General features: G+C 67.8%; 55 protein-coding genes and 1 pseudogene (2 of these 56 only partly in view). 21 read left to right on the top strand and 35 right to left on the bottom strand.

Annotation, left to right across the window (positions count from 1 at the left end):
• From HWW87_RS27375 to HWW87_RS27350, 6 genes are all read left to right on the top strand, one after another.
• A protein-coding gene (locus HWW87_RS27375) for a porin (RefSeq protein ID WP_069233262.1) crosses the window boundary here: on the top strand, positions 1–1,023 show its 3' portion. The gene continues 99 nt to the left of window position 1, outside the view; the window shows 1,023 of its 1,122 coding nt (coding positions 100–1,122); its start codon lies beyond the left edge, outside the window; its stop codon occupies positions 1,021–1,023.
• 373 nt (positions 1,024–1,396) lie between these two features.
• Complete coding sequence (locus tag HWW87_RS27370; RefSeq protein WP_175822936.1) at positions 1,397–1,621, top strand: hypothetical protein; 225 nt, start codon at positions 1,397–1,399, stop codon at positions 1,619–1,621.
• 241 nt (positions 1,622–1,862) lie between these two features.
• Positions 1,863–3,218, top strand: coding sequence for a glutathione-disulfide reductase (gene gor, locus HWW87_RS27365; RefSeq protein WP_175822935.1), 1,356 nt, complete (start codon positions 1,863–1,865; stop codon positions 3,216–3,218).
• Between the two features lie 525 nt (positions 3,219–3,743).
• The gene (locus tag HWW87_RS27360) at positions 3,744–4,415 is read left to right on the top strand and encodes a CsgG/HfaB family protein (RefSeq protein ID WP_208449968.1); all 672 of its coding nucleotides are present in this window, start codon (positions 3,744–3,746) and stop codon (positions 4,413–4,415) included.
• A gap of 57 nt (positions 4,416–4,472) precedes the next feature.
• Complete coding sequence (locus HWW87_RS27355; RefSeq protein WP_174390299.1) at positions 4,473–4,904, top strand: DUF4810 domain-containing protein; 432 nt, start codon at positions 4,473–4,475, stop codon at positions 4,902–4,904.
• 10 nt (positions 4,905–4,914) lie between these two features.
• On the top strand, positions 4,915–5,589 hold the full coding sequence (locus HWW87_RS27350) for a DUF799 domain-containing protein (protein ID WP_175822934.1): 675 nt from the start codon (positions 4,915–4,917) through the stop codon (positions 5,587–5,589).
• Between the two features lie 95 nt (positions 5,590–5,684).
• Here HWW87_RS27350 and HWW87_RS27345 read toward each other — a convergent pair whose 3' ends face one another.
• The 11 genes from HWW87_RS27345 to HWW87_RS37270 form a co-directional block, all read right to left on the bottom strand.
• Positions 5,685–6,986 (bottom strand): FAD-binding oxidoreductase, encoded by a 1,302-nt coding sequence (locus HWW87_RS27345; protein WP_175822933.1) that lies wholly within the window; start codon positions 6,984–6,986, stop codon positions 5,685–5,687.
• A 24-nt stretch (positions 6,987–7,010) separates the two neighbouring features.
• Complete coding sequence (locus HWW87_RS27340) at positions 7,011–8,315, bottom strand: FAD-binding oxidoreductase (RefSeq protein WP_175822932.1); 1,305 nt, start codon at positions 8,313–8,315, stop codon at positions 7,011–7,013.
• A gap of 98 nt (positions 8,316–8,413) precedes the next feature.
• Positions 8,414–10,018, bottom strand: a complete 1,605-nt coding sequence (locus HWW87_RS27335; protein WP_175822931.1) for a DUF3138 family protein — start codon at positions 10,016–10,018, stop codon at positions 8,414–8,416.
• Positions 10,019–10,134: 116 nt separating this feature from the next.
• Positions 10,135–10,974, bottom strand: coding sequence for an ABC transporter permease subunit (locus HWW87_RS27330; protein ID WP_027813303.1), 840 nt, complete (start codon positions 10,972–10,974; stop codon positions 10,135–10,137).
• A complete protein-coding gene (locus HWW87_RS27325) occupies positions 10,971–11,957 on the bottom strand; it encodes an ABC transporter permease subunit (protein ID WP_175822930.1) in 987 nt (328 codons plus the stop codon). Before HWW87_RS27325 ends, HWW87_RS27330 begins: the two co-directional genes overlap by 4 nt.
• A 10-nt stretch (positions 11,958–11,967) precedes the next feature.
• Entirely contained in the window at positions 11,968–13,122 is a 1,155-nt protein-coding gene (potA, locus tag HWW87_RS27320; RefSeq protein ID WP_175822929.1) for a polyamine ABC transporter ATP-binding protein, read from the bottom strand.
• A gap of 186 nt (positions 13,123–13,308) precedes the next feature.
• Positions 13,309–14,424, bottom strand: coding sequence for a polyamine ABC transporter substrate-binding protein (locus tag HWW87_RS27315; RefSeq protein WP_175822928.1), 1,116 nt, complete (start codon positions 14,422–14,424; stop codon positions 13,309–13,311).
• A 62-nt stretch (positions 14,425–14,486) separates the two neighbouring features.
• The gene (locus HWW87_RS27310) at positions 14,487–15,920 is read right to left on the bottom strand and encodes an aspartate aminotransferase family protein (RefSeq protein ID WP_175822927.1); all 1,434 of its coding nucleotides are present in this window, start codon (positions 15,918–15,920) and stop codon (positions 14,487–14,489) included.
• A 35-nt stretch (positions 15,921–15,955) separates the two neighbouring features.
• Complete coding sequence (locus HWW87_RS27305) at positions 15,956–17,284, bottom strand: glutamine synthetase family protein (protein WP_175822926.1); 1,329 nt, start codon at positions 17,282–17,284, stop codon at positions 15,956–15,958.
• 37 nt (positions 17,285–17,321) lie between these two features.
• Positions 17,322–18,107, bottom strand: coding sequence for a gamma-glutamyl-gamma-aminobutyrate hydrolase family protein (locus HWW87_RS27300; protein ID WP_175822925.1), 786 nt, complete (start codon positions 18,105–18,107; stop codon positions 17,322–17,324).
• Between the two features lie 283 nt (positions 18,108–18,390).
• Positions 18,391–18,573 carry a hypothetical protein gene (locus tag HWW87_RS37270; protein WP_006488040.1) on the bottom strand — a complete coding sequence of 61 codons (183 nt, stop codon included), beginning with the start codon at positions 18,571–18,573 and terminating at the stop codon, positions 18,391–18,393.
• A gap of 457 nt (positions 18,574–19,030) precedes the next feature.
• Between HWW87_RS37270 and HWW87_RS27295 the strand changes: the two genes are divergently transcribed.
• Positions 19,031–19,582: a cupin domain-containing protein gene (locus HWW87_RS27295; RefSeq protein ID WP_174433323.1), complete on the top strand. Its 552-nt coding sequence runs from the start codon at positions 19,031–19,033 to the stop codon at positions 19,580–19,582.
• A gap of 88 nt (positions 19,583–19,670) precedes the next feature.
• A complete protein-coding gene (locus HWW87_RS27290) occupies positions 19,671–21,161 on the top strand; it encodes an aldehyde dehydrogenase (RefSeq protein ID WP_175822924.1) in 1,491 nt (496 codons plus the stop codon).
• 60 nt (positions 21,162–21,221) lie between these two features.
• On the opposite strand, the gene HWW87_RS27285 is transcribed toward HWW87_RS27290, so the two are convergent.
• A complete protein-coding gene (locus HWW87_RS27285) occupies positions 21,222–21,422 on the bottom strand; it encodes a heavy-metal-associated domain-containing protein (RefSeq protein WP_175822923.1) in 201 nt (66 codons plus the stop codon).
• A 330-nt stretch (positions 21,423–21,752) separates the two neighbouring features.
• Between HWW87_RS27285 and HWW87_RS27280 the strand changes: the two genes are divergently transcribed.
• Positions 21,753–22,085, top strand: a complete 333-nt coding sequence (locus HWW87_RS27280) for a cupredoxin domain-containing protein (RefSeq protein WP_014895831.1) — start codon at positions 21,753–21,755, stop codon at positions 22,083–22,085.
• 12 nt (positions 22,086–22,097) lie between these two features.
• Positions 22,098–22,934 carry an FTR1 family protein gene (locus HWW87_RS27275; protein WP_175822922.1) on the top strand — a complete coding sequence of 279 codons (837 nt, stop codon included), beginning with the start codon at positions 22,098–22,100 and terminating at the stop codon, positions 22,932–22,934.
• Positions 22,935–23,047: 113 nt separating this feature from the next.
• Here the strand turns inward: HWW87_RS27275 and HWW87_RS27270 are convergent, their stop codons facing one another.
• From HWW87_RS27270 to HWW87_RS27230, 9 genes are all read right to left on the bottom strand, one after another.
• Complete coding sequence (locus HWW87_RS27270) at positions 23,048–23,266, bottom strand: hypothetical protein (RefSeq protein WP_174390772.1); 219 nt, start codon at positions 23,264–23,266, stop codon at positions 23,048–23,050.
• Positions 23,266–23,718: a hypothetical protein gene (locus HWW87_RS27265; protein ID WP_175822921.1), complete on the bottom strand. Its 453-nt coding sequence runs from the start codon at positions 23,716–23,718 to the stop codon at positions 23,266–23,268. The genes HWW87_RS27270 and HWW87_RS27265 overlap by 1 nt, the downstream gene beginning before the upstream one ends.
• Before the next feature lie 70 nt (positions 23,719–23,788).
• Complete coding sequence (locus HWW87_RS27260) at positions 23,789–24,109, bottom strand: DNA-binding transcriptional regulator (RefSeq protein WP_174390770.1); 321 nt, start codon at positions 24,107–24,109, stop codon at positions 23,789–23,791.
• On the bottom strand, positions 24,102–24,467 hold the full coding sequence (locus HWW87_RS27255) for a type II toxin-antitoxin system RelE/ParE family toxin (protein ID WP_124639880.1): 366 nt from the start codon (positions 24,465–24,467) through the stop codon (positions 24,102–24,104). The genes HWW87_RS27260 and HWW87_RS27255 overlap by 8 nt, the downstream gene beginning before the upstream one ends.
• A 151-nt stretch (positions 24,468–24,618) precedes the next feature.
• Positions 24,619–26,436 (bottom strand): glutamine--fructose-6-phosphate transaminase (isomerizing), encoded by a 1,818-nt coding sequence (gene glmS, locus HWW87_RS27250; RefSeq protein WP_175822920.1) that lies wholly within the window; start codon positions 26,434–26,436, stop codon positions 24,619–24,621.
• Between the two features lie 54 nt (positions 26,437–26,490).
• Positions 26,491–27,852, bottom strand: a complete 1,362-nt coding sequence (glmU, locus tag HWW87_RS27245; protein WP_174433330.1) for a bifunctional UDP-N-acetylglucosamine diphosphorylase/glucosamine-1-phosphate N-acetyltransferase GlmU — start codon at positions 27,850–27,852, stop codon at positions 26,491–26,493.
• Between the two features lie 135 nt (positions 27,853–27,987).
• Complete coding sequence (gene ttcA / locus HWW87_RS27240) at positions 27,988–28,983, bottom strand: tRNA 2-thiocytidine(32) synthetase TtcA (protein ID WP_175822919.1); 996 nt, start codon at positions 28,981–28,983, stop codon at positions 27,988–27,990.
• Positions 28,980–29,384, bottom strand: coding sequence for a dihydroneopterin aldolase (locus HWW87_RS27235; RefSeq protein ID WP_175822918.1), 405 nt, complete (start codon positions 29,382–29,384; stop codon positions 28,980–28,982). Before HWW87_RS27235 ends, ttcA begins: the two co-directional genes overlap by 4 nt.
• Positions 29,385–29,456: 72 nt before the next feature.
• A complete protein-coding gene (locus HWW87_RS27230) occupies positions 29,457–30,200 on the bottom strand; it encodes an SDR family oxidoreductase (RefSeq protein WP_175822917.1) in 744 nt (247 codons plus the stop codon).
• Between the two features lie 13 nt (positions 30,201–30,213).
• On the opposite strand from HWW87_RS27230, the gene HWW87_RS27225 reads away from it, so the two are divergent.
• Entirely contained in the window at positions 30,214–31,404 is a 1,191-nt protein-coding gene (locus HWW87_RS27225; RefSeq protein WP_175822916.1) for an SAM-dependent methyltransferase, read from the top strand.
• A 13-nt stretch (positions 31,405–31,417) separates the two neighbouring features.
• The gene (locus HWW87_RS27220; protein WP_011546377.1) at positions 31,418–31,612 is read left to right on the top strand and encodes a DUF2905 domain-containing protein; all 195 of its coding nucleotides are present in this window, start codon (positions 31,418–31,420) and stop codon (positions 31,610–31,612) included.
• A gap of 22 nt (positions 31,613–31,634) precedes the next feature.
• On the opposite strand, the gene HWW87_RS27215 is transcribed toward HWW87_RS27220, so the two are convergent.
• From HWW87_RS27215 to HWW87_RS27190, 6 genes are all read right to left on the bottom strand, one after another.
• Entirely contained in the window at positions 31,635–31,856 is a 222-nt protein-coding gene (locus HWW87_RS27215) for a hypothetical protein (protein ID WP_175822915.1), read from the bottom strand.
• A gap of 108 nt (positions 31,857–31,964) precedes the next feature.
• Positions 31,965–32,873: a carbohydrate kinase gene (locus HWW87_RS27210; RefSeq protein ID WP_175822914.1), complete on the bottom strand. Its 909-nt coding sequence runs from the start codon at positions 32,871–32,873 to the stop codon at positions 31,965–31,967.
• Entirely contained in the window at positions 32,870–34,150 is a 1,281-nt protein-coding gene (locus HWW87_RS27205) for an AGE family epimerase/isomerase (RefSeq protein WP_175822913.1), read from the bottom strand. Before HWW87_RS27205 ends, HWW87_RS27210 begins: the two co-directional genes overlap by 4 nt.
• A complete protein-coding gene (locus tag HWW87_RS27200; RefSeq protein ID WP_175822912.1) occupies positions 34,147–35,166 on the bottom strand; it encodes a LacI family DNA-binding transcriptional regulator in 1,020 nt (339 codons plus the stop codon). The genes HWW87_RS27205 and HWW87_RS27200 overlap by 4 nt, the downstream gene beginning before the upstream one ends.
• Positions 35,167–35,556: 390 nt before the next feature.
• On the bottom strand, positions 35,557–37,401 hold the full coding sequence (locus tag HWW87_RS27195) for an EAL domain-containing protein (RefSeq protein WP_175822911.1): 1,845 nt from the start codon (positions 37,399–37,401) through the stop codon (positions 35,557–35,559).
• A 322-nt stretch (positions 37,402–37,723) separates the two neighbouring features.
• Positions 37,724–38,752 (bottom strand): bile acid:sodium symporter family protein, encoded by a 1,029-nt coding sequence (locus HWW87_RS27190; protein ID WP_175822910.1) that lies wholly within the window; start codon positions 38,750–38,752, stop codon positions 37,724–37,726.
• A gap of 346 nt (positions 38,753–39,098) precedes the next feature.
• Between HWW87_RS27190 and HWW87_RS27185 the strand changes: the two genes are divergently transcribed.
• The 3 genes from HWW87_RS27185 (at position 39,099) to HWW87_RS27175 (ending at position 42,157) form a co-directional block, all read left to right on the top strand.
• On the top strand, positions 39,099–39,590 hold the full coding sequence (locus tag HWW87_RS27185; protein WP_175822909.1) for a peptide-binding protein: 492 nt from the start codon (positions 39,099–39,101) through the stop codon (positions 39,588–39,590).
• A 344-nt stretch (positions 39,591–39,934) separates the two neighbouring features.
• Positions 39,935–41,011, top strand: a complete 1,077-nt coding sequence (locus HWW87_RS27180) for a porin (RefSeq protein ID WP_175822908.1) — start codon at positions 39,935–39,937, stop codon at positions 41,009–41,011.
• A 183-nt stretch (positions 41,012–41,194) separates the two neighbouring features.
• Complete coding sequence (locus tag HWW87_RS27175; RefSeq protein ID WP_175822907.1) at positions 41,195–42,157, top strand: LysR family transcriptional regulator; 963 nt, start codon at positions 41,195–41,197, stop codon at positions 42,155–42,157.
• A 114-nt stretch (positions 42,158–42,271) separates the two neighbouring features.
• On the opposite strand, the gene HWW87_RS27170 is transcribed toward HWW87_RS27175, so the two are convergent.
• Positions 42,272–43,231 carry a nitronate monooxygenase family protein gene (locus tag HWW87_RS27170; protein ID WP_175822906.1) on the bottom strand — a complete coding sequence of 320 codons (960 nt, stop codon included), beginning with the start codon at positions 43,229–43,231 and terminating at the stop codon, positions 42,272–42,274.
• 283 nt (positions 43,232–43,514) lie between these two features.
• Here HWW87_RS27170 and HWW87_RS27165 point away from each other — a divergent pair, with 283 nt between their 5' ends.
• Positions 43,515–44,411, top strand: coding sequence for an alpha/beta hydrolase (locus tag HWW87_RS27165; RefSeq protein WP_175822905.1), 897 nt, complete (start codon positions 43,515–43,517; stop codon positions 44,409–44,411).
• A gap of 56 nt (positions 44,412–44,467) precedes the next feature.
• Here the strand turns inward: HWW87_RS27165 and HWW87_RS27160 are convergent, their stop codons facing one another.
• Positions 44,468–44,959 (bottom strand): Lrp/AsnC family transcriptional regulator, encoded by a 492-nt coding sequence (locus tag HWW87_RS27160; protein ID WP_175822904.1) that lies wholly within the window; start codon positions 44,957–44,959, stop codon positions 44,468–44,470.
• Positions 44,960–45,071: 112 nt separating this feature from the next.
• On the opposite strand from HWW87_RS27160, the gene HWW87_RS27155 reads away from it, so the two are divergent.
• A complete protein-coding gene (locus HWW87_RS27155; protein WP_175822903.1) occupies positions 45,072–45,974 on the top strand; it encodes a DMT family transporter in 903 nt (300 codons plus the stop codon).
• Positions 45,975–46,216: 242 nt separating this feature from the next.
• On the opposite strand, the gene HWW87_RS27150 is transcribed toward HWW87_RS27155, so the two are convergent.
• The 4 genes from HWW87_RS27150 to HWW87_RS27135 are packed head-to-tail and all read right to left on the bottom strand — an operon-like array spanning position 46,217 to position 48,860.
• Positions 46,217–46,426 carry a DUF1289 domain-containing protein gene (locus tag HWW87_RS27150; protein ID WP_175822902.1) on the bottom strand — a complete coding sequence of 70 codons (210 nt, stop codon included), beginning with the start codon at positions 46,424–46,426 and terminating at the stop codon, positions 46,217–46,219.
• Positions 46,423–46,929: a YbaK/EbsC family protein gene (locus tag HWW87_RS27145; protein WP_089488878.1), complete on the bottom strand. Its 507-nt coding sequence runs from the start codon at positions 46,927–46,929 to the stop codon at positions 46,423–46,425. Before HWW87_RS27145 ends, HWW87_RS27150 begins: the two co-directional genes overlap by 4 nt.
• A 26-nt stretch (positions 46,930–46,955) precedes the next feature.
• Entirely contained in the window at positions 46,956–47,888 is a 933-nt protein-coding gene (locus HWW87_RS27140; protein ID WP_175822901.1) for a hydroxymethylglutaryl-CoA lyase, read from the bottom strand.
• Positions 47,889–47,918: 30 nt separating this feature from the next.
• Positions 47,919–48,860, bottom strand: coding sequence for a glyoxylate/hydroxypyruvate reductase A (locus HWW87_RS27135; protein WP_175822900.1), 942 nt, complete (start codon positions 48,858–48,860; stop codon positions 47,919–47,921).
• Between the two features lie 332 nt (positions 48,861–49,192).
• Here HWW87_RS27135 and HWW87_RS27130 point away from each other — a divergent pair, with 332 nt between their 5' ends.
• Complete coding sequence (locus tag HWW87_RS27130) at positions 49,193–49,816, top strand: alpha/beta hydrolase (protein ID WP_175822899.1); 624 nt, start codon at positions 49,193–49,195, stop codon at positions 49,814–49,816.
• Positions 49,817–50,070: 254 nt separating this feature from the next.
• Here HWW87_RS27130 and HWW87_RS27125 read toward each other — a convergent pair whose 3' ends face one another.
• A complete protein-coding gene (locus HWW87_RS27125) occupies positions 50,071–50,355 on the bottom strand; it encodes a hypothetical protein (RefSeq protein WP_175822898.1) in 285 nt (94 codons plus the stop codon).
• A gap of 231 nt (positions 50,356–50,586) precedes the next feature.
• Here HWW87_RS27125 and HWW87_RS27120 point away from each other — a divergent pair.
• A pseudogene (locus HWW87_RS27120) lies at positions 50,587–51,015 on the top strand (molybdopterin cofactor-binding domain-containing protein); the annotation flags it as partial.
• A 9-nt stretch (positions 51,016–51,024) separates the two neighbouring features.
• Here the strand turns inward: HWW87_RS27120 and HWW87_RS27115 are convergent.
• Positions 51,025–51,945 (bottom strand): LysR substrate-binding domain-containing protein, encoded by a 921-nt coding sequence (locus HWW87_RS27115; RefSeq protein ID WP_175822897.1) that lies wholly within the window; start codon positions 51,943–51,945, stop codon positions 51,025–51,027.
• Between the two features lie 111 nt (positions 51,946–52,056).
• On the opposite strand from HWW87_RS27115, the gene HWW87_RS27110 reads away from it, so the two are divergent.
• A complete protein-coding gene (locus HWW87_RS27110) occupies positions 52,057–52,695 on the top strand; it encodes a glutathione S-transferase (RefSeq protein ID WP_175822896.1) in 639 nt (212 codons plus the stop codon).
• A 142-nt stretch (positions 52,696–52,837) separates the two neighbouring features.
• Positions 52,838–54,241: the 5' portion of a TonB-dependent siderophore receptor gene (locus HWW87_RS27105; RefSeq protein WP_175822895.1), read on the top strand. The gene runs 798 nt beyond the window's last position; only the first 1,404 of its 2,202 coding nucleotides appear in the window; it begins with the start codon at positions 52,838–52,840; the stop codon falls past the right edge of the window.

The following is a 54,241-nucleotide window of genomic DNA, read 5'->3' as shown; positions in this document are numbered from 1 at the left end:
GTCGCCGATGCCAGCATTCGTTACCTGACCAACGCCAACGCGAAGAACGACGGCCTGCTGTCGATGACGAACGGCGCGATCACGAACAGCCGCTTCGGCATCTACGGCACGGAAGATCTCGGCGGCGGCCTGAAGGCCGTGTTCAACCTCGAGAGCGGCGTGAACCTGCAGAACGGCGCGTTCGCCGACAGCGGCCGCCTGTTCAACCGCGCGGCATACGTCGGCCTGCAGAGCCCGTACGGCACGGTGACCCTCGGCCGCCAGAAGACGCCGCTGTTCGACCTGCTGTCGGATACCTACGATCCGCTCACCGTCGGCAACTACCTCGAAAACGCGTGGCTGCCGGTCGCACTCGGCGGCGGCCTGTATGCGGACAACCAGATCAAGTACACGGGCAAGTTCGAGGGCCTGACGGCGAAGGCGATGTACTCGACCGGCACCAACTACGAATCGACCGGCGCCGGCGGCTTCTCGGGCCAGATTCCGGGCTCGCTCGGCAAGGGCAATGCGTGGGGCGTGTCGCTGTCGTACGTGATGGGCCCGCTCAGCATCGCGGCCGGCGCGCAGCAGAACAGCGACAACTCGGCGCGCAAGCAGACGATCTACCACGCGAACGTCGTGTACGCGTTCAGCAAGGCGAAGATCTACGCGGGCTACCTGCGCTCGAAGGACGACACGGGCTTCGTCGACAGCCTGCTCGCGCAGCAGACGATTCCGGTCGCGAAGGGCACGGGCCGCATCGACGACGGCCCGTTCGCGGGCGTGAGCTGGCAGGTCAGCGCGCCGCTGACGCTGACGGGCGCGTTCTACTACGACCACATGCGCAATGCGATGACCACGAACGGCACGCTCGCGAGCGGCAACCGCTATGCGATCGTCGGCATCGCCGAATACGCGCTGAGCAAGCGCACCGAAATCTACGGCACCGTCGACTTCAACAAGACGAACGGCGCGGCGAACGTCGAGCTGCCCGGCCGCAGCAACCAGACGGGCATCGCGATCGGCCTGCGCAATATCTTCTGACGAACGTCGGAACGCATGCGCCGGTTTCGTCCGGCGCGCATCGAAGAGGCTCCGCGAGGAGCCTCTTTTTTTCGTCATGCGGCATTCATACGCGCACACGACTATTCGGCAATCGCTTCATCACGGCATCCCCGCGCCGTAAGCGATCCGTCGGCATTCCAGAACATACTTTTACAGTACGCGCGCAGGCTTTCCGCTACGCTGCGTGCATCGCCCGCTGCGTGCCGCCGTGCACGCGCGTGTGTCGTTCCGGCGGTGTTCGGTGAGCGCGGCCGGCCTGGCGCGTAATTTGTGTATCCGGTGATGACAAACACGGTCTGCCGGTTTTTTTCGTGGGACGATGCGCTCACGATTTTCTTGAAAGGGGATGACGATGGGTATCCTGAACGTCGTGGGTGAAATCGCCGGTGCGGTCGCCGCCGTCGAAGGCGCGGAAAAGCTGGATCCGGATGCGGGCCTGCTGACCAAGGCGGCCGCGGCCGTCGCCGGTTTCAAGGGCGCCGAGGCGATCGAAGGCCTGCTCGAGAAGAAGGACGAGCAGCCGCAGCAGGCAGACGATACGCAGGCGACGGACGGCAGCGACACGTCGCAGGCATGAGCATGGCGGCCGGTCCGGCCGCGGGCGCGCCCTTCGCGCGCCCGGGCGGACCGGTGCCGCGCAATCGGCAGGTCGGGCATGCGGTCGATCGGTGACGCATGGTACAACCGCCAGCCGGTTTGACCGGCGAGAGGCCTCGTCTCTCGCCGTTTTTTATTGGGCGCGCCGCACACGCCATGCGCCGCACGAATTCCCGAATCTTGCTATCGTGCCTCCATCCGAACTGCGATGAGGGGATGCGATGGATTTCGACTACGACCTGTTCGTCATCGGCGCCGGCTCGGGCGGCGTGAGGCTCGCGCGGATGTCCGCGTCATACGGCGCACGCGTCGGCATTGCGGAAGAAGAGCAGATCGGCGGCACCTGCGTGCTGCGCGGCTGCATCCCGAAGAAACTGCTCGTCTACGCATCGCACTACCCGCACGAAGTCGACGACGCGAAGGGCTTCGGCTGGACCTTCGGCGCCGGCACGCTCGACTGGCCCGCGCTGATCGCCGCGAAGGATCGCGAGATCAACCGGCTGAGCGACATCTACATCAACCTGCTGCGGCAATCGGGCGTCGACATGCACGCCGGCCGCGCGACGCTCGTCGATGCGCACACGGTCGCGATCGGCGCGCGCACGATCCGCGCGCGCCACATCGCGATCGCGACCGGCTCGCGGCCGTCGCTGCCGCCGCGGCCCGGCATCGAGCATGCGATCACGTCGCGCGAGGCGCTGTCGCTCGCGACGCTGCCCACACGCATCGCGGTGGTCGGCGGCGGCTATATCGCGGTCGAGTTCGCGGGCATCTTCAACGGCTTCGGCAGCCACGTCGACGTGTTCTATCGCGGCGAAAGAATCCTGCGCGGCTTCGACGACGACGTGCGCCAGTTCCTGACCGACGAGATGACGAAGCAGGGCGTCACGATTCATCCGCGCGCGGTGATCGAATCGATCGAGCGCGCGAGCGACGGCACGCTGTTCGTGCGCGTCGGCGACGCGCGGCACGGGCCGTACGATCAGGTGCTCTATGCGACGGGGCGCGTGCCGAACGTCGACGGGATCGGGCTCGAGCAGGCGGGCATCCTGCTCGATGCGCGCGGCGCGATTGCCGTCGATGCGTATTCGGCGACGTCGGTGCCGTCGATCCACGCGATCGGCGACGTCACGTCGCGGCCGCAGCTCACGCCGGTCGCGACGCGCGACGCCGGGCTGCTCGCGCGCACGCTGTTCGGCGGGTCGCGCGTCGCGGTCGATCACGCGTACGTGCCGTCGGCCGTGTTCAGCCAGCCGGAGGTCGCGACGGTCGGCCTGAGCGAGGCCGATGCGCGTCGCACGCTGGGTGACGTCGATATCTACCGCACGTCGTTCAAGGCGCTGCGCCACACGCTGTCGGGCCGCGACGAGCGCACGCTGATGAAGCTCGTCGTCGCGCGCGACAGCCAGCGCGTGGTCGGCGCGCACATGGTCGGCCGCGATGCGGGCGAGATCATCCAGGGCATCGCGATCGCGATTCGCGCGGGCGCGACGAAGGCGCAGTTCGACGACACGATCGGCATTCATCCGACCGCGGCCGAGGAGTTCGTGACGATGCGGCAGAAGGTGGCCGACTAGCGGGAATCGCACGCGCGTTTGCGTCGATGCAGGTGCGCGTGCGGCTGGCATGCCGGACGGCTTATTGTCGAGATATTGATCGTTCGGATCGAATGTACGGATGACGTGTGCCGATATCGTTGGATTGCTCGTTAATCCGGCGATATCGACACGGAAAAGCCGACGCGTATCGGTCGTGTGTCGCGCGAGCCCGTGCTTGCAAGGCTTCGCGCACGAATGGGTCGCGTATTTAATATAAGTGCGAAAATCGTCAATTATTATCAAGATACGTCGTCTTGATAAACAGGCTTGATATGATCGCGAAAAATCATATACGGGGCCGACCATGCGCGATCAACAGCGCGGTAACCAGAATAACGGAGTCATCCGTGCGCGCGATGCAGGCGCGCATCGCAATACCCATCCGCTTTTTGCCGTAACGCATCTGTTGCGCGCCCCCTCCATGACTTACCGCGATCGCCGAACCGGCGATGAACGCGTGCCCGCGTAGTGCCCTCTTTTCCAGCAAGGAGACCAGCAGTGAACATTCAGACACGACGCACCGTCCTCGTGGCGGCAGCGGTCGTCGCAGCGCTGTCCGGCTGCGCGACCGAATCGTCGCGCACGCTCGACGTGCCGGCCGTCAGCAGCGCGCAGAAGCCGTACGCGGGCAAGCCCGTTGCGATCGCCGTCGGCAAGTTCGACAACCGCTCGAGCTACATGCGCGGCATCTTCTCCGACGGCATCGACCGTCTCGGCGGACAGGCGAAGACGATCCTCGTCACGCGCCTGCAGCAGAGCCGCCGCTTCAACGTGCTCGATCGCGAGAACCTCGACGAGATCAAGCAGGAAGCCGGCTTCATGAAGAAAGCGCAGGCCGTGAAGGGCGCGAACTACGTGGTGACGGGAGACGTGACCGAGTTCGGCCGCAAAGACGTCGGCGATCATCAGCTGTTCGGCATTCTCGGCCGCGGCAAGACGCAGGTCGCATACGCGAAGGTCAACCTGAACATCGTCGATACGACGACGTCGGAAGTCATCGCGTCGAGCCAGGGGGCGGGCGAGTTCAGCCTGTCGAACCGCGAGGTGATCGGCTTCGGCGGCACGGCCGGCTACGACTCGACGCTCAACGGCAAGGTGCTGGACCTCGCGATCCAGGAAGCCGTCAACCATCTCGTCGACCAGGTCGACGCCGGCGCGCTGAAGGCGGCGCAGTAAGTGCCGCGCGCGATGCGGGACGAACGAATCATCTCACCAACCAGAAGAGACAAGACCATGAAACGGGGAATCTGGCTGCCGGCGACGGCGGCTGCCTTGCTGCTCGCGGGCTGCGCGGCGCCGACCACGCCGCCGCTGTATCAGTGGACCGGCTATCAGCCGCAGGTGTACGAATACTTCAAGGGGCAGCAAGCGCCGCAGCAGCAGATCGATGCGCTCGAAAAAGCGCTGCAGGAGATTCGCGCGAAGGGCCATACGCCGCCGCCGGGTTTCCATGCGCATCTCGGGATGCTGTATGCGAGCGTCGGCAACGAGCAGCAGGCCGAGCAGGAACTGCAGGCCGAGAAGCAACTGTTCCCGGAATCCGCGTCGTATATGGATTTCCTGATGAAGAAGAAGGGCGGTACATCGAAAGCCGCGAATCCGACGGCAGCCGGCCAGACGGTTGCCGGTCAGAAGAATGCCGATTCGAACCCTGCCAAACAGTGACACGCCCGCCATGTTCAAGACACTTTCATTCAAGCTGCTGTCCGTGCTGTCGATCGCCGCGCTGCTGAGCGCGTGCGCGCAGCCGGTGCAACGTCCCGACTACACGGCGTTCAAGAAGAGCCAGCCGCGCTCGATCCTCGTGCTGCCGCCGGTCAACGAAACCACCGACGTCGGCGCGACTTACGGCGTGCTGTCGCAAATGACGCTGCCGCTCGCCGAGTCGGGCTACTACGTGGTGCCTGTCGCGGTGATGGACGAGACGTTCAAGCAGAACGGCCTGACGAATGCGACCGACATCCAGGCGACGTCGCCGGCGAAGCTGCGCGAGATCTTCGGCGCGGACGCCGCGCTGTATTCGAAGGTCACGCAGTACGGCTCCGTCTACCAGCTGGTAGACAGCACGACGATCGTTTCCGCGTCGGCGAAGCTCGTCGACCTGAAGAGCGGCGACGTGCTGTGGCAGGGCGAGGGCCGGGCGACCGGCAAGGAAATCGGCAACAACATGGGCGTCAATGCGTTCGGGATCGTCGGGGCGCTCGTGCAGGCGGCCGTCAAGCAGGTCGCGCATTCGCTGACCGACGAAGCGCATGACGTCGCCGGGCTGACGAGCACCCGGCTGCTGTCGGCCGGCCCGCCGAACGGGCTGCTGTACGGGCCGCGCTCGCCGAAGTACGGTACCGACTGACGCGCGGCTGCTACACGCAAATCCTGCCGCCCGACCGAACGGCCGCTCGAACGAGCGGCCGTTCTGCTTCTGCGCGGCAATAGTGCGCGACGCGCTCAATGCACGCCGAACGCATCCAGCAGCCGGTACCAGCTCATCGCGAGCACCAGCGCCGGCGTGCGCAGCGCCTCGCCGCCGGGGAAGTCGCGATGCCGGATCTTGTCGAACAGGTCGAAGCGGCTCGCCTGGCCGTCGATCGCTTCGGCGATCAGCTTGCCCGCGAGCGCGGTCGTGTTCACGCCGTGCCCTGAGAACCCCTGCGCGAAGTACGTCGTCGGCGCGAGGCGGCCGAAGTGCGGCGCGCGGTTCATCGTGATGTCGACGAAGCCGCCCCACGCATAGTCGACCTTCACGTCCGCGAGCTGCGGGAACGTCTTCAGCATGTCGGCGCGCATTGCCGCCGCGAGGTCGCGCGGCTCGCGCGTCGAATAGCTGACCTTGCCGCCCCACACGAGCCGCGTGTCGGGCGCCGGCCGGAAATAGTCGAGCACGAAGCGGCTGTCGCAGATCGCCGCGCGGGCGGGCATCAGCGCGGCGGCGCGCGCTTCGCCGAGCGGCTCGGTCGCGATCACGTAGGTGCCGACCGGCATGATCTTCCTCGACAGCGCGGGCGCGAGCGTGCCGACGTAGGTGTTGCAGGCGAGCACGACGAAGCGCGCACGCACGTTGCCGCCGCTCGTCTCGACGACGTGGCCGCCGGACACGTCGCGCACGCGCGTCACGCAGCTGTCCTCGTGGATGCGCACGCCCGCATCGGTGGCCGCTCGCGCGAGGCCGAGCGTGTAGTTGAGCGGATGGAGATGGCCGCTGTCGGGGTCGTACAGGCCGCCGCAATAGCGGGCCGACTGCACGTAGTCGCCGAGCGCGTCGGCTTCGACGAAGTGGAAGCGGTCGTAGCCGAAGCGCTTCGCGGCTTCGTCGCGCCACCGTCTCAGCGCATCGGCGTCGCGTTCGGTGTTGGCCGCCGTCAAGTAGCCGGGCACCAGCGCGCAGTCGATGTCGTGCTGCGCGATGCGCGACTTCACGAGCGACAGCGTCTCGAGCCCCATGTCCCAGATCCGCTTCACGTCGCCTTCCGGCATGAACTGCGCGAACGTGTCGATGCCGCACGCGAAGCCGCCGATCAGCTGGCCGCCGTTGCGGCCGCTCGCCGCCCATCCGACCCGCGACGCTTCGAGCACGGTCACCGAATGGCCGCGCTCGGCGAGGTTGAGCGCGGCGGACAGGCCCGTGAGGCCCGCGCCGATCACGCATACGTCGGCGTCGGCCGTGCCGGCGAGCGGCGTGTGGCGGGTCGTATCGTTGGCGGTCGCCGCATAGTACGACGCGACGTGCGGCTGGTTGGCGAATGTCTGCATGGTAGGAGAACGGATAAAGAGGGCTCAGAACAGCTCGCGCACACGGTGGTACAGCATCCCGAGCTCGAGCGCCGGTTGCCGCCATGCGTCGCCGCCGGGAAAGCGCCGGTGACGCAAGCGTGCGAACAGGTCGAACGCGCGCGTGTCGCCCGCGATCGCGCCGGCGACCGCGCGTCCGGCGATGCCGGTGAGCGCGACGCCGTGGCCACTGAAGCCCTGCACGTAGAAGAAGTTCGGATCGATCGCGCCGAAGTCCGGCGCGCGGTTGCGCGTGACGTCGACGAAGCCGCCCCACGCGTGGTCGACGCGCACGTCGCCGAGCTGCGGGAACACGCCGACCATGCGCTGCCGGATCGCTTCGGCGAGCGCGGCGGGCGACGCGCCGGCCGAATTCGCGCGGCCGCCGAACAGCATCCGGTGGTCGGCCGACAGCCGGAAGTAGTCGAGGAAGAAGTTGTTGTCGCACACGGCTTCGCGTCGGGCGATCAGCGCGTCGGCGCGCGCGCGGCCGAGCGGCTCGGTCGCGATGATGTATGACGCGATCGGCGCGATGCGCGCGGCGGTCGCGGCCGGCAGCACGCCGCCGGGGCCCGCGTTGCAGCACGACACGACGAAACGGCAGCGCACTTCGCCGGACGGCGTGCGCACGACGGGCCGCGCGCCGCGCACGACGTCGAGCGCGGGCGTGTGTGCATACAGCGCGACGCCTTCGCGGCGCGCGGCATCGGCGAGGCCGAGGCAGTACTTGAGCGGATGCAGATGGCCCGACAGCGGATCGTGCACGCCGGCCAGATAACGCGTCGACGCGATGCGCGCCTGGATCTCGCCGGTATCGAGCCACGCGAGCGACGGATGGCCCCAGCGCGACGTCGCGGCGTTCATCCATGCGCGCAGGTCGTCGATGCGGCGCGGCTTCGTCGCGACCGTCAGGTAGCCGCGCGTGAAGTCGCAGTCGATCCCGTAGCGCGCGATGCGCTCGGCGATCAGCGCGACGCCGTCGAGCGACAGCGACCACGCGGCGCGTGCGCCGTCGGCGTCGAGCTGCTGCTCGATCACCTCGTCTTTCGCGAAGCCCGTGATCGCCTGGCCGCCGTTGCGGCCCGATGCGCCCCAGCCGGGCCGGTGTGCGTCGATCACGGCGACGGACAGCCCGCGCGCGCGGCAGTCGAGCGCCGTCGACAGGCCCGCGAAGCCGGCGCCGATCACGCACACGTCGACGTCGATCGCGTCGTCGAGCACAGGGTCATCGACCACAGGCCGCGTGGCCGTGGTTTCGTAATACGAGTCGCGCACGAGCGCATCGGCGCGGCGGGTGAAAGACTGCGTCATGAAACCGACTCCCTCGACAAGGCTGCAACCTGCGCGCAGCCACCTCGAAAACGGCGCGGGACGCCGTGCGTGCGGCACGGCGCCCCGCGCGTCCTGCATCAGAACGAATAGATGAACTGCGTCGCGAGCAGGTCGTTGGACTTGCCGTACGAGCCGTCGTTGCGCAGGAACACCTTGTTGTTCGCCCAGTCGTGCCGGTATTCGACCTTCACGGTGATCTGCTGGGTCGGATAGAACAGCAGGTCGAGCGCGACGTCCTGGCGCACGGCGCCCTTGCACTCGAAGCCCAGGCCGCCGCCGGCCTTCGACTGCGCGAGGCAGTCCGCATCGACGCCGAAGCCGTTGCTCGGGTCCATCCCGTTGCCGTTCAGCGCGATGCCGCCGCCGCCGCCGCCGTTCTTCGAGTTCGCGAGCAGGTCGTAGCGCAGCGTCACGCCCATGCGGCCGACCACCGGTGCGTTGAACTTGCGGTGCGCGAGCAGCGACAGCCCGTACCACTGCGCGAGCCCGCCGTTGAACGCCGCATGCTGCTGCCGGCCGTAGTCGACTTCGGCGTTGTACTGAATGTCGGCGAGCGTGTAGGTCGCGTCGAGTTCGCCGAAGAAGAACGAACCGTATGCGCTCGGTGATGCACCACCCGGACCATAGTTGGTGCCGATTTGTTGGCCCGTCACCGGATCTGTCACAGGTGCCGACGACAGTGTTTGCCGACCGATGTTGAACGAACCGCCAATGTCGAGCGCACTCGACCACGTGTAGTCCGCGCGCGCGGTGAAGGTCGGCACCTTGTTGCTGGTGGTGATCGGGTCGCCGAGCGCGTTGGTGCCCGTCTGCGTGACCGAACCGTACGTGCGGTACTGCTCGTTGCCGAGGAAGAACTTCCACGCCCAGGCGCCCTTCGTGTAGTTCGCGCCGATCCCGACGTAACTGCCCGGATCGGAGAAATCGTACAGCAGGTTGTGCGTGAGCGTGAGCATCTGGTTCGACTGCTGCACTTCGTAGCCGCCGAAGCTCGGGATCAGGCCGGCGACCAGCGTCGTTTCCGCGGTGATCGGCACGTTGATGACCGCCGTGTTCAGCAGGTTGTCGGTGATCGAGCCGCGCGAGTTCTGCAGCAGCGTGATGCCGTTGCCGCGGTTCGGCATCAACGTGATTTCGGCCGACGGCGCCATCGGGCCGACGCCGAACGTCTTCTTGATGTCGAGGTAGAGATCGCCGAACGTGCTGTTGAAATAGTTGTACGCGTTCTCGTGGTTCGCGAACAGGAACGACGACGTGCCGGCCGCGCGGTTGTAGATGTAGGTCGGATCGATGTAGCCGGTGACCGACAGGCCGGCGAGCGGGCCCGTGGTGGCCGCGTCGGTGAGCGAGTCGACCTTCAGTTGCTGGTTCGCGATCTGCTGCTTCATTTCGCTGACCTCGTCGTTGGTCAGCGTGGCCCGTGCGCGGCCGTAATCCGGCGAGCCCGGGTCGGCGGCGACCGCGACGGCGTTGCCGCCACCAGCCATGCCGCCGCTCGCGCCGGACGTCGCGACTGCCGCGCCGCCCGGCTTCGCGGCGAGCTGCGCCTGCATCGCCTTCATCTGTTTCTGCAGCGCCGCGACCTGCGCCTGCAGCGCCTTGATTTCGGCGGATGTCGAGCCGGCCAGCGCGATGCCCGGCAACGCGCCGGCCACCAGCAGGCAGATCAGTTTCTTCTTCATTGCGGATTCTCCTAGTCGTGTGCCTGTCAAATCGGGATCGAATCGCGCGCCCCCCCTGGGGCAGCGCGTCATGCTTGTCTGCACTGCTTGTTATCTTTGAAGCACGAGGCCAGCGGTCAGGCCAGCGCGAACGCAGCCTTCAAGTCCGCCATCCGGCGCCGCTCGCGCGCGATCATCATCCGGTTCACGACGATCACGCCGATCGTCACGGCGGTGATGAACAGCGTCGCCAGCGCATTCATCTCCGGGTTCAGTCCCAGCCGTACACGCGAGAACACCACCAGCGGCAGCGTCGTCGACCCCGGCCCGGAGAGAAACGCCGACAGCACCAGATCGTCGATCGACAGCGTGAACGACAGCAGCCACCCCGACAGCAGCGCCTGCGAGATCAGCGGCAGCGTCACCACGAAGAACACCTTCAGCGGCGTCGCGCCGAGATCGAGCGCGGCCTCCTCGAGCGACTTGTTCATCTCCTTCACGCGCGACTGCACGATGATCGCCACGTACGACACGCACAGCATCACGTGGCCGATCCAGATCGTCGCCATCCCGCGGCCCTTCGGCCAGCCGAACATCTGCTCCAGCGCGACGAACAGCAACAGCAGCGAGATCCCCTGGATCACCTCCGGAATCACCAGCGGCGCGTTGATCATCCCGGTGTACAGCGTGAAGCCCTTGAAGCGGCCGAAGCGCGCGAGCACGAAGCCGGCCCACGTGCCGATCACGACCGACGCGGTGGCCGTCAACAGGCCGATCTTCAGCGACAGCCACGCGGCGGTCAGCAGCTCGTCGTCGTCCAGCAGCGCCGCGTACCACTTCAGCGAGAAGCCCGACCACACCGTCACCAGCTTCGACTCGTTGAACGAGTACACGACGAGGCTGATGATCGGGATGTACAGGAACAGGAAGCCGAAGGCGAGAACGCCCGTCGACAGCGGTTTGCTCGGCTTGATCATTTCGCGTCCTCCAGTTCCTTGACCTGGTAGTACTGGAACAGCGCCATCGGCACCAGCAACAGCAGCACCATCGCGACCGTCACCGCGGACGCCATCGGCCAGTCCATGTTGTTGAAGAATTCATCCCACATCACGCGGCCGATCATCAGCGTGTCGGCGCCGCCGAGCAGCTCGGGGATCACGTACTCGCCCACTGCCGGGATGAACACCAGCAGGCTGCCGGCGATGATCCCGTTCTTCGACAGCGGCAGCGTGATGCGCGTGAACGCGACCCACGGTTTCGCGCCGAGGTCGTACGCGGCTTCGAGCAGCGTCAGGTCCATCTTCACGAGGTGCGCATAGAGCGGCATCACCATGAACGGCAGGTACGAATAGACCATCCCGATGTAGACGCCCGCATCGCTGTGATAGAGCCGCAGCGGCGTGTGGATGATGCCCAGCGCGATCAGCGTGTGGTTCAGCAGGCCGTCGTCCTTCAGGATGCCGATCCATGCGTACACGCGGATCAGGAACGACGTCCAGAACGGCAGCATCACGGCCATCATCAGCACGTTGCGGCGGTTCGGCTCCGAGCGCGCGATGTAGTACGCCATCGGATACCCGATCAGCAGGCACAGCACCGTCGACACGGCGGCCATCTTCAGCGAGCTGAGGTAGGTCGCGATGTACAGGTCGTCCTGCAGCAGGAACGCGTAGTGCGACAGCTGCAGCGCGAAGTGCACGACGCCGTCCTTGAACTCGACGAGCGACGTGTACGGCGGGATGCCCATCACCTGGTCGGCGAAGCTGATCTTCAGCACCAGCACGAACGGCAGCGCGAAGAACACGGCCAGCCACAGGAACGGCACGCCGATCGCGACGCTGCGGCCCGACGGCAGGAAGCGCGACAGCGCGGCGAAGCGGCGGTGGCGTCCGGCAGCCGGTGTGGCGGCGGTCGCGCCGGTCGGCACCGGCGCGGAAGGCGTGGAAGCGGAGGTTCTCATCGTGGCGTCCTCACTGCGTCAGCACGACGCCGCTGGCGGGCGACCACGACACGAACACGTCGTCGTTCCACGCCGGCGCGCCGTCGTTCATCAGGTGCGAGCTCGACAGGTTCGACACCACCGTCTTGCCGCTCGGCAGGCGCACGTGGTACAGCGAATAGCTGCCCATGTACGCGATGTCGGTGACGACGCCGCGCGCCCAGTTGTGCTTCGAGCCCGGTTTCTCGCGCGATACGTGCACGCGCTCCGGGCGCACCGAGATGCCGACCGGCATCCCGAGCGGGCCGGTCACGCCGTGGCTCACGTACATGCGGGTTTCGAGGTCGTCGCTTTCGACGAAGATGTGATCGGGCTCGTCCTCGACGACGCGGCCTTCGAACAGGTTGGTCGAGCCGATGAATTCGGCCGAGAAGCGGCTGTTCGGGTATTCGTAGACCTCGCCGGGCGAGCCGATCTGCACGATCTTGCCTTCGCTCATCACTGCGAGGCGGCTCGCCATCGTCATCGCCTCTTCCTGGTCGTGCGTGACCATCACGCAGGTCACGTCGACCTTCTCGATGATGTTCACGAGTTCGAGCTGGGTTTTCTGACGAATCTTCTTGTCGAGCGCGGACATCGGCTCGTCGAGCAGCAGCAGCTTCGGACGCTTCACCAGCGAGCGGGCCAGCGCGACGCGCTGCTGCTGGCCGCCCGAGAGCTGGTGCGGCTTGCGCTTCGCGTACTTGCTCATCTGCACGAGCGCGAGCGCGTCGGCCACGCGCTCCCTGATCTCGTTCTTCGGCGTGCCTTCCTGCTTCAGGCCGAACGCGACGTTCGATTCGACCGTCATGTGCGGGAACAGCGCGTACGACTGGAACATCATGTTGACCGGGCGGCGGTACGGCGGCAGCGACGCGAGGTCCTCGCCGTCGACGAAGATCTTGCCGGAGGTCGCCGTTTCCAGCCCGGCGAGCATGCGCAGCAGCGTGGACTTGCCGCAGCCCGAGCTGCCGAGCAGCGCGAACAGCTCGTTCTTCGCGATCGTCAGATTCACGTTGTCGACGGCCGTGCTGTCGCCGAATTTCTTCACGACGTTTTCGATGCGCACGAACGCGTCGTTTTGCGTGCGGGGCGCGGTGGCCGGTTGGGTCTGTCGTGCAGCAGCGGAAGAGGGTATCGATTGCATGGGAGTCACCATTCGTTCTTCACGGATTGCAGGCGTGAGCGTCCCCGCGCGAGGCGCGCAACGCGACTCGCGGACGACGGCTCGTGCCGGATGGAACAGCGCGCGCGGCGCGCGGGCGGACGGAGGTCCGCGAATGTCAGGCGGGCAGGCGTACCGCGATGCCTGCGCCGCCGTGATGCATGGCGATCAGTGGCCCGTCTTCAACTGGGCCCACAGACGGTTCTCGAGGCGCAGGATGTCGGCCGGCATCGGCTTCATCAGCACCATCTTCTTCAGCACGTCTTCGGGCGGGTAGACGGTCGGGTCCTGCGCGACGGCCGGCGTGACGAACGGGTGCGCGGCCTTGTTCGCGGTCGGGTAGAACACCGTGTTGGTGATCGCCGCGTTGACCTTCGGGTCGGAAATGTAGTTGATCCACTTCAGCGCGCTCTCGGGGTGCGGCGCGTCCTTCGGGATCACCATCACGTCGAACCACAGCAGGCCGCCTTCCTTCGGGTTCGAGAACTTGATGTCGTACGAGCGCTTCGCTTCGGCCGAGCGGCGGTGCGCGATGCCGACGTCGCCCGACCAGCCGAGCACGACGCACACGTCGTTGTTCGCAAGGTCGTTGATGTAGCCGGACGAGTTGAACTGGGTGATGTACGGGCGGACTTTCTTCAGGACTTCGAATGCAGCCTGGTAGTCGCCTGGGTTCTTGCTGTTCGGATCCTTGCCCATGTACTGCAGCGTGGCGGCGAACACGTCGACGGCCTGGTCGAGGAACGACACGCCGCAGCTCTTCAGCTTCTCCATGTTGGCCGGATCGAACACCAGCGCCCAGCTGTCGACCGGCGCCTTGTCGCCGAGCGCCTTCTTCACCGCCTGCGCGTTGTAGCCGATGCCGTCCGTGCCGTACGCCCAGGGTACGCCGTACTGGTTGCCCGGATCGGCGTCGGCGATCATCTTCATCAGCAACGGGTCGAGGTTCGCGAGGTTCGGAATCTTCGACTTGTCGAGCTTCTGGTACACGCCGGCCTGGATCTGCTTGCCCATGTAGTTCGACGTCGGCACGACGATGTCGTAACCCGAGCTGCCGGCCAGCAGCTTGGCCTGCAGCGTGTCGTCGCTGTCGTAGTTGTCGTACTTGACGTGGATGCCCGTCTGCTTCTGGAAGTTCGGGATCGTGTCCGGTGCGATGTAGTCGGACCAGTTGTAGACATTCAGCTCGTCGGCATGCGCCGACGGGCTGGCGACCGACGTGAATGCGGCCGCGGCGGCGAGGGCGGCGACGGAACAGGCTTGGCGAAGAATGCAGGCACGCATCGTGGAATTCCCTTGAGTGATGGCAGCGTGCGGCGCCCGCCGCACGCCTGTAGGCAAGGCCGTTACGAAATACCCAGTTGCTGGGCGGTTGCATCGACGGCCTTCTTCGCCTTCGATACGAGTTCATCGATTTCCTGGCGCGAGATCACGAGCGGCGGCGACAGCAGCATCCGGTCGCCGGTCGCGCGCATGATCAGGTTGCCGTTGAAGCAGAAGTCGCGGCAGATCGTGCCGACGTCGCCGCCGTTCGCGAAGCGGCGGCGTTCGGCCGGCGCTTCGGCCAGTTGCAGGCTCGCGACCATGCCGTGGCCGTGTACTTCGCCGACGATCGGGTGACGCGCGAAGGTTTCGCGCATCAGCGCCTGGAAGTACGGGCCGGTGTCGGACTTCACGCGCTCGACGATCCCTTCGTCGCGCAGCAGCTTCAGGTTCGCGACCGCGACCGCCGCCGCCACCGGGTGCCCCGAGTACGTAAGGCCGTGATTGAATTCGCCGTTGTCGATGATCGGGCGCGCGATGCGCTCATGGATGCCCACTGCCCCCATCGGCACGTAACCCGACGTGAGGCCCTTCGCCATCGTGATCAGGTCCGGCTCGAAGCCGAAGTGCTGGTGCGCGAACCATTCGCCGGTGCGCCCGAACCCGCCGATCACTTCGTCGGCGACCAGCAGGATGTCGTACTTGCGGCAGATCCGCTGGATTTCCGGCCAGTACGTCGACGGCGGGAAGATCACGCCGCCCGCGCCCTGGAACGGCTCGCCGATGAACGCCGCGACGTTCTCCGCGCCGAGTTCGAGAATCTTCGCTTCGAGCTGCTGCGCACGCGCGAGGCCGAACGCTTCCGGCGTTTCGCCGGCCTGCGCTTCGCCGAAGAAATACGGCTGGTCGATGTGCACGATGTGCTCGACTTTCGACGGCATCTGCTCGTGCATGTAGCCCATCCCGCCGAGCGTGCCGCCTGCGATCGTCGAGCCGTGATAGCCGTTCTTGCGCGAAATCACGAACTTCTTCTGCGGCTTGCCCTGCACGCGCCAGTATTGATGCACGAGGCGCAGCACGGTGTCGTTGCCTTCCGAACCGCTGTTGCAGTAGAAGAAGTGGTTGAAGCCGGCGGGCGTCACTTCCGCGAGCATCGCGGAAAGCTCGATCACCGGCGGGTGCGTGGTCTTGAAGAACGTGTTGTAGAACGGCAGTTCCTGCAACTGGCGATACGCGGCGTCGGCGAGTTCCTTGCGGCCGTAGCCGACGTTCACGCACCAGAGCCCGGCCATCCCGTCGATCACCTTGTTGCCGTCCGAGTCCCACAGGTAGACGCCGTCGGCCTTCACGATCACGCGGCTGCCGGCGCGATTGAGCGCGCCCATGTCCGAGAACGGATGGATGTGGTGCGCGGCGTCGAGCGCGCGGTATTCGGCGGTCGAGCGTGCCTGCGTCGCGCGCGGCGCGGCGGCTGGAGCGGCCGGCTGGATCCAGGCAGATTCGTTGCGGTAAGTCATGTTTCCTCCGTGATTCCGTATGCGGTGATGCGCGCTTAAACGTGCAGCAGCAGATGGCGGCGTTCCCACGAGCTGATCACGCGGAAGAACGCTTCGTATTCGGTTTCCTTCAGCGCGAAATACGCCTTCAGGAACTTGTGCCCGAGGATCTCGCCGAGCGGCTCGCACGCGGCCATCAGCGTCAGCCCTTCCTCGAGGTTGCGCGGCAACTGGTACGGCAGGCTGTAGCCGTCGCTCACCAGCGGCTCGGTCGGCTCCAGGCGCTGCGTCATGCCGAGATAGCCGGCTGCGAGCGTCGCGGCGAGCGCGAGGTACGGGTTGCAGTCGACACCCGGGATGCGGTTTTCGATGCGGCGCGCGGCCGGGCCCGAATGCGGAATGCGGAACCCCACCGTGCGGTTGTCGTAGCCCCACTGCACGTTGATCGGCGCGGCCATGAAGCGCGACAGGCGGCGGTACGAGTTGATGTACGGCGCGAAGATCGGCATCAGTGCCGGCGTGTACTTCTGCAGCCCCGCGAGATAGTTGTAGAACATCGACGTCGCGCCGCCGGTCTCCGGCGACGTGAACAGGTTCTGGCCCGTGTCCTCGTCGACGATGCTCTGGTGCACGTGCATCGCCGAACCCGGTTCGTCTTCCATCGGCTTGGCCATGAACGTCGCGTACATGTTGTGACGCAGCGCCGCCTCGCGCACCGTGCGCTTGAACAGGAACACCTGGTCGGCCAGCGACAGCGCGTCGCCGTGCATGAAGTTGATCTCCATCTGCGCGGCGCCGACTTCGTGGATCAGCGTATCGATGTCGAGGTTCTGCGCTTCGCAGTACTCGTAGATGTCCTCGAACAGCGGATCGAACTCGTTGACGGCCTCGATCGAATACGACTGGCGGCCCGTTTCGGGGCGGCCCGTACGGCCGACCGGCGGACGCAGTGGCAGGTCGGGGTCCTTGTTCATGTCGACCAGATAGAACTCGAGCTCGGGTGCCACGACCGGTTTCCAGCCCTTCGCCTTGTACAGGTCGAGCACGCGCCGCAGCACGTAGCGCGGCGAGATCTCGACCGGCGAGCCGTCGAAGTGCACGCAGTCGTGGATCACCTGCGCGGTCGGATCGACGGCCCACGGGATCAGGCGGATCGTCGACGTGTCGGGCACGCACACCATGTCGGGGTCGGTCACGCCGGTCAGCGAGCCGTCTTCCGGATATTCGCCGGTGACGGTCTGCACCATCACGGCCTGCGGCAGGCGCATCGATTCGCCGGACGTGAACTTGTTGCGCGGCGTGATCTTGCCGCGCGCGATGCCGGCCATGTCGGGGATGATCGCCTCGACCTCGGTGATCCGGTGCTGCTTCAGAAAGTCTTCCATGTCTTGCCTGTCTGTTCTCGGTTGTGGGGCGGCGCGCTCAGGCGAGCGCGGCGGCGGCCGTCGCGCACGGGCGGGCGGCGCGGCGGGCGCGGCAGGCATCGCCGAATGCGCGGAAGATCGCGCTCGACAGCGGGTCCTGCGCATGTCGCCATTCCGGATGCCACTGCACGGCCAGCGCGAAAGCGGGTGCATCGACGACGCTCACGGCCTCGATCAGGCCATCCGGCGCGACGGCCTCGATGGCGAGGCCGGAGCCGAGCTGCGCGACGCCCTGCTTGTGCAGCGAGTTCACGTGCACTTCGTCGCGGCCGCCGGCGAGCGCATGCAGCGTGCCGCCGGGCGTCAGGCGCACGACGTGCGCGGGGCCGTATTGCGTGTCCATCGGCGCGTCGTCGTCCTCGCGGTGATCGGCGAAGCCGGGGACGTCGTGCACATGCTGGTGCAGCGTGCCGCCGCAGACGACGTTCAGCTCCTGGAAGCCGCGGCACACGGCGAGCACGGGCACGCCCGCGACGATCGCCGCGCGCAGCAGCGGCAGCGTCGTCGCGTCGCGTGCGGGGTCGTGCTTCGTGCCCGGTGCGCTCGGTTCGCCGCCATACCGATGCGGCTCGACGTTCGAGTAGCTGCCGGTAAACAGCAGCCCGTCGACCGCGTCGAGCACGTCGGCGGCCGACTGGCGCTCGCCGAGGGCCGGCAGCACCATCGCGAGTGCATGCGCGCCGTCGACGATCGCGGCGACGTATTTGTCGCCGACCGTATGCGACGCGTGGGCGCCGATCTGGGTGAGGTCGGCGGTGATGCCGACGAGAGGTTTCCTTTCCATGACGTCAATCAGTAATCCGTAGGGACGTGACGTGCGCCGAGCCGGATGCAGCAAAACGCAGGCGCGACACGACCCCGCAGCCGGGCGCTGGGCGCACGGCCGCTGGTGAATGGGCGCAACAGGATGGCGTGGCGATCCGCGCTGCGCGCGACGGTCAGGCCGTCGTTCGTTTCATCGCGATACGCGACGCGCCAACGAATGCGCGAACGCATTCCGTCACCGCACGGACAATGCGGTTGGCGAATCGACGGACGAAACGAACGACGTGAAGAAAGGAGAGGCGCTACGGCAGCAGCGACGCCACTTCGTCGGTATCGACGGCGACGAATGCGCGTGCGGAAACGGCGTTGTGGCGCCGAACGGAACGACGGGACAGGATGGTGTAGATCGACAGGTGAAGCAGGCGAGGACTATGCCAGCCGCAACTGCCATCGGAAGCGGGAACGGCGCTGCGCAAACTTCGCACATCGCCTCGATCCCACCTCACCAGAGGGCCACGGACTCTCACGATTACACTCGACTGGTTTGTTGAAAGTATTGAACACCTGATCGTTTCGACGCGCGGGGCGTTTAAAATAATCAAGGCGCCGGCCCGGCGTCATTTGCATTGACGGGAATCGATTGTTGCGTTGCGATAACGCTTTTCGATGCCTGTGAAAGCCTGATGACGCTGACCTGAGAGCCAGCATATACGAGACAATAACGGCGTCAAATGTTTTTTAACGGTCCTGCATCAGGGCTTTCCCGGGCAGTGCGAACAAAAGATTCGCAAAAGGAATAATCGACACGGTGTCCATTATTTCGAACGCCTTTCAGGGTTTTCCCCGCTGATGTGCGGCATAAAGTGATTAGAATATTCAACGGCAGCTCCACGCGTCGTTTCACTTTTTCACCGCACTACTATCGTGTCCGAAACCGAATCGATGTCCACCGAAGTCGCCGAGCGCCTGCGTTTCGTGCGCAACAAGCATGGCCTGTCGCAGCGCGAACTCGCGAAACGCGCCGGCGTCACCAACGGCACGATCTCGCTGATCGAACAGGGACGCGTGAGCCCGTCGGTCGGCTCGCTGAAGAAACTGCTCGAATGCATCCCGATGAGTCTTGCGGAGTTCTTCACGTTCGAGCTCGTCGAATCGCGCGCGATCGTGTCGCGTCGCGACGAGATGCCGAACCTCGGCAACGAGTCGCTTGCGTTTCACCTGGTCGGCGCGAACGTGAAGGATCGCAACATGTGCATCCTGCGCGAGATCTACCAGCCGCTGGCCGACACGGGGCCCGAGATGCTGGTGCACGCGGGGCACGAGGGCGGCGTCGTCGTGTCGGGCCGGCTCGAGCTGACCGTCGACGGCGCGACCTGGCTGCTCGACCCCGGAGACGGCTACTACTTCGAAAGCCGTTTGCCGCATCGTTTTCGCAATCCCAGCGCGGAACTGCTCTGCGAGGTCGTCTCGGCCAATTCGCCGGCGACCTTCTGACCGCGCGTTACCGCATTCGCTGCAGGCCGGCTGCGTGCCAGGCGCGCGGCGTGCCGCATCGCGAATGTCAAACCATTGAGGCATCCTGATGAACAAGTTGACTTTGGCTGACTGGCAAGACAAGGCAGCGTCGCTCGAGATCGAAGGGCGCGCATTCATCGATGGCGCGTCGCGCGACGCGCACGGCGGCAGGACATTCGACTGCGTGAGCCCGATCGACGGCCGCGTGCTGGCGAAGGTCGCCGATTGCGGCGAAGCGGACGTGAATGCCGCCGTCGCGGCGGCGCGGCGCGCGTTCGACGCAGGGGTGTGGGCCGGCCTGAACCCGCGCGCACGCAAGGCCGTGCTGCTGCGCTGGGCCGCGCTGATGCGCGAGCATCTCGATGAACTGTCGCTGCTCGAGACGCTCGATGCGGGCAAGCCGATTGGCGACACGACGACGGTCGACGTGCCGGGCGCCGCATACTGCGTCGAATGGTTCGCCGAGGCGATCGACAAGGTCGGCGGCGAGGTCGCGCCGGCCGATCACCATCTCGTCGGCCTCGTCACGCGCGAGCCGGTCGGCGTGGTGGCCGCCGTCGTGCCGTGGAACTTCCCGATCCTGATGGCCGCATGGAAATTCGGACCCGCGCTCGCGGCCGGCAACAGCGTCGTGCTGAAGCCGTCGGAGAAATCGCCGCTGACCGCGATCCGCGTCGCGCAGCTCGCGTTCGAAGCCGGCATTCCGGCCGGCGTGTTCAACGTCGTGCCGGGCGCGGGCGAACCGGGCAAGCTGCTCGCGCTGCATCGCGACGTCGACTGCATCGCGTTCACGGGCTCGACGGCGGTCGGCAAGCTGATCATGCAGTACGCGGCGCAGTCGAACCTGAAGCGCGCGTGGCTCGAGCTCGGCGGCAAGTCGCCGAACATCGTGTTGCCCGACTGCCCCGATCTCGACCGCGCGGCGCAGACGGCGGCCGGCGCGATCTTCTACAACATGGGCGAGATGTGCACGGCCGGCTCGCGGCTGCTCGTGCATCGCGACATCAAGGATGCGTTCCTCGAGAAGCTCGTCGCGGCCGCGCGCGCATACGTGCCGGGCAATCCGCTCGATCCGTCGGTATCGATGGGCGCGATCGTCGACGGCATCCAACTCGAACGCGTGCTCGGCTATATCGACGCGGGGCGCAGCGAAGGCCGGCTCGTCACGGGCGGTGCGCGCGTGAACGCGGAAACGGGCGGCTTCTACGTGGAGCCGACGGTGTTCGAGGTGAAGCCCGATGCGAAGATCGCGCGCGAGGAAATCTTCGGGCCCGTGCTGTCGGTGATCGTGTTCGACGACGTCGACGAGGCCGTGCGGATCGCGAACGACACCGAATACGGGCTGGCCGCCGCTGTGTGGACGTCGAACCTGACGACCGCGCACGACGTGTCGCGCCGGCTGCGTGCGGGCACCGTGTGGGTGAACTGCTATGACGAGGGCGGCGACATGAACTTCCCGTTCGGCGGCTACAAGCAGTCGGGCAACGGCCGCGACAAGTCGCTGCATGCGCTCGAGAAGTACACCGAACTGAAGTCGACGCTGATCCGGCTGCGCTGACGCGACGCCGGGCGCGGGCGCGGCGCCGTCCGGCGCTGCACCCGCGGCCTTCGGCGCGCGTTACGCGGAGCGCAGCGCGGGATGGAAGCCGGCGGCTTCGATGATCGACTGCACGCGCTCGGCGCCTTGCGCCGAGTCGACCTTGACGATCTTCGCCGCGACGTCGATGTCGAGCTTCGCGGCGGGGTCGGCGGCCGTCACCGCACGCGTGATTGCGTTGGCGCAGCCGCCGCAGGTCATGTCCTGGACTTCGAATTCCATCGTGTTCTCCCGGGTGGATGGTTGACGAGTACGTTCAGCATGAAGCTTGCCATGGTGGGAAGGTCAAGCGGCGCACGCAGCGATGCGCATCGCATCAGCCATTTGTAATGCTGAGGTCTGACGAATAGCCATTCGCGTGCGCGCGTCAGTCCGAATTTTTCCCGATTGACGGCTGCACATTATGGGCGAGATCCGGCGGAGCCTTGTGCAGTAACGAGCGGGTGGGATCGATGGCGAACGATCCCCATGACCCGAGTAAGGGTACTCCGAGGTGAAAATGCGAATCGATCTTAGTATCGATTCCCTTCTATATTTCCGCTCATTACGCACATGACCCGCTTCGCTATCGGTTTCGCACTGGCCCTGCTGGGCGCCTCGGCCACGTCCGCATTCGCTGCCGACGACGTCGTCAACCTGACGTTGAAGGACCACAAGTTTTCGCCCGAGGGCGTGACGATCCCCGCCGGCAAGAAGGTGAAGTTCGTCGTGAAGAACCTCGACGCGACGCCCGCGGAATTCGAGAGCGACGACTTCAAGGCGGAGAAGGTCGTGCCGGCCGGCAAGTCGGTCGAGATCCTGGTCGGGCCGCTGAAGGCGGGGACCTACGAGTTCCACGACGAGTATCACGAAGCGCAGTCGAAGACGCACCTGACCGTCAAGTAAGCCGATACCGACATGCTGTCTACTGCCCTGATCGTCTTTCGTGAAGTGCTCGAGGCCGCGCTGGTGGTCTCGATCGTGATGGCCGCCACGAAGGGCGTGCCGCGGCGCGGCTGGTGGGTGGGCGGCGGGCTGGTCGGCGGCGTGGTCGGCGCCGGCCTGATCGCGGCGTTCGCCGACGCGATCTCGCAATGGGCGTCCGGCATGGGCCAGGAAGTCTTCAACGCGGGCGTGATGGCTGTCGCGACGCTGATGCTCGCGTGGCACTGCATCTGGATGAGCCGGCACGGCCGCGAAATGGCGCTGCACATGGGCGAGGTCGGCCGGGCGGTCGCGGCCGGCCGCCGGCCGCTGACGGGGCTCGCGATCGTGGTCGGCGTCGCGGTGCTGCGCGAGGGTTCCGAGGCCGTGCTGTTCCTGTACGGGATCGCGGCAGGCGATCCGGGCCAGACGCCGCAGATGATCGCCGGCGGGCTGCTCGGCGTGCTCGGCGGCGCGGGGCTCGGCTACGCGATGTATGCGGGCCTGCTGCAGATTCCGCTGAAGCGCCTGTTCTCCGTCACCAACGCGCTGATTGTGCTGCTCGCCGCGGGCATGGCGAGCCAGTGCGTCGGCTTCCTGCTCGCCGCCGGCCTCGTGCCGTCGTGGGGCGATGCGGTCTGGGACACGTCGTGGCTGCTCAAGGAATCGAGCATCGTCGGCAAGGCGCTGCATACGCTGATCGGCTATACCGCGCGTCCGGCGGGCATCCAGATCGCCGCGTACGTCGCGACGCTGGTGGCGATCCTCGTGCTGGCACGGCTCGTCGGCCGGCCGCAGCAGACGGTGAGGCCGCCGCACGCCGCGGCGTGATTGTTTCCGGGTTCGAATGAAAGAAGGGGCGTCATGGACGCCCCTTCTTCATTTGCGGTGCGCGACGCAGCTGCGCGGCACCGGCGGCCGCGGATGCGCGCGGCTGGCTTCGATCAGCAGTGGTTGTCGATCCACGCGCGCGCCCATTCGAGCCCTGCATCGCGCGCGTCGTCTTCGGTGTCGAACACGCCGAGTACGCCCGACGCCTCGACGAGCCGGTTGTTCTGCGTGATCGTGCCGCTCGCCGCGAAACGCTCGGGCTGCATGATCTCGTCCTGCTGCAGGATCGCGTGGCCCCAGATCTGGTAGCCGTGGTAGGTCTGCGCTTCCATTATCGAGTCACCTCCGCGGAGCGGCCGTGCGTGCCGACCTGCAGCACGTTGCCGTCCGGCGTGTATTGACGCGGGATGTTGGAGAAGGTGAGCGCGCGTGTCGCGTCCGGTGCGGCAGGCTGCATCACCGTGAGACGCCCGGGCGCGGGCTGCGCGACGGGGCGCGGGGCGACCGGGGTTTCGGTCGCGGCCGCGGCCGGGCGGTGCGAGCCGGCTTTCAAGGCCTGCGCGACGCGGCGCTTGGGCGGTTTCGCGGCGGCTTTCGGCGTGGCGCTCGCGTGCTTCTCCGCGCTCTTGCCTGTGCGCGCATCGGCACCCGTGCGTGCAGTCGGCGTACGTGCCGCAGGCTGCCGCGCCTCGGGCGGGTTCCAGACCTCGACATAGTGCTCGGCGGCCCAGCCCGTCGACGCGAACGTCAGCGCCAGCAATCCGCATCCAAACAGTCTTACCATTGTCTCTCCGTCATATTCGTTGCGGCGCGCGTCCGGCCGGGGCCGACCCTGTGCATTCGGGGAAGCCGGCTCAGGAGAACACCTCGAGCCCGTGTTTCTCGACGATCTGGAGCATGCGCGCGGCGATGCCGCTCGGCCGCTTGTCGCCCTGTTCCCATTGGCGGATCGTCGATGTCGTCGTGTTCAGGTAGAGCGCGAACACGCTCTGGCTGACGTTGACCGACTTGCGGATGCGGGCGATCGCTTCCGGATCGAACTGCGGGGCGGCTTCGATGCAGAGATCGTCGTATTCCCGCATCGTCTTCTTGTCGATCAGGCTGGCGCGATAAAGCCCCGACGCGGCGCTGTGGACCGCCTCCGTCGCGTCGCTCTTGAATCGACCCTTAGCCATTGCAAATCTCCACAAGCTCTTTCAGTGCGACCAGCGTCGCGATGTCGCTGTCGGTGTGTCGACCCACGTCCGCGGCGAGCTTTCTGAAGGCGCGCAGCTCGCGTGCGTCGATGTTGTCGCGGTCGCATTTCGCGAACAGGAACACGAACACCCACGTGTGCCCGACCTTGCCCAGCACGATCCCGCGTTGCCGATTCCCGTCGAGGCGCTTCTTCCAGACGTTGCCGCCGAGATCGACGCCCTGGCCGCGGGCCAGTTCCCGCACCGCGCGGCAGAGCTCGCCATCGGCGATTCCCGCTTTCCCGGCTGCCTTGTGAAACCACTTCGTCTTGAAGACGCGTCGTACGGAAGCAGACATGTCGAGCCGGTCGAGTTAGCACAGGATTATATACCACTACGTGGTACATATTTCGACCTGGCCGAATGGCCGCTGCATGCCAATACGACGCCGATACGACGCCGATACGACGCCCGGACGGGCCGGCGACGGCCCGTCCGGCAAACCGGCCTTACTCCACCGTCACCGACTTCGCGAGATTCCGCGGCTTGTCGACGTCGGTGCCGCGCGCACACGCGGTGTGATAAGCAAGCATTTGCAGCGGCACGACGTGCAGGATCGGCGACAGTTGCCCGTAGTGTTCCGGCATCCGGATCACGTGCAGGCCGTCGTCGTTGACGATCTGCGTGTCGGCATCGGCGAACACGTACAGCTCGCCGCCGCGCGCGCGCACTTCCTGCATGTTCGACTTCAGCTTTTCGAGCAGCGTGTCGTTCGGCGCGACCGTGACGACCGGCATCGCTTCCGTGACGAGCGCGAGCGGCCCATGCTTCAGTTCACCGGCCGGATAGGCCTCCGCGTGGATGTACGAGATTTCCTTCAGCTTCAGCGCGCCTTCGAGCGCGATCGGGTAGTGCAGCCCGCGGCCGAGGAACAGCGCGTTTTCCTTGCGCGCGAATTCCTCCGACCACGCGATGATCTGCGGCTCGAGTGCGAGCACGCTGTTCAGCGCGGCCGGCAGGTGGCGCAGCTCCTTCAGGAATTGCGCTTCCTGCGCGGCATCGACGTGCCCGCGCAGCTTGCCGAGCGTCGCGGCCAGCACGAACAGCGCGACGAGCTGCGTCGTGAACGCCTTCGTCGACGCGACGCCGATCTCGGTGCCCGCATGCGTCAGGAACTGCATTTCGGTCAGGCGCACCATCGCGCTCGTCGCGACGTTGCACACCGCGAGCGTATGCGTGTGGCCGAGCGACTGCGCATGCTTGAGCGCCGCGAGCGTATCGGCCGTCTCGCCCGACTGCGAGATCACGAGCACGAGCTGGCGCGGGTTCGGCACCGACTCGCGATAGCGGTACTCGCTGGCGATCTCGACCTGGGTCGGGATCTTCGCGATCGATTCGAGCCAGTACTTCGCGGTGAGGCCCGAGTAGTAGCTCGTGCCGCACGCGAGGATCAGCAGGCTGTCGATCTCCGCGAACGCGGCGGGCGCGGCGTCGCCGAACAGCGTCGCGTCGAACGCTTCCGTCTGCGGCACGGTGTCGCCGATCGCGCGCGGCTGCTCGAAGATTTCCTTCTGCATGAAGTGACGATAGGGCCCAAGCTCGACCGCGCCGCCGTAGGCGCTAACGACGCGGATCTCGCGCTGCACGGTGGCGCCGTGGCGATCGACGATCGTCACGCCGTCGAGCGACAGCTCGCACACGTCGCCTTCCTCGAGGAACGTGAAGCGGTCGGTGCTGCCCGCGAGCGCGAGCGCATCGGACGCGAGGAAGTTCTCGCCGTCGCCGTGACCGACGACGAGCGGCGAACCCTGGCGCGCGCCGACGACGGTGTGCGGCTGGTCCTTGTGGATCACGGCGATCGCATATGCGCCGTGCAGCTGGTGCACGGCTTCACGCACCGCGTCGAACAGGTTGCCGCGGTACAGGCTGTGCACGAGGTGCGCGATCACTTCGGTGTCGGTCTGCGACACGAATTCGTAGCCCTTCGCGCGCAGCGCTTCACGCAGCGACTCGAAGTTCTCGATGATGCCGTTGTGCACGAGCGCGAGCGCGTTCGACGAGAAGATCGGGTGCGCGTTGTGCGTGACGGGCGCGCCGTGCGTGGCCCAGCGCGTGTGCGCGACGCCGGTCGTGCCTTCGAGGTGCGTCTCGCGCACCTGCGTGTCGAGATCGGCGACGCGCGCGACGCTGCGCGCGCGCTTCGGTGCGCCCGGCTCGAGCACGGCGACGCCGCACGAGTCGTAGCCACGGTATTCGAGGCGCCGCAATCCTTCGATCAGCACCGGGACGATATTACGTTGCGCAACTGCGCCGACAATGCCGCACATGTATGGTCAATCCTGTCAGTCGAAGCGGGCGCCGCTCGGGCGCCCGCAAAAGGTTCAGCTTTTCTTCTTGACCGGGCGGACGTAGCCGCTCTTCGCGGTCTGCGTCTTCTCGTTCAACGCGAGGACGCCTTCGGCGACGTCCTTCCAGATCGTCGTGCCGGCCGCGATCGTCACGCCGCGGCCGACGCGCACCGGCGCGACCAGCTGCGTGTCCGAGCCGACGAACACGTCGTCCTCGATCACGGTGCGGAACTTGTTCGCGCCGTCGTAGTTGCAGGTGATCGTGCCCGCGCCGATGTTCACGCGCGCGCCGATGTCGGCGTCGCCGATATACGTGAGGTGGTTCGCCTTCGAGCCGTGGCCGATCACCGCGTTCTTCACCTCGACGAAGTTGCCGACGTGCGCTTCGTCCGCGAGCTGCGCGCCGGGGCGCAGCCGCGCGTACGGGCCGATCACGGTGTTTGCGCCGAGTACGGCGCCGTCGATGTGCGTGAACGCGTCGATGCGCGTGCCGGCGCCGACCGACGCGTTGCGGATCACACAGTTCGCGCCGATCGTCACGTTGTCGGCGAGCGTCACGTTGCCTTCGAACACGCAGTTCACGTCGATCGACACGTCGCGGCCGCAGCGCAGCGTGCCGCGCACGTCGACGCGCGCCGGATCGGCGAGCGTGACACCGTCGACGAGCAGCGCATCGGCGACGTTACGCTGATGAATGCGTTCGAGCTCCGCGAGCTGCGCCTTGCTGTTCACGCCGAGCGTTTCCCATTCGTCGTCGGGCTGCGACGTGACGACCTCGAAGCCGGCCTCGATCGCGAGTTCGACGACGTCGGTCAGGTAGTACTCGCCCTGCGCGTTTTCGTTCTTCAGCGCGCCGAGCCACATCGACAGCTGGGCCGTCGGCGTGACGATGATGCCGGTGTTGATCTCGGCGATCCTCAGCTCGTCCGGCGATGCATCCTTCTGCTCGACGATGCGCGTGACGAAGCCGGACGCGTCGCGCACGATGCGGCCGTAGCCGGTCGGGTCGTCGAGCGTGACGGTCAGGATCCCGTAGCGGCCCTCGCGCGCGGCATCGACGAGGCGCTGCAGCGTCGACGCGCGCGTGAGCGGCACGTCGCCGTACAGCACGAGCGTCGGCTGGGCGGGATCGAGGAGCGGCAGCGCCTGGCGCACCGCGTGGCCGGTGCCGAGCTGTTCTGCTTGCACGGCGAACTGGACGTCGGGTGCGGCGACGGCGGCCTGGACCTGCTCGGCGCCGTGGCCGACGACGACGACGAGCCGGGACGGCTGCAGCGTGCGCGCGGTGTCGATGACGTGGGAGAGGAGCGGCCTGCCGGCCAGGGGGTGAAGCACTTTCGGCAGCGCGGAACGCATGCGCTTGCCGGTGCCTGCCGCCAAAATCACGATATTCATGGCGCGCGCTTGGTCAGGGAGTTCGAAGCCGTCCATTTTAGCATGCGGCCCCTGGCGCTCCGGGCCTGTCGCGGCGGGGCGACAGCGCCGGAAAGGGGCCGAGGACCCCGATTCCGGCGGGTGTTCCGGCCCTGCTTACAGGTCGTCGAACTGGACGATCGAGATCGGTCGGGAGGCGCCTGGCGTGGCGGTGTCGTCACCCGATGCGCACGGTTCCTCGTCGAACGCGATGTCGCCTTGCGGATCGGCTTCGCCCGTCGCGCGCAGCGACTGGAACGGGTACAGCGTCGTGTCCATCAGGTGCGACGGCACGACCTTCGCGAGCGCGTTGAACATGTTCTCGACGCGGCCCGGGAAGCGCTTGTCCCATTCGCGGATCAGCGCCTTCATTTCCGCGCGCTTCAGGTTCGGCTGGCTGCCGCACAGGTTGCACGGGATGATCGGGAATTCGCGCAACTCTGCGTATTTCTCGAGATCGGTTTCCTTCACGTACGCGAGCGGGCGGATCACGATGTTCTTGCCGTCGTCCGACTGCAGCTTCGGCGGCATGCCCTTCAGCTTGCCGCCGTAGAACATGTTCAGCAGCAGCGTCTGCACGATGTCGTCGCGGTGATGGCCGAGCGCGATCTTGGTCGCGCCGAGCTCGCCGGCCACGCGGTACAGGATCCCGCGGCGCAGCCGCGAGCACAGCGAGCAGGTCGTCTTGCCTTCCGGCACGAGCCGCTTGACGATGCTGTAGGTGTCCTGGTTCTCGATGTGGAACGGTACGCCGACCTGCTTCAGGTATTCGGGCAGCACGTGCTCGGGGAAGCCCGGCTGCTTCTGGTCGAGGTTCACCGCGACGATGTCGAAGTCGATCGGCGCGCGCTCGCGCAGGCGCAGCAGCACGTCGAGCATCGCGTAACTGTCCTTGCCGCCGGACAGGCACACCATCACCTTGTCGCCCTGCTCGATCATGTTGTAGTCGCCGATCGCCTGGCCGACCTGGCGCACGATCCGCTTGAACAGCTTGTTGTTCTCGTACGCTTCCTTCTGCTCGCGGCGCGTCAGCGCCTGGCGGGTGGCCGGGGCGGCGGCTTCGTCCAGCGTGGCGGCGTCGGCCGCCGTGTCGTTCATGTGGGGGGCGTTCATGGGCGCTCCTCGTCCTTGATGCGAAAGACTTCGACGCCGACGGCGTCGCAGTCCGGATAGGCGTCCGGTTTCTCGGTACGGACGCGTACCGCGCGCACGGCATCGTGCGCCAGCAGGTGCGCGGCGATCGAATCGCACAGCGTTTCCTGCAGGTGGATGTGGCCGCGCGCGAGGCACTGCGCGACGCTCTGCTTCATCAGATCGTAGTCGACGACTTCGTGCAGCCGGTCGTCGACGGGGGTCGACAGCGCGAGCGGCACGAACAGGTCGATGTTGATGACGACGCGTTGCTCGCCGCGCTTCTCGTGTTCGAAGGCCCCGATGTTGATGTGCACCTCGTAGTCGCGCAGGTAGAGCCTGCGGCAATCCGCGAGGCGGGGGTGCAGGAGAGCGGAAAACATGGTCGTCCCAGTCAAATTGGCGTGCGCGCACGCAAAGCGGCGCGGGCGGCGGTCAGGCCGCGCCCGCGCGGTTCATTCATTCGGGCCGGCGGCGGGCGGCACCAGGTGCTCGCCGCCGTCGACGGTCAGCGTCGCGCCCGTGACGCCGGGCGCGCTCGCGAGATAGCAGGCGGCCGCCGCGATGTCGTCCGCGTGCGGCGCGTGGCCGCGCACGAGCGCCGCGACCCGCACCTTCGGCGCGAGCGCCAGTGCGAGCGCCGACGTCGCACGGTTCAACGCGGCCTGCATCAGCGCGTGCGACAGCTGCGCCGGTGCCGGGTGAAACAGGGCCTGATCCAGTACATGGATCGCGCACGCGCGCAGCGTTTCGTCGTCGCGCGCGGCGTCGGGCGTCGCGTCGGCGAGTGCGCGCGCCAAAGCGAGCGGCGCCGTCACGTTGCGCGCGAGCGCGGCGGCGAGCGACGCGCCGTCCACCGTGTACGCGTCGTCGGCGCCTGCGCTGGCGCTGACGAACACCGCGCACGCGGGCCGGCCGAGCGCTTCGCCGCACGCGGCGACGAGGGCCGCGGCATCGGCTTCCAGGGCCGGATCGGCGTCGAGCACGGCCGCGCGGCGGCCCAGCGCCGCGACTTCGGCGACGAGCGCGTCGGCGGCTGCGCGCGGCGCGCCGTGGCTGCGCTGCAGCGCGACGTCCCAGCCGTGGCGCGCGAAACCCGTCGCGAGCGCGCGGCCGATCGACGCGGCGTCGGCCGCGCTGCCCAGGGCGCCCGTGACGAGCACCACGCGTGGGGTCGACGTAACGGCTGAAACGGTCATTTACAATGCCGGGATGAACCCGAAAGCTCACGAACCCGCTAGTTTACCTGCTCCCGGCCCTGACGCGCTCGCGCAGTCCGAAACCCTTGCCGCGCAACTGCGCGACGAGATCGCGGCGGCCGGCGGCTGGTTGCCGTTCGACCGCTTCATGGAGCGCGCGCTGTATGCGCCGGGCCTCGGCTATTACAGCGGCGGCGCGCGCAAGTTCGGGCGCCGCGCCGACGACGGCAGCGACTTCGTGACGGCCCCCGAGCTGTCGCCGCTGTTCGCGCAGACGCTCGCGCAACCGGTGGCCGAGGCGCTCGCGGCGAGCGGCACGCGCCGCGTGATGGAATTCGGCGCCGGCACCGGCAAGCTCGCGGCCGGGCTGCTCGCGGCGCTCGACGCGCGGGACGTCGAACTCGACGAATACCTGATCGTCGACCTGTCCGGCGAGCTGCGCGAACGGCAGCGTGACACGATCGAAGCCGCGGTGCCGGCGCTGGCCGCGAAGGTGCGCTGGCTCGATGTGCTGCCCGAGCGGTTCGATGGCGTCGTGGTCGGCAACGAAGTGCTCGACGCGATGCCGGTGCGGCTGTTCGCGAAGGCGGACGGCGCGTGGCGCGAGCGCGGCGTCGCGCTCGACGCGCGGCACGCGTTCGTGTTCGACGACCGGCCGGTCGGTGCAGCCGGCCTGCCGGCGGTGCTCGAGGCGCTCGACGTCGGCGACGGCTACGTGACCGAAACGCACGAGGCGGCGCTCGCGTTCACGCGCACCGTCTGCACGATGCTCGCGCGCGGCGCGGTACTGCTGGTCGACTACGGTTTTCCCGCGCACGAGTACTACCACCCGCAGCGCGACCGCGGCACGCTGATGTGCCACTACCGTCACCACGCGCACGACGATCCGTTCGTGTACCCGGGCCTGCAGGACATCACCGCGCACGTCGAATTCACCGGCATCTACGACGCGGGCGTCACGACCGGCGCCGATCTGCTCGGCTACACGTCGCAGGCGCGCTTCCTGCTGAATGCGGGCATCACCGACGCGCTGGCCGCGATCGACCCGTCCGACATCCGCGCCTTCCTGCCGGCCGCGAACGCGGTGCAGAAACTGATCTCGGAGGCCGAGATGGGCGAGCTGTTCAAGGTGATCGCGTTTTCGCGCGGGATCGACGGCACGCTCGACGCGTTCGCGCGCGGCGACCGCTCGCACGCGCTCTGACGAGGAACCCGGGATGCTGCGCTGGCTATTGACGACGTTCATCGCGGTGATGATCCTGACGCGCTGCTGGCCGTGGCTCGGCAAGCTCGGCATCGGGCGGATGCCGGGCGACGTCACGCTGACGCTCGGCGGGCGGCGCTACCCGTTCCCGTTCATGTCGACGCTGGTGCTGACGATGCTGGTATCGATGGTGGCGCGGCTGCTCTGAGCCGCGCCGAAAAAGAGGCGCGTCACAGCTCGATTTCGCCGAGGATCCGGTGCGCGAGCGCCTTCGCCTCGTCGAACGCTTCTTCCTCGCTGGGGCTCGTCGAGTGGACGTCGTAGCGCATGTTCTCGGTGTCGTCCCCGTCGTCGCGCGAGAGGATCACGTAACCCTGGAACTGGCCGTTGCCCGCATGCTGGGTATGCGCCTTGGCCGTGTAGATGCCTTTCGTGAACGTGTTGGTGTCCATCGTGCTCTCCCGCAAAAGGACACTTCATCGTAGCACTGCGGCGCAGCATGGTGCGTGCGGTTTATCGGTGACCGATCAGCGACCGGTCACCGTTCCTGCATCGTCCCTTCAACTTTCGAGCAGCGCGACGACCTCGTCGAGCGTCGGCGCGTGCGCGCCCGTGTGCCGGCACGCGGCGGCGCCGGCCGCCAGTGCGAACGCGAGATGCTCGCGCCAGCCGCGCTGCGGCGCGGCCATCAGGCTGAACAGCAGGCCGCCGATCGACGCGTCGCCTGCGCCGACGGTGTCGACCACCTCGACGCGCGGCGGGCTGGCCTCGTGCACGTCGTCGTCCGCGTAGAGCGTCGCCGCCAGCGCGCCGCGCGTGACGAGCACGGCCGCCTGCGGGTTCAGCGCGCGTACCGCCGCGATCGCGTCGGGGCCGTCGCCGCCGAACAGGTGCCGCAGGTCTTCGTCGGACACCTTGATCAGATCGGCGAGGGCGGCCATCTTCTCCAGCGTCGGCCGGTACGCGGCCGTCATCAGGTTCCGCACGTTCGGGTCGAAGCTGATCTTCACGCCGCGCGCGTGCAGGTCGGCCGCGAGTGCGGCCAGCGTGCCCGCGAGCGGTTCGCGCACGAGGCTGATGCAGCCGAAATGCGCCCATTGCACGTGATCGGTCCAGCCGGCCGGCAGCCGCGCGGGATCGAACGCGAGATCGGCGCTCGCTTCGCCGATGAAGAAGTATGCGGGCGGCCGCGTCTCGTGGACGATCGCGAGCAGCGGCGGGCGCGCGACGCGCTGCAGGAAGCGCAGGTCGAGCCCGGCCGCTTCGCTCGTGTGCCACAGCACGTCGGAGAAGCAGTCTTCGCCGATCGAGCCGGCGAGCGCGCTCGGCACGCCGAGCCGAGCGACCGCGCGCGCGACGTTCCAGCCGGCGCCGCCCGGCACCGAGGTCCACTGCGCGTCGCCCGCGCGCACCATGTCGGTCAGGATGTCGCCGGCCGACACGAAAGCCGGAAACGTGCCGCCGCTCATTGCGTCGGCTCGCTGCGTTGCGCGCGCGCGAGGGTCGCGAGCACGTCGTAGCAGGCGCCCATCGTGTGATAGTCGGTCTTGCCGGCCGGGCTCTTCTCGTCGCTGTACTTGCGGTTGTCGCAGGTGAGGATCCGGTACCACGCGCCGTAGCGGTGATCGACGAAATGCGCCCAGCTGTAGCGCCAGATCTCGTCGTACCAGTCCCAGAAGCGCTCGCTGCCGGTGCGCGCGCCGAGCATCGCGGCCGCCGCGAAGGTTTCCGCCTGCACCCAGAAATACTTGTTGTGGTCGCAGATCGTGAAGTCGGGGCCGAAGCCGTAGCAGAGGCCGCCGTGATCGGCATCCCACGCGTGCGTGAGCGCCGCGTCGAACAGTTCGGCCGCGCGCGGCGCGAGCCAGTCGAGCGTGCGGTGCCGCTCGAGGATCAGCAGCAGCTTCGCCCATTCGGTCTGGTGCCCGGGCTGGAAGCCCCACGGACGGAAGATGTTCGAGCTGTCTTCCTTGTTGTAGTCCCAGTCGACCGACCAGTCCGCATGGTAGTGCTCCCACACGAGGCCGCCCGATAGCGCGGCCTGGCGCTGCGTGATGTGGGAGGCGAGCTTTTCCGCGCGATCGAGGTACGTGAGATGGCCGGTCGCCTCGTAGGCGGCGAGCAGCGCTTCCGTCATGTGCATGTTCGCGTTCTGGCCGCGGTACGACGACACGTTCCAGTTCGGCGTCGCGTCGTCCGCATACAGGCCCGCGGCCGCATCCCAGAAGCGGTGCTCGGCGAGCTCGTAGGTTGTGGCGATCAGCGGGCGCGCTTCGTCGATGCCGGCCATCGTCGCGTGCGCGGCCGCGAGCAGCACGAACGCGAGCCCATAGCAGTGGCGCGTGCCGTCGAGCGTCGCGTGCTTCGCGCCGTCGCGCCAGTCGAGTTCCCAGTCGTAGCCCTGCAGCGCGTCGTCCCAGTGCGCGTCGCGCAGGAAGCGCAGCCCGTGGCGCGCGTAGTCGAGGTGGCGCGGATCGCCGAAATGGCGGTACGCCATCGCGTAGTTGAAGACGAACCGGCAGGTGCTGACGAGGTGGCGCGACGTGCGGTTGTAGACGCTGCCGTCGTCGCGGAAGTAATGGTAGAAGCCGCCCGTCGGGTCGAATGCGTTCGTCGCGTAGAAGCGCAGCGTGTCTTCGATGTGCGACAGCAGGAACGACGGATCGCGGAAGCTCGCGACGAACGGGGCGGCTTGCGTGTGGGCGGCCGGCGCGGCCGTGCAGGGTTGGACCGGGGGCATGTTCATGATTCGGTGGCCGTTACGGTATCGAATGCCGGGGAGCCGGCGGGCTGGCTGCTGGCCCGCACGATCAGCTCGACGGGCAGGGAAATCTCGGTGCGCTCGGGCGCTTCCGCGAGCAGCAGTTCGACGCCGCGGCGGCCGAGCGCTTCCTTGTCGACCGCGAGCGTCGTGAGCGGCGGGCTCGCGTGCGCGGCAGCCGGGATGTCGTCGAAGCCGACGATCGCGATGTCGTCCGGAATCCGCAGGCCGCGCGCGATGCACACGCGCTGCGCGGCCAGCGCCGCCGCGTCGTTGTACGCGAACACGGCTTCGGGGCGCGGGCCGGGCGCGTCGAGCAATTGCTCCATCGCACGTGCGGCGCCCGTGTCGGGGTCGAGGCCCGCATCGATCGTCACTTCGTAGGCGGGATCGAACAGCCGCCCGGCTTCGAAGAACGCGCGCCGGTAGCCGATCGCGCGCTGCGCGATGCTGTAGTGCGCGGCCGAGCCGCCGATGAATGCGATCCGCGAGCGGCCGGTGGCGAGCAGGTGGCGCATCGCGAGCGCCGCGCCCGTCGCGTTGTCGATGTTGACCGAGCGCAACCCGGGCGCCCACAGGTCGATCAGCACGAGCGGCCGGCCAGTGGCGGCGAGCGCCTCGATCGTCTCGGGCTCGATGAAGCCGGCGACTGCGATCGCGTCGGGTGCGTGCGGGCGCATCTGGCGCAGCACGTCGTCGTTCGGGCCGACCGTGAGCAGCGTCGGCACGATGCCGCGCTCGCGGCAGGCGTCCTCGACGCCGTGCAGCACGTGCGAGAAGAACGGGCTCGCGGGAAAGCGGTTGTGCTGGCGGTGCAGCAGGAAGGTGAGCCGGCGGATGCGCGGCCGCAGCTGCGCGGAATCGTAGCCGAGTTGCCGCGCGATCTCGACGATGCGCGCACGCGTGGCTTCGGACAGGCCGGGCTGGTTTTTCAGCGCGCGGGAGACGGTGCCGATCGAAACCTCTGCCGCCCGCGCCACATCGCGAATGGTCGTACCCATCGTTCGGGGTCCGGTTTGTTTAGGGTGGAGGCGATTGTATAGTAAAACTCATCGCGGAATTCGGGCCGGATAACCGGGGAATACCCGCGAATAACGGCTTTTTAAGCGCTAATCTGCGAAAACGCCGTTACTAAAAATACTAAACAAAACGCGAAAAAGGCAAGGTGGGCGTGCGGGTGTCCGGCGGTGCCGGCGGAGCGCAGGAAAAAGTGGCGGCAGCCGGCGCGCGGGCTTGCGGGCCAGCATGAGGGCGCGGCGCCCCGTGGCCTCCGCGTGCGACGGCGGCAAGCCGTTGCGCAACAGCCTGGCCTTGCGCCGGACGGGCATCGGGCTGGTCGCATGGTGCGCGGGCGTTTTCCGTGCGCACCTCGCCGACTGTCTGTCCGTTGTTCAGCCCGCCGCCATCGCCACGGCCGGCGGTTCGCCGCGATGGCGCAGCGCGGCGCGGCCGGCATCGAGGTCGACGACCGCGAGCCCGTCCGGCTGCTGCTTCGCCCGCCGCTTCGCGAGCGCCGCGACCGACGCGATCTCGTCGCTGCCGTAGCGTTTCGCGCCGTGCGCGCCGGCCGGCACGCCGACCGCGCCGATCGCCATCGTCACGAAGCCGAAGAACGCCGGGTTGCCGTGGCGGTCCTCGCCGCGCAGCCCGCCCGCCTGCCGGTCGGCCTGCGTGTAGAAGAGCCGCGCGCCGTCGTTGAAGCGCGCGATCGCGTCGGCGGCGCGCTCGCGCCAGTCGTCGCGCTGGAACAGCACCAGGAAATCGTCGCCGCCGACGTGGCCGAGAAAGTCGCGCTGCGGATCGCACACGCCGGCCAGCACCGTCGCGGCGAACTTCAGCACTTCGTCGCCCTGCCAGTAGCCGTACTGGTCGTTGAACGGCTTGAACTGGTTCAGGTCGACGTAGCACGCGTGAAAGCCGGCGTCGCGCTGGAGCAGCCGGTCGATGTGCGCGCTGATCGGGATGTTGCCGGGCAGGAAGGTCAGCGGATTCGCGTAGCGCGCGGCCTCGATGCGCATCTCGGTCACGGTGCGCACCAGGCTCTCGCCGGTGCCGAGCCCGACGTAGCGGCCGTGTTCGGTGATCACGAAGCCGTCCGCGAGATAGCGCTGGTCGTGGCGCGCGAGCAGCATCGCGAGCTGCTCGAAGGTGGTCGCGTTGTCGATCATCAGCGGCGCATCGTTCGCGAACTGCAGGCACGGTTTCTTCCCGAACACCTCGCGGTGATACGGCAGCGCGAAACGGTCGATGAAGCCGCGGCGATTCACGAGCGCGACGGGCCGCCCGCGCTCGACGAGCGCGACCGCGTGCAGGTCGGGCATCCGGTTGAACAGGTCGAGCACGTCGTTGCTGGTCGCGTCGCGCGGCAGCGCCGGGGCGGGCACGAGCATCTTCCCGGCGATCGTGCCGGCCGGCCGCACCGCCCGCGTCACGCCGGGAAACACCGCGATGTGCGGCGCGCGGATCGCGTCGCGCGCGGCCGGCGCGACCACGCGCGACGGCTGCGCGTTCGGCCGGCCGAGCAGGAAGCCCTGCACGCAGCAGATGCCCATGTCGCGCACGACGATCAGGTCGCATTCGTTCTCGATGCCTTCCGCGATCAGCTGTGCGCCGCTTGCCTGTGCGAAGTGCTGCATGGCCTTCACGGCCTCGAACTTGAGCGGGTCGCGCGCGATGTCGTGGATGAAGAAGCGGTCGATCTTCACGACGTCCGGATGCAGGCGCAGCCACAGGTTCATGCTCGCGTTCGCGGTGCCGTAGTCGTCGAGCGCGAACTGGATGCCGGCGTCGCGCAGCGACGCGACCGCCGGCCCGATGTCCGCGATATCGGGAATCGCGTTCTGCTCGGTGAGCTCGATCACGATGCGCTCGGCGCTGATCCGCGCGCGGCCGAGGAACTGGCGTGCGCGCTCGCGTTCGCTGGCGAGCGTGAGGATGGTGCCCGCGCTGAAATTGAGGAACAGCTTGCCGTCGCAGCCGAGCGCCGCGAACGCGTCGAGGCAGGTGAGCGCGGCGGCCCGTTCGAGTGCGATGGTTGCGCCTTCGCGCGCGGCCTGCGCGAACAGTGCGGCGGGCGGCTCGAGGTCGGTGCCGAGCGGGCCGCGGATCAGCCCTTCGTAACCGACGACCGTCCCCGACCCGAGGTCGACGATCGGCTGGAAAACGGCGGCGAGCGCGCGATCCGCGATCAGGCGCGTGGTGCGGGTGGCGGCGGAATCGGAGGAGGGCGCGGGCATGGGCGAGGGCAGCCGGATCGACGGGACGACCGGCTTAACGGCACCGCTCGCGGAGAATTGAATGAAGATTTCGTGACGCGATGGGCGTTGCTGGTGCGTCGCGCCGGACATGGCTGGGGGCGCGGCTGGAAGGGGCGGTGGACGGGAAGCGGGAGGCGGGAGGCGGAAGGCGGAAGGCGGAAGGCGGAAGGCGGAAGGCGGAAGGCGGAAGGCGGAAGGCGGAAGGCGGAAGGCGGGAGGCGGGAGGCGGGAGGCGGGAGGCGGGAGGCGGGAGGCGGGAAGCGGGAGGCGGAAAGCCGTGGCCATCGCGCCCCCGGACGCGTCAGCGCTTGCCCGTGCTCAGCGCGCCGGACGCGGCTGTCGCGTCGCCCTCGTGCTCGCCGCTCGTGTCGCGCGCGCCCCAGCGCTGCGCGAGCGCCGCGCACGCCATCAGCTGGATCTGGTGGAACAGCATCAGCGGCAGCACGATCGCACCGACCGCGTTCGCCGAGAAGATCACCTTCGCCATCGGCACACCAGCCGCGAGGCTCTTCTTCGATCCGCAGAAGATGATCGTGATCTGGTCGGCGCGGTTGAAGCCGAGCCGCTTGCTGACGAACGCGGTCAGCAGCAGCGCGATCGCGAGCAGCACGAGGTTGACGACGAGCAGGCCGCCGAGCGCGCGCGGCGGAATCTGGTGCCACAGCCCCTCGTTGACGGCCTCGCTGAACGCGACGTAGACGACCAGCAGGATCGAGCCCTGGTCGACGAAGCGCAGTACGCCGCGATTGCGGTCGATCCAGCCGCCGATCACGGGCCGCAGCAACTGGCCGGCGATGAACGGCACGAGCAGCTGCATCACGATGCTGCCGACGGTGCTCCACGGCGACGCGGCCGCGGCCGACTGCGACGTGATCATCAGCCCGACGAGCGCCGGCGTGACGAAGATCCCGAGCAGGCTCGACGCCGATGCCGCGCACACGGCGGCCGGCACGTTGCCCTTCGCGATCGACGTGAACGCGATCGACGACTGGACCGTCGACGGCAGCGTGCACAGGAACAGCACGCCCGCGTACAGCGTCGGCGTGACGAGCGGCTGCAGCACGGGTTTCAGCGCGAGGCCGAGCAGCGGGAACAGCGCGAACGTGCTGAGCAGCACGACCGCGTGCAGCCGCCAGTGCGTCGCGCCCGCGACGACGGCTTCGCGCGACAGTTTCGCGCCGTGCAGGAAAAACAGCAGGCCGACGGCGATGTTGGTCGCCCAGTTGAACGCATGGGCGGCCGGGCCGCGGCAGGGCAGCAGGCTCGCGAGCACCACGGTGCCGACGAGCGCGAGCGTGAAGTTGTCGGGAAGAAAACGGGGACGGGCCATCGGGAACTCGATTCGGAAATGGCGAAGGCGCGCGTCGCGCGCGCGGATGGCGTTATTGTCCCGGTTGGCGATTCACTACACAAATTCATTGTGCGAATCGATTGATGAATCGATCGCATGAGGCGGCGGCCACCGCACCTGTCCGGCCAAGCGTGAAACCGCAGAAGAATGTTCTGTCGCGATCGCGTGCCGAAGCGGAAAAACCTAGCAGTAACATGGTGTTACACCGATGCCCGCGACATAACACTTTTTGGCTCGACACACTTTCCGCCCGCTCATAAATTACTGATGAAAGCCTTGGGTCGGCCGAAAGGAGCCGACGGCGGGCGTGGATGGGCACGGAACGATGACGGAACGGGTGAAACGGAAGATCGGACGATGGGTGGCAGGCGTGCTCGGCGCGCTGCTGATGCCGCTCGCGCTGGCCCAGCCGCCCCATGGCGGTCACGGGTTCGGCGGCCACGGCTTCGGTGGCGGCGACATGCGCGCGTACGGTCAGCCGGCCGGCGGTCCCGGTGGTGGTCCGGTGTGGCGCCGCGTTCCGCCGCCAGCCGGCATGCGTCCCGGCGGCGTGAGCAGCGCCGGCTCCCGCTGGGGGCTGCGCCCGACGCCGTCGTACGGTCATTACGCCGCGCAAAGCCCGTATCGGCCGATCAGCGCCGAAGTCCGCCAGATGCCGCGCCCGCCGGGCGGCGGCAATGTCCCGCTGCGGGCCGGTTCGATCCGCGCCGACGTCGCCCGCTACAACGAGGAGCGCGGCGGTCGCCCGATGCCGCCGCCCCGCTCGCAGGAAGAGCCTGCGCACTCGCCTTCTTTCTCCCCGTTCTACCGAAACTGAGCGCCCCGGCGCTCGTCCCCTTGCCGGCTGATGCGAATTCGCCACAGTCGCGCGCAGATTTCCGCTGATTTTCCCGCCGCATTGCGCTATCTTTCGCGCCCGGTGCGCGCATGGCACGCCGCCGCCGCCCGTGCGACCGCGTTCGCGCCGGGCCGCCGCCGTCCATCCGGCCATGGATATATGCCGCGAAGTTAATGCCGGCGCTATACCCGCAATAAGTGTGCGCAATTTTGACCGGACAAATGATCCGTAAAGATGGCTGCGCCCCATACGACGCAAGCACTCGGCTCCAAACAACAACGCTCGCGCCACTTATCGACTATTCGACAAAACCTGGAGATCCAATGAAAGCATTCGCCCGCCGTGCGTCGCGCACGTCCGTCAAGCTGATCGCCGCAGCCGCCTGCGTGGCGGCCGCCGCACCCGTCCATGCGCAGTCGAGCGTCTCGCTCTACGGGCAGGTCGACGAATGGGTCGGCGCCACCAAGTTCCCGGGCAGCGATCGTGCGTGGAACGTGTCGGGCGGCGGTATGTCGACCTCGTACTGGGGCCTGCATGGCGCCGAGGATCTCGGCGACGGCTACAAGGCGATCTTCACGCTGGAGAGCTTCTTCCGTGCGCAGAACGGCCAGTACGGCCGCTTCCAGGGCGACACGTTCTTCGCGCGCAACGCGTACGTCGGCATCAGCTCGCCGTACGGCACGGTGACGGCAGGCCGCCTGACCACGCACCTGTTCCTGTCGACGATCCTGTTCAACCCGTTCTACGACTCGTACACCTTCTCGCCGATGGTGTACCACGTGTTCCTCGGCCTCGGCACGTTCCCGACCTATCCGAGCGACCAGGGCGCGGTGGGCGATTCGGGCTGGAACAACGCGGTGGGTTACACGTCGCCTTCGTTCGGTGGCCTGAATTTCGGCGCGATGTACGCACTCGGCAACCAGGCCGGCGACAACCGTTCGAAGAAGTGGAGCGCGCAGTTCAACTACGCGAACGGCCCGTTCGCGGCGACCGCCGTGTATCAGTACGTGAACTTCAACAACGGCCCGCAGGATCTGAGCGCGCTCGTGACCGGCCTGAAGAGCCAGGGTATCGCGCTGGTCGGCGCGACCTACGACCTGAAGCTCGTGAAGCTGTTCGGCCAGTACATGTATACGAAGAACGACCAGGTCGCGGGCAGCTGGCACGTGAACACCGCGCAGGGCGGCGTGTCGGTGCCGCTCGGCGTGGGCAACGCGATGGCGTCGTATGCGTACTCGCGCGACGCGGGCGGCCTCGACCAGACGCGCCAGACCTGGGCCGTCGGCTACGACTATCCGCTGTCCAAGCGCACCGACGTCTACGCGGCCTACATGAACGACCACATCAGCGGCCTGTCGAACGGCAACACGTTCGGCGCCGGCATCCGCGCGAAGTTCTGACGCGCCCGCGCGATCGGTGCGCCGGCCGCGCGCGTCAATCGCGCGTTTCGGCTGCATGTTTTCCCGCCCGAAACGGCGCCGCCACTCGCGGCGCCGTTTTGCCTTTCTTGACCTTTCTGTTTCCTCGCCTTTGTTACCCTATCTCGTAATTGGTTGATTCCCCCGGGATTGCGAGCTAGTTCGATGGATACCCTCGTCAGCATGAATGTGTTTCGCTACGTCGTCGAAGTGGGCAGCTTCGTCGGCGCGGCGGAGCGCATGCAGATGTCGGCGGCGATGGCGAGCAAGCACGTGATGCACCTCGAGCAGCAGCTCGGCGCGCGGCTGCTGCATCGCACGACACGACGCGTCGCGCCGACCGAGGCGGGACGCGAATACTATGAGCGCCTCGTGCAGGCGCTGTCCGAACTCGACGAAGCCGGCCAGGCCGTCGGCGCCGCGAGCGTGGTGCCGCAGGGCAGGCTGCGCGTGACGTCGCTGTCCGCGTTCGGGCTGCGGCACGTGATGCAGGCCGTCACCGATTACGCGGGCCGCTTCCCGGACGTGACCGTCGACATGACGCTGTCCGATCGCGTGGTCGACCTGATCGAGGAAGGCTACGACGTCGCGGTGCGCGCGGCGCCGAACGGATTGAAATCGTCGTCGCTGGTCGCGCGCCAGATCGCGACCGCGCACATCCTGCTGGTCGCGTCGCCCGAGTATCTCGAGAAGCGCGGCACGCCCCAGGCGATTGCCGATCTCGCGAATCACAACTACCTGCGGCGCGACTCGAATTCGACGATGCTCGATTCGCTGGTGATCGACGCGGCCGCCGCGTCGCGCGTGAGCCTGAACGGCAACCTGATCGTGAACCATCTCGAAGGGCTGCGCGCGGCCGTGCTCGCCGGCGCGGGCATCGCGCTGCTCGGCACCGAAGTGGTCGGCGACGACATCGAATCGGGCCGGCTCGTGCCGGTGCTGCTCGATTCGGTGCCGCCGCACGAGGCGCCGATCTATGCGGTGTACGCGAGCCGTCGTCACGTCTCCGCGAAGGTGCGCTCGTTCGTCGACTTCCTGGCCGCGCGTTTCGAAGGGCAGTCGCTATGCCCGTCGATCGAATCGCGCCTGCGCGTGCTGCCGATCACGCGGATGAAGCGCGCGGTCTGAGCCGCATCGTCCGCCGCGGCGGGGCAATAAAAAAGCGCGAACCGCTGCGGTTCGCGCTTTTTGCTTGGTTCGACGATCTCGCGTCGATGGCGACCGCAACGGCCGCCGCATCCGTCAGCGCGGGATGCCGAGCCGCGCCTTCGCGTCGTCGTACTCGCGCTTGAGCCGCTCGACGAGCGCGCCCACGCTCGGCAGATCGTCCATCAGGCCGACGCCCTGGCCGGCGCCCCAGATGTCCTTCCATGCCTTCGTCTTGTCGCCGCCGAAATTCATCTTGGTCTTGTCGGATTCCGGCAGCGCTTCCGGATCGAGGCCGGCCTTCTCGATGCTCTCGCGGATGTAGTTGCCGTGCACGCCCGTGAAGAGGTTCGTGTAGATGATGTCCGACGATTTCGCGTTCAGGATCGCGTGCTTGTAGTCGTCGATCGCATGCGCTTCCTGCGTCGCGATGAAACGCGTGCCCATGTACGCGAAGTCGGCGCCCATCGCCTGCGCGGCGAGGATCGAGCCGCCGTTCGCGATCGAGCCGGACAGCACGATCGGGCCGTCGAAGATCTTGCGGACTTCGCCGACCAGCGCGAACGGCGACGTCGTGCCCGCGTGGCCGCCGGCGCCGGCCGCGACGAGGATCAGCCCGTCGACGCCGGCTTCGAGCGCCTTCTGCGCGTGGCGCAGGTTGATCACGTCGTGCAGCACGATGCCGCCGTAGCTGTGCACCGCGTCGACGATTTCGCGCGCCGGTGCGCGCAGGCTCGTGATGAAGATCGGCACCTTGTGCTCGACGCACACGCGCACGTCGTGCTCGAGCCGCGCGTTCGACTGGTGGACGATCTGGTTGACCGCGATCGGCCCGATCACCGCCTCGGGGTGCTTCGCCTTGTGATCGGCGAGTTCCGACTGGATCTGCGTGAGCCACTCGTCGAGCAGTTCGGCCGGGCGCGCATTGAGCGCGGGGAACGAACCGACGATGCCCGCCTTGCATTGCGCGAGCACGAGTTCGGGATAGCTGACGATGAACATCGGCGACGCGATGACGGGGAGCGTCAGGTTCTGCAGGACGGTGGGCAATGCCATGTGATGTCTCCAGTCTCCGGGGGCGGTCGGCGCCGGCGCGGTCGCGTCGATGCCAACACCATGCTTTGCGGTCGAACGGTGATTCGAGTGTAGCTGCGGAACCAAGTCGTTCGTCGAGATTAATACGAACGGTCGTGCGATTCTACGCGAGCTTAACAAAATGTGCGGTGTGGCGGCAATCGAGTGAGTGTTCTCTTTCTAGGGATTCTGGCTGCGACCCCGCTGTGAAGACGCGCCAGCGCTCATAAAATAGCCGCCATAACAAACCAACGAGAAACAAACCATGTCGTTTGAGGCGTTTGCACCGTTTCGCGTGACGGTGCAGGACACCGACATTTTCGGTGTCAAAGGAGGCGCGGGTCCGCCGCTGCTGTTGCTGCACGGACATCCGCAGACCCACATGATCTGGCATCGCGTTGCCGCGACGCTCGCGGATCACTTCACGGTGATCGCCACCGACCTGCGCGGCTACGGCGCATCGGGCCGGCCGCCGAGCGACGCGCAGCACACGCCGTATTCGAAACGGGCGATGGCGGCCGACCAGGTCGCCGTGATGCGGCATTTCGGCTTCGAGCATTTCCACGTGTGCGCGCACGATCGCGGCGCGCGGGTCGCGCACCGGCTCGCGCTCGATCACGCGGAGGCCGTCGAGCGGATGATGCTGCTCGACATCGCGCCGACGCTCGCGATGTACGAGAAAACCGATCGCGCATTCGCGACCGCGTATTTCCACTGGTTCTTCCTGATCCAGCCCGAGCCGCTGCCCGAGACGCTGGTTGGCGCGCACACCGATGCGTACATCGAGCGCGTGATGGGCAACCGCTCGGCCGGGCTCGCGCCGTTCGCACCCGAGGCGCTCGACGCGTACCGGGCGGCGCTCGCGCAGCCGGGCGCCGTGCATGCGATGTGCGAGGACTACCGCGCGTCGGCGACGATCGATCTCGAGCACGACCGTGCGGATCTCGAACGCGGCAACAAGGTCGCGTGCCCGCTGCGCGTGCTGTGGGGCGAGCACGGCGTCGTCGGCCGCTGCTTCGATCCGCTCGACGAGTGGCGGCGCGTCGCGCGCGACGTCAGCGGCCGCGCGCTCGACTGCGGGCACTACATTCCGGAAGAGGCGCCCGCCGCGCTGATCGACGAACTGCTTGCATTCTTCGAGGCGCGCGACCCGGCGGCATGACGGTGTGGGCGGGCGGCGCGCGCCGTCTGCGGCTCAGCGACGTGCGCCGCCCCGACTCAGCGGTGCGCGTGGTCGTCCTCGACGAGCGGCGGCAGGCGGCGCGGCACGGGTGTCGATTTCACGATCGCGGTGCTCGTCTCCGCGCGCTCCGTCACCTTCGACAGGATGTCGTCGAGGTGCTCGATCGTGCGCAGGTAGAGCCGGCAGATGAAGCAGTCGTCGCCGGTGACCTTGTCGCATTCGACGAATTCGGGGATCCGCCGCAGCAACTCCTCGACCAGATGCAACTGGCCCGGCAGCGGCTTCACGCGGACGATCGCCTGCAGCGTGTAGCCGAGCGCGCGCGGGTCGAGCTCGACGGTGAACGCGGCGATCACGCCTTGCGCCTCGAGCCGCCGCACGCGGTCGGCGGTCGCCGGCGCCGACAGCCCGATCTGCCGGGCGAGTTCGCTGGTCGCGATGCGGGCGTCGTCGGCCAGCGCGGCGAGGATCGCGCGGTCGGTCGCGTCGAGCGACGCGACGGCGGGTGCGGAAAGGCGTTTCGGCATGATTGCTTTGCTTTCGAAGGTGAATCGGCTGATTCACCTCAGTTTAGCCGTGGTCGCGGCGAAAGCAAGTTTCTAGAATCGAACTCATCCACGCTTTTCAACGGAGTTCATGATGGCCTCGAATGAAATTCGCCGCGGCGCCGCCGAGATGATCGTCGCGATGCTGATGTCCGGCACGATCGGCTGGCTCGTGATGTCGTCGCAGCAGCCGCTGACCAATGTCGTGTTCTTCCGCTGCGTGTTCGGCGCCGCGACGCTCGCAATCGTCTGCGCGGCGCTCGGTTTCCTGCGCCGCTCGCTGTTCTCGCCGCGGATGCTCGTGCTCACGACGCTCGGCAGCCTCGCGATCGTCGCGAACTGGCTGCTGCTTTTCGCCGCCTATTCGCGCGCGTCGATCTCGATGGCGACCGCCGTCTACAACACGCAGCCCTTCATGCTCGTCGCGCTTGGCGCCATCGTGTTCCGCGAGCGGATCACCGCGTCGACGGTCGCGTGGCTCGTGCTCGCGTTTGCCGGGCTGGTGTTCGTGGTGCGCGTCGAACCGGCCGTGCTCGCGGTGCCCGGCGAATACCTGGAAGGGGTCGCGCTGTCGCTCGGCGCGGCGTTCCTGTATGCGATCTCGTCGATCATCACGAAGCACCTGAAGGGCACGCCGCCGCATCTGCTCGCGCTGCTGCAGGTCGGCCTCGGCGTCCTGCTGCTCGCGCCGTTCGCGCACTTCGACACCTTGCCGGCGACGGGCGGGCAATGGGCCGACCTGATCGTGCTGGGCATCGTCAACACGGGGCTGATGTACGTGCTGCTGTACGGCGCGGTCCAGAAGCTGCCGACTGCGATGACGGGCGCGCTGTCGTTCGTCTATCCGGTCGTCGCGATCGTCGTCGATCGCGTCGCGTTCGGGCAGACGCTTGCGTGGACGCAGGTGTTCGGCGCGCTGCTGATCCTGCTCGCGGCGGCCGGCGTGAACCTCGGCTGGCGCATCGTGCCGGCACGTCGCGCGGCGGTCGGCAACTGAAACGGTCGTACGATTCGGCGCGGCTGCGCGGTCGCCCGCGGCCCGTCGAATGGACGTGTGTGGAATGAAGATTGCGCGCCGAATGCCGTCGCGCACAGCCGTAAAAAGCGCTGTAAGAAGTTGTAGGGAAACACCCGATGCGATGTGGCCGCGTCGCTCGTATGATGCGGGCTGTGACGTTGATCACGTTCACAGGATTCCGATCTCGATGCCGTTCGCCCGTGAGGTTGAACGGCTTTTTTTTATGTCTCGCTTCCCGCGATCAGGCGCCGCCGCGTGTCGAGCCGCGCGAGCAGCGCGCGCCTCGCGTCGTCGTCCGACGTGCGCCATCCCTTGATCTCGCCGCGCGTGCGCAGGCAGCCCGCACACCAGTCGGTGCGCGGATCGATCCGGCAGACGTCGGTGCACGGCGACGCGACCGTGGCGACCGGCATCGTCACCACGTCGCTCATGCGGGCTCCCGCAACGCGACGTCCGCGACCGGCGCGCCGGTCAGCGACACGAGTTCGTGCGGCGACAGGTTGAACACCGCGTGCGGATGGCCGGCGGCGGCCCACAGGCTGTCGAGCGCGAGCAGGTCGGCGTCGATCAGCGTGACGGGTTCGACCAGATGGCCGATCGGGCAGACGCCGCCGATCGCATAGCCGGTGTTGTCGCGCACGAACTTCGCGTCCGCACGGCCGACCGGCCCGACCTGCGCGGCGACCTTCTTTTCATCCACGCGGTTGACGCCGCTCGCGACGACCAGCACGGGCGCGCCGTCGGCCTGCCGGCGAAACAGGATCGACTTCGCAATCTGCGCGACCGAGCAGCCGAGCCCGGCTGCGGCCTCGGCCGACGTCTTGCCGGTTTCGGCGAGCATCACGATGCCTTTCGCATGGCCGCGCTCGCGCAGCAGCAGCGCGACGCGTCGCGCGGAATCGGGGAGGGAATCGAATGAAGCGGGTGTCGTCATGTCGAGGAATCCGTGGAACGAGGTGATCAGACGCAGTTCGCGGCATCGGCCGCGCTCTGCGCCTTGGCGAGCAGTGCACGACCGGCGCGCGATACGTTCGCGCGGCCGATCGCGTTCGAGATGAAATCGCCGGCGGCGACGACCTGCGCGAGATCGATGCCGGTCTCGATGCCGAGACCCTGCATCAGGTACAGCACGTCCTCGGTCGCGACGTTGCCGGTCGCGCCCTTCGCGTACGGGCAGCCGCCGAGGCCCGCGACCGATGCGTGAAAGATCTCGATCCCTTCGAACAGCGCCGCGTAGATGTTCGCGAGCGCCTGGCCGTAGGTGTCGTGGAAGTGGCCCGACAGGCGTTCGCGCGGGAACACGCGCGTGACGGCCGCGAGCACTTCGCGCGTGCGCTTCGGCGTGCCGACGCCGATCGTGTCGGCGATGTCGATCTCGTCGCAGCCGAGCGCCGCGAAGCGCTCGACGACGTTGACGACCGACGCGATCGGCACCTCGCCCTGGTACGGGCAGCCGAGCGTGCACGACACGCTGCCGCGCAGCCGCAGGCCGGCGTCCTTCGCGGCCTTCGCGACGGACTCGAAGCGCGCGATGCTTTCGGCGATGCTGCAGTTGATGTTCCGCTGCGAGAACGCCTCGCTCGCCGCGCCGAAGATCACGACTTCGTCCGCGCGTGCGGCGAGCGCATGCTCGAAGCCCTTCAGGTTCGGCGTGAGCACCGAGTACACGGTGCCCGTGCGACGCTCGATGCCGGCCATCACGTCGGCGCCGTCGGCCATCTGCGGCACCCATTTCGGCGACACGAACGACGCGGCCTCGATATTGCGGAAGCCGGCGCGCGACAGCCGGTCGACGAGCGCGATCTTCACGTCGGTCGGCACGAAGGTCTTCTCGTTCTGCAGGCCGTCGCGTGGGCCGACTTCGACGATCTTGACGGCGGTGGGGAACGTCATGGTTGTCTCCAGTTTTGTGTAGGGCGGAATTCAGTAGCCGCGCGCGTAGTCGACGATGCCGCTGACGGGCGCGCCGCGCTCGAACGCGCGGATCTTGCCGGCGATCTGCTCGACGGCTTCCGCGCGCAGCGTCTCGGCCGAGCTGTGCGGCGTGATCGTGATGCGCGGCGCGTGCCAGAACGGATGGTCGTCCGGCAGCGGTTCGTGCTGGAACACGTCGAGCGTGGCCGCGGCGACCTGGCCGCTCGCGAGCGCGTCGAGCAGGTCGGCTTCGACGAGATGCGCGCCGCGCGCGACGTTGACGACGTACGCGCCGGGCGCGAGCCGTGCGAACGCGCGCGCCGACAGGATGCCGTCGGTGTCGCGCGTGCTCGGCAACAGGTTGACGAGCACCTTCGCGCCGTCGATGCACGCGTCGAACGCGCCGTCGCCGGCGAAGGTCGCGATGCCGTCGAGCTGCTTCGCACTGCGGCTGTAGCCGCGCACCGGCAGGCCGAGCGCTGCGAGCGCGCGGGCGACTTCGGCGCCGAGCACGCCGAGGCCGAGGACCGCGACGGTGAAGCTCGCGCGCGCATGCGGTTCGAGCGGCTGCCAGCGGCGTTCGCGCTGTTGCAGGTCGTATTCGTCGAAACGGCGCAGGTAGCGCAGCACCGCGTGCGTCACGTATTCGACCATCTGCTGCGCCATGCCCGAATCTTCGAGCCGCACCAGCGGCACGTGCGCGGGCAGCGTGCCCGGATGCGCGCGGTCGAGCGCGAGCAGCGCATCGACGCCCGCGCCGAGGTTGAAGATCGCGCGCAGGCCGTCGCGCGGCGCGAAGAACTCGCGCGGCGCGCGCCACACGAGCGCGTAGTCGGCGGCGGCCGTATCGCCCGGCTGCCATGCGCGCAGTTCGGCTTCCGGCAGCGCACGCGCGATCTCGTCGCGCCACGCGCCGGCATCCTGATGCGGCGAATGGAACAGGATCTTCATGGCGTGACGGCGCGCGCGCCGGCGAGGCGCGTCACGGGAGCGGCGAGCGAAGCCGGGCGCGGCGCGCCGGCGGACGTAGCGGACATCGGGCGTCTCCTGACGACGGCCGGCGCGTCACGCGCCGGGACCGGTTCCGTGTGAAGCTGACGGGAAGCCCACATTCTACGGTTTCGCGGCCCATTGCGCCGCCGCGCGGGATGTGCGGCGGTCACGCCGTCGCCGGGCCGCCACCGGTCACCGCCCCGCGCAAAAGCAAAGCACAAAATATTGGTTCGGCCGCCGCGTACCCGACGCCACAATCGAATCTCGTCTTCAAGCAAGCGAGGGCAATCATGCGCGCATGCAGCAAATCGGCGTGGCCGCCGCGGCTCGTCACCGTTCCGGGCCTGCACGGCAGTGAAGGCGCTCACTGGCAGACCTGGCTCGAGCGGCAGTTTCCGCGCTCGTTGCGCGTCGAGCAGCACGACTGGGGTGCGCCCGATCTCGCGGGCTGGGCGCAATCGGTGCGCGCGCTGCTCGATCGCGAGCGCGGCCCGTTCGTGCTCGCCGCGCACAGCTTCGGCTGCCTCGCGGCCGCGCATGCGCTCGCACAGTGGCCGCATGTGGGTGATGTGGCAGGCGTGCTGTTCGTCGCGCCGGCCAGCCCGAAGAAATTCACGTTTGCCGGGCCGTTCGACGCGCGCCGGCTCGCGGTGCCGTCGATCGTGATCGGCAGCGAGACCGACCCGTGGATGCCGCTGGCCGATGCGCGCACGCTCGCGCAGCACCTGGGCAGCGCGTTCGTGAACCTCGGCGATGCCGGGCACATCAACACGGCGGCCGGCTTCGGGCCGTGGCCGCGCGCGAAATACTTCATCGACACGCTGGTTCATTGCGCGGCGCCGCTGCGCTTTCGCGACGCGGACGACGGCTTCGAGGCCGCGCTCGTCGACCGCGCGCTCGCGCACGCGGTCTGACGGCGGGTTGCACGGCGCAGGCTGCGCGGCGGCTGTCGCGACATGGCGCGCCGTCGCGCTTGCGACGCGCAGGCAGGCCTGACGGCGGCCGGGTCCGAATCGCTCGGCCGGCCGTGCCCGACGTGGCCTGCGAAACGGCGTGACACGGTGCCGTTCGCGCCGTCGCCGACCGTTACGTCATGCCCGTGGTGGCTCGACGCGAGCGCCCACCGCTCTCCCCGAGCGGTACTGACTCATATCACGCGGCGGCGGAATCAGCCCGGCGACGACGCGGCGCTGCTCGATGCGGCCGCGTTCGCGGCGGGCTTCGCATCGTCGTCGTCATCGGGCGGGTAGTGCACGACGGGCGGCGCGAGCGGCGCGGCATCGGATGCGGCGGCGTTCGCGCTCGCGTCGCTGTTGAACGCGCTGGCGGCGCCGCTCGATGCGCCGGCCTGCGGCACGGCGTCGGTCGCGTTGGCGTCGTGCGGTGCGTCGTCGCTGCAGGCGGCGACGAACACGGCGGCACACAGAACGACGGCGACGGAAACGCGACGCATGACTTCTCTCCTGGCAGGCTGATCGGGAAACGTTTCCGAGTATGCCGCCGCGATGCGACGTTTCGGTGAATCGTTTGCGATCGGGGCGCGATCGCGACATGTTTTCGTCAGGCTGACTACCGAATGCCTTCGCGGCGATCCGCCGGCACGCGTGGCGGAATTTTCCAGCAGCGGAGGAGGCTGCGCGCATTTACACGGCACGCAGCGCCGCGACCCGGCCACGGCGAGGGGCTGTTTGCCGAAGTGCACGTCGATGCCGAGCTCGGCACGCTTCGCGTACCGCGCATCGTCGGGGTCTACAGCGTCGGCAGCCTGCTCAACGCGAAGACGGCGCGCAGCCAGTTGATCGGCGGGATGGTGTGGGGGCTCGGCACCGCGCTCGAGGAGGGCTCGCATCCCGACGTGCGGCACGGCCGCTTCACGAACGCGAATCTCGCTGAATATCACGTTCCCGTGAACGCGGACATCGGCGAGTTCGACGTAAGTTTCGTCGACGTAAGCGACATGCATTTCAATCCGCTCGGCATTCGCGGCATCGGCGAGATCGGCATCACCGGCGTGCCGGCCGCGATCGCCAATGCGGTCTATCACGCGACCGGCGTGCGGGTGCGCGATCTGCCGATCACGCTCGACAAGGTGGCGATGCCGATGCGCGCGTGAGCCCCGGCGTCAGCGCCGCGGCGTCCTGCGCCGCACTTCGCTGCGCAGCCAGTCGAGCCAGGTGCGGATCGCCGCTTCGTGACGATGGCCGGGACGCCACACGACGTAGTGCGCGTACACGTCGGTGATGCGCACCGTCGACACGCGCACGAGCGTGCCGTCCGCGAGTTCGGGCTCGATCAGCGAGCGGCGCGCGAGCGCGACGCCGCGTCCTTTCAGCGCCGCGTCGATCAACGCGTTCGCATCGGTGAAGCGCGGTGCGCGCGCGGATTCGGTGAGGTCGAGCCGCGCGGCCTGGAACCACGGCTCCCACGGCTGCGCGGGATGGCGCAGCAGCGTCGCGCGCACGAGGTCGGCCGGCGTGCGCGGTGCGACGCCGTCGCGATTGCGGTATGCGGGGCTCGCGACCGGAAAGATCGTCTCGTTCATCAGCTTCTCGGCGACGACGCCGGGCCACGTGCCGGGCCCGTAGCGCAACGCGACGTCGATGCGGTCGCGCTTGCGCAGCGGCGCGAGCGCCACGTCCGGATGCAGCGCGATCGAGATGTGCGGATGCGCGGCCGAGAAGCGCGGCAGGCGCGGCGCGAGCCAGCGCTCGGCGACGCTCGGCAGCACGCTCACGTTCAGCGTCGCGTCGCAGGTGCGCGGGCGGCGGCGTACCGCCAGCGCCGGCTCGAACGCGCGTTCGAGCACGCTCAGGCCCTGACGTATCTGCAGCGCGAGGGCGTGTGCGGCGTGGGTCGGCGTCGCGCCGTTGCGTTCGCGCGTGAAAAGCGGATAGCCGAGCTGCGCTTCGAGCGCGCGGATGTGCTGGCTGACCGCGCCCTGCGTGAGGGCGAGTTCGTCGGCCGCGCGCGTGAAGCTCTGCAGCCGTACGGCGGTCTCGAACGCGCGCAGCGTCTGCAGCGGAGGGAGGTGGATGCGTCGCATGCGGGTATTAGTAACACTAATGTCCGAGCACGACAATTCATCGTTTGCCGCGCATCGGCAGGCGTTCCTACACTCGGTTCCGTCTTCCACAGCCCGTCGGGCCACACCACCATGAACGCCTATCGTCTCTATCTTTCGCCGGGCGCCTGCTCGCTCGCCGCCCACATCGCGCTGGAGGAAACCGGCGCACCGTTCGACGTCGAGATCGTCTCGGTGAAGCAGCAACAGAACCTCGAGGCGCGCTACCTCGCGATCAACCCGAAGGCGCGCGTGCCCGTGCTCGCGATTCCGGGCGAGCCGCGCGTGCTGACCGAAACGCCGGCGATCCTCACGTATCTCGCGCGCCGCTATCCGGATGCGCGATTGTTGCCGCTCGGCGATCCGCTGCGCGAGGCGCGGTGTCACGAATGGCTCGCCTGGCTGGTCGGCTGGGTGCATGGCGTCGGCTACGGCGCGCTGTGGCGGCCGGGCCGCTTCATCGACGATCCGGCCCTGCACGGCGCGATCAGCGCGCACGGGCGCGGCACGATCGACGCCGCGAACGCGTCGATCGAAACCGCGCTCGCCGACGGCCGCAGGTGGGCCGAGCCGGGCGCGCATTCGATCGTCGATCCGTTCCTGCTCGTGCTGTATCGCTGGGGCGTCGCGATCGGGCTGGACATGACGCGGCATCCGGCATGGACCGCTCATGCGCAGCGCGAGGCCGAACGGCCGGCCGCGCGGCGCGCGCTGGCGCGCGAGGCGGTTTGACGCGACGGCACGTGGGCGGCCGGTGGCCCGGCCGTTTCGTTCGGCAGTTCGTTCGGATCGCGAAGTTCGGACGTGTCCAATTGTCATGTCGCACCCAATCCGATTGAATGAGAATCATTCTCATCAATGGAGTGGAGTGAACATGAGCTGTTGCTTCCAGTCGAGTGCGACGCCGCCGCGGCGCGCGACCGCATCCATCGCGTTCGCGATGATGACCAGTGCGGCCGCGCCGGCATGCGCGGAAGACGGCGAGCCGCGCCACGCGCCGCGGCTGGACCCGATCGTCGTGCATGGCGAGCGCGACGCCGGTTCGCGCGTCGACCGGTCGGGTTCCGCCAAGTACGCAACGCCGCTGCTCGACGTGCCGCAGACGATCACCGTCGTGCCGCGCGCGGTGCTCGACGAACAGCAGGCGCTGAGCCTGCGCGAGGCGCTGTCGAACGTGGCGGGTATCACGTTCAATGCCGGCGAGGGCGGCGGCGGGTCGGGCGACATGTTCAATATCCGCGGCTTCGGCGCGAACGCGAACCTGCAGCTCGACGGGCTGCGCGACAGCGCACAGAACAATCGCAGCGACCTGTTCAACGTCGAGGCGGTCGAGGTGATCAAGGGGCCGAACTCCGTGTTCGGCGGCGCCGGCACGACGGGCGGCTCGGTGAACCTGGTCAGCAAGACACCGAAGGCCGGCGCGTTTACCGAGGCCGGCACGATGCTCGGCACGTCCGGCTACCGACGCATGACGCTCGATGCGAACCGGCCGCTGCCCGGCACCGACGGCCGCGCGGCGTTCCGCCTGAACGCGATGGCGCATGTCAACGACGTGCCGGGCCGCGACGACATCCGCAAGCGGCGCTGGGGCATCGCGCCGTCGCTCGCGTTCGGTCTCGGCACACCGACGCGCGTCACGCTCGGCTATTTCCACCAGTACGACAACAACCTGCCCGACTACGGGCTGCCTGCGCACAACGGCCAGGTGCTGGCCGGCGTGTCGCGCGACCGCTATTTCGGCTGGCGCAATCTCGACCGCGAACGCATCACGTCGGATACGTTCACCGTGAAGGCCGAACACGACGTGTCATCCGGCCTGAAGGTGCAGAACCTGAGCCGCTATGCGCACCTGAATCGCGACACGGTGATTTCAGCATCGCACGTGAACCTGCAGGGGCTGCCGCCGGGGCGCTACAAGCCGGCCGGGCCGCAGGGCTATGGCCGGGATGCGTCGACCGCGATGTGGGCGAACCAGACGAACGTCACCAGTGCGTTCTCGACGTTCGGCATCGGACACACGCTGGTCACGGGCTTCGAGATCTCGCGCGAGACGTACGGCCGCACGACCTATTCGTACGGGCTCAACCGCTTCTACCCGGCCGACGGCTTCCCGCTCGCCGCGCCGCCCGGCGTGTGGCGCGGCCCGGCGCAGCGCCAGGACAGTGCGCGCAACGACACCGCGCTGGTCGTGAAGGCGCTGTACGCGTTCGACACGATCGCGGTCGGCCGCTACTGGGACATCGATGTCGGGCTGCGGCACGACTGGATCGACGGCCGG

Source organism: Burkholderia sp. BCC0419 (assembly GCF_902830285.1).
Classification (GTDB): Bacteria; Pseudomonadota; Gammaproteobacteria; order Burkholderiales; family Burkholderiaceae; genus Burkholderia.
This window is presented reverse-complemented; position numbering and strand designations above follow the sequence as displayed.

What these genes read in the sequence shown, in the direction of transcription:
- HWW87_RS27370 (WP_175822936.1), top strand. Translation starts at nt 1,397, where the DNA reads ATGGGTATCCTGAACGTCGTGGGTGAAATCGCCGGTGCGGTCGCCGCC.
- gor (WP_175822935.1), top strand. Translation starts at nt 1,863, where the DNA reads ATGGATTTCGACTACGACCTGTTCGTCATCGGCGCCGGCTCGGGCGGC.
- HWW87_RS27355 (WP_174390299.1), top strand. Translation starts at nt 4,473, where the DNA reads ATGAAACGGGGAATCTGGCTGCCGGCGACGGCGGCTGCCTTGCTGCTC.
- HWW87_RS27350 (WP_175822934.1), top strand. Translation starts at nt 4,915, where the DNA reads ATGTTCAAGACACTTTCATTCAAGCTGCTGTCCGTGCTGTCGATCGCC.
- HWW87_RS27345 (WP_175822933.1), bottom strand. Translation starts at nt 6,986, where the DNA reads ATGCAGACATTCGCCAACCAGCCGCACGTCGCGTCGTACTATGCGGCG.
- HWW87_RS27340 (WP_175822932.1), bottom strand. Translation starts at nt 8,315, where the DNA reads ATGACGCAGTCTTTCACCCGCCGCGCCGATGCGCTCGTGCGCGACTCG.
- HWW87_RS27335 (WP_175822931.1), bottom strand. Translation starts at nt 10,018, where the DNA reads ATGAAGAAGAAACTGATCTGCCTGCTGGTGGCCGGCGCGTTGCCGGGC.
- HWW87_RS27330 (WP_027813303.1), bottom strand. Translation starts at nt 10,974, where the DNA reads ATGATCAAGCCGAGCAAACCGCTGTCGACGGGCGTTCTCGCCTTCGGC.
- HWW87_RS27325 (WP_175822930.1), bottom strand. Translation starts at nt 11,957, where the DNA reads ATGAGAACCTCCGCTTCCACGCCTTCCGCGCCGGTGCCGACCGGCGCG.
- potA (WP_175822929.1), bottom strand. Translation starts at nt 13,122, where the DNA reads ATGCAATCGATACCCTCTTCCGCTGCTGCACGACAGACCCAACCGGCC.
- HWW87_RS27315 (WP_175822928.1), bottom strand. Translation starts at nt 14,424, where the DNA reads ATGCGTGCCTGCATTCTTCGCCAAGCCTGTTCCGTCGCCGCCCTCGCC.
- HWW87_RS27310 (WP_175822927.1), bottom strand. Translation starts at nt 15,920, where the DNA reads ATGACTTACCGCAACGAATCTGCCTGGATCCAGCCGGCCGCTCCAGCC.
- HWW87_RS27305 (WP_175822926.1), bottom strand. Translation starts at nt 17,284, where the DNA reads ATGGAAGACTTTCTGAAGCAGCACCGGATCACCGAGGTCGAGGCGATC.
- HWW87_RS27300 (WP_175822925.1), bottom strand. Translation starts at nt 18,107, where the DNA reads ATGGAAAGGAAACCTCTCGTCGGCATCACCGCCGACCTCACCCAGATC.
- HWW87_RS27295 (WP_174433323.1), top strand. Translation starts at nt 19,031, where the DNA reads ATGTCCACCGAAGTCGCCGAGCGCCTGCGTTTCGTGCGCAACAAGCAT.
- HWW87_RS27290 (WP_175822924.1), top strand. Translation starts at nt 19,671, where the DNA reads ATGAACAAGTTGACTTTGGCTGACTGGCAAGACAAGGCAGCGTCGCTC.
- HWW87_RS27285 (WP_175822923.1), bottom strand. Translation starts at nt 21,422, where the DNA reads ATGGAATTCGAAGTCCAGGACATGACCTGCGGCGGCTGCGCCAACGCA.
- HWW87_RS27280 (WP_014895831.1), top strand. Translation starts at nt 21,753, where the DNA reads ATGACCCGCTTCGCTATCGGTTTCGCACTGGCCCTGCTGGGCGCCTCG.
- HWW87_RS27275 (WP_175822922.1), top strand. Translation starts at nt 22,098, where the DNA reads ATGCTGTCTACTGCCCTGATCGTCTTTCGTGAAGTGCTCGAGGCCGCG.
- HWW87_RS27270 (WP_174390772.1), bottom strand. Translation starts at nt 23,266, where the DNA reads ATGGAAGCGCAGACCTACCACGGCTACCAGATCTGGGGCCACGCGATC.
- HWW87_RS27265 (WP_175822921.1), bottom strand. Translation starts at nt 23,718, where the DNA reads ATGGTAAGACTGTTTGGATGCGGATTGCTGGCGCTGACGTTCGCGTCG.
- HWW87_RS27260 (WP_174390770.1), bottom strand. Translation starts at nt 24,109, where the DNA reads ATGGCTAAGGGTCGATTCAAGAGCGACGCGACGGAGGCGGTCCACAGC.
- HWW87_RS27255 (WP_124639880.1), bottom strand. Translation starts at nt 24,467, where the DNA reads ATGTCTGCTTCCGTACGACGCGTCTTCAAGACGAAGTGGTTTCACAAG.
- glmS (WP_175822920.1), bottom strand. Translation starts at nt 26,436, where the DNA reads ATGTGCGGCATTGTCGGCGCAGTTGCGCAACGTAATATCGTCCCGGTG.
- glmU (WP_174433330.1), bottom strand. Translation starts at nt 27,852, where the DNA reads ATGAATATCGTGATTTTGGCGGCAGGCACCGGCAAGCGCATGCGTTCC.
- ttcA (WP_175822919.1), bottom strand. Translation starts at nt 28,983, where the DNA reads ATGAACGCCCCCCACATGAACGACACGGCGGCCGACGCCGCCACGCTG.
- HWW87_RS27235 (WP_175822918.1), bottom strand. Translation starts at nt 29,384, where the DNA reads ATGTTTTCCGCTCTCCTGCACCCCCGCCTCGCGGATTGCCGCAGGCTC.
- HWW87_RS27230 (WP_175822917.1), bottom strand. Translation starts at nt 30,200, where the DNA reads ATGACCGTTTCAGCCGTTACGTCGACCCCACGCGTGGTGCTCGTCACG.
- HWW87_RS27225 (WP_175822916.1), top strand. Translation starts at nt 30,214, where the DNA reads ATGAACCCGAAAGCTCACGAACCCGCTAGTTTACCTGCTCCCGGCCCT.
- HWW87_RS27220 (WP_011546377.1), top strand. Translation starts at nt 31,418, where the DNA reads ATGCTGCGCTGGCTATTGACGACGTTCATCGCGGTGATGATCCTGACG.
- HWW87_RS27215 (WP_175822915.1), bottom strand. Translation starts at nt 31,856, where the DNA reads ATGGACACCAACACGTTCACGAAAGGCATCTACACGGCCAAGGCGCAT.
- HWW87_RS27210 (WP_175822914.1), bottom strand. Translation starts at nt 32,873, where the DNA reads ATGAGCGGCGGCACGTTTCCGGCTTTCGTGTCGGCCGGCGACATCCTG.
- HWW87_RS27205 (WP_175822913.1), bottom strand. Translation starts at nt 34,150, where the DNA reads ATGAACATGCCCCCGGTCCAACCCTGCACGGCCGCGCCGGCCGCCCAC.
- HWW87_RS27200 (WP_175822912.1), bottom strand. Translation starts at nt 35,166, where the DNA reads ATGGGTACGACCATTCGCGATGTGGCGCGGGCGGCAGAGGTTTCGATC.
- HWW87_RS27195 (WP_175822911.1), bottom strand. Translation starts at nt 37,401, where the DNA reads ATGCCCGCGCCCTCCTCCGATTCCGCCGCCACCCGCACCACGCGCCTG.
- HWW87_RS27190 (WP_175822910.1), bottom strand. Translation starts at nt 38,752, where the DNA reads ATGGCCCGTCCCCGTTTTCTTCCCGACAACTTCACGCTCGCGCTCGTC.
- HWW87_RS27185 (WP_175822909.1), top strand. Translation starts at nt 39,099, where the DNA reads ATGACGGAACGGGTGAAACGGAAGATCGGACGATGGGTGGCAGGCGTG.
- HWW87_RS27180 (WP_175822908.1), top strand. Translation starts at nt 39,935, where the DNA reads ATGAAAGCATTCGCCCGCCGTGCGTCGCGCACGTCCGTCAAGCTGATC.
- HWW87_RS27175 (WP_175822907.1), top strand. Translation starts at nt 41,195, where the DNA reads ATGGATACCCTCGTCAGCATGAATGTGTTTCGCTACGTCGTCGAAGTG.
- HWW87_RS27170 (WP_175822906.1), bottom strand. Translation starts at nt 43,231, where the DNA reads ATGGCATTGCCCACCGTCCTGCAGAACCTGACGCTCCCCGTCATCGCG.
- HWW87_RS27165 (WP_175822905.1), top strand. Translation starts at nt 43,515, where the DNA reads ATGTCGTTTGAGGCGTTTGCACCGTTTCGCGTGACGGTGCAGGACACC.
- HWW87_RS27160 (WP_175822904.1), bottom strand. Translation starts at nt 44,959, where the DNA reads ATGCCGAAACGCCTTTCCGCACCCGCCGTCGCGTCGCTCGACGCGACC.
- HWW87_RS27155 (WP_175822903.1), top strand. Translation starts at nt 45,072, where the DNA reads ATGGCCTCGAATGAAATTCGCCGCGGCGCCGCCGAGATGATCGTCGCG.
- HWW87_RS27150 (WP_175822902.1), bottom strand. Translation starts at nt 46,426, where the DNA reads ATGAGCGACGTGGTGACGATGCCGGTCGCCACGGTCGCGTCGCCGTGC.
- HWW87_RS27145 (WP_089488878.1), bottom strand. Translation starts at nt 46,929, where the DNA reads ATGACGACACCCGCTTCATTCGATTCCCTCCCCGATTCCGCGCGACGC.
- HWW87_RS27140 (WP_175822901.1), bottom strand. Translation starts at nt 47,888, where the DNA reads ATGACGTTCCCCACCGCCGTCAAGATCGTCGAAGTCGGCCCACGCGAC.
- HWW87_RS27135 (WP_175822900.1), bottom strand. Translation starts at nt 48,860, where the DNA reads ATGAAGATCCTGTTCCATTCGCCGCATCAGGATGCCGGCGCGTGGCGC.
- HWW87_RS27130 (WP_175822899.1), top strand. Translation starts at nt 49,193, where the DNA reads ATGCGCGCATGCAGCAAATCGGCGTGGCCGCCGCGGCTCGTCACCGTT.
- HWW87_RS27125 (WP_175822898.1), bottom strand. Translation starts at nt 50,355, where the DNA reads ATGCGTCGCGTTTCCGTCGCCGTCGTTCTGTGTGCCGCCGTGTTCGTC.
- HWW87_RS27115 (WP_175822897.1), bottom strand. Translation starts at nt 51,945, where the DNA reads ATGCGACGCATCCACCTCCCTCCGCTGCAGACGCTGCGCGCGTTCGAG.
- HWW87_RS27110 (WP_175822896.1), top strand. Translation starts at nt 52,057, where the DNA reads ATGAACGCCTATCGTCTCTATCTTTCGCCGGGCGCCTGCTCGCTCGCC.